Annotated in this window: 58 protein-coding genes (1 of these 58 cut by a window edge); 12 read left to right on the top strand and 46 right to left on the bottom strand. The window is 43.5% G+C overall.

Features of this window, described 5'->3' with window-relative positions:
- Positions 1-129: 129 nt before the first annotated feature.
- The 4 genes from AC27IJ_RS00995 to AC27IJ_RS00980 form a co-directional block, all read right to left on the bottom strand.
- Entirely contained in the window at positions 130-1,986 is a 1,857-nt protein-coding gene (locus AC27IJ_RS00995; protein WP_312502824.1) for a thioredoxin domain-containing protein, read from the bottom strand.
- Between the two features lie 38 nt (positions 1,987-2,024).
- A complete protein-coding gene (locus AC27IJ_RS00990; RefSeq protein ID WP_312444802.1) occupies positions 2,025-2,189 on the bottom strand; it encodes a DUF255 domain-containing protein in 165 nt (54 codons plus the stop codon).
- 117 nt (positions 2,190-2,306) lie between these two features.
- The gene (locus AC27IJ_RS00985; protein ID WP_312444804.1) at positions 2,307-2,855 is read right to left on the bottom strand and encodes an RNA polymerase sigma factor; all 549 of its coding nucleotides are present in this window, start codon (positions 2,853-2,855) and stop codon (positions 2,307-2,309) included.
- Between the two features lie 486 nt (positions 2,856-3,341).
- Positions 3,342-3,812 (bottom strand): phage holin family protein, encoded by a 471-nt coding sequence (locus AC27IJ_RS00980; protein ID WP_312444807.1) that lies wholly within the window; start codon positions 3,810-3,812, stop codon positions 3,342-3,344.
- Between the two features lie 320 nt (positions 3,813-4,132).
- Here AC27IJ_RS00980 and AC27IJ_RS00975 point away from each other — a divergent pair, with 320 nt between their 5' ends.
- Positions 4,133-5,002 carry a hypothetical protein gene (locus tag AC27IJ_RS00975; protein WP_312502822.1) on the top strand — a complete coding sequence of 290 codons (870 nt, stop codon included), beginning with the start codon at positions 4,133-4,135 and terminating at the stop codon, positions 5,000-5,002.
- A 64-nt stretch (positions 5,003-5,066) separates the two neighbouring features.
- Here AC27IJ_RS00975 and AC27IJ_RS00970 read toward each other — a convergent pair whose 3' ends face one another.
- Positions 5,067-5,990 carry a phage tail tip lysozyme gene (locus tag AC27IJ_RS00970; protein WP_312444809.1) on the bottom strand — a complete coding sequence of 308 codons (924 nt, stop codon included), beginning with the start codon at positions 5,988-5,990 and terminating at the stop codon, positions 5,067-5,069.
- 285 nt (positions 5,991-6,275) lie between these two features.
- Between AC27IJ_RS00970 and AC27IJ_RS00965 the strand changes: the two genes are divergently transcribed.
- On the top strand, positions 6,276-6,779 hold the full coding sequence (locus AC27IJ_RS00965) for a lysozyme (RefSeq protein WP_312502820.1): 504 nt from the start codon (positions 6,276-6,278) through the stop codon (positions 6,777-6,779).
- Between the two features lie 107 nt (positions 6,780-6,886).
- Here the strand turns inward: AC27IJ_RS00965 and AC27IJ_RS00960 are convergent, their stop codons facing one another.
- From AC27IJ_RS00960 to AC27IJ_RS00935, 6 genes are all read right to left on the bottom strand, one after another.
- Entirely contained in the window at positions 6,887-7,474 is a 588-nt protein-coding gene (locus AC27IJ_RS00960; RefSeq protein WP_312502818.1) for a hypothetical protein, read from the bottom strand.
- A 131-nt stretch (positions 7,475-7,605) separates the two neighbouring features.
- Entirely contained in the window at positions 7,606-8,175 is a 570-nt protein-coding gene (locus AC27IJ_RS00955) for an accessory gene regulator B family protein (RefSeq protein WP_312502817.1), read from the bottom strand.
- A gap of 1 nt (position 8,176) precedes the next feature.
- Positions 8,177-8,326: a cyclic lactone autoinducer peptide gene (locus AC27IJ_RS00950; RefSeq protein WP_312444815.1), complete on the bottom strand. Its 150-nt coding sequence runs from the start codon at positions 8,324-8,326 to the stop codon at positions 8,177-8,179.
- 118 nt (positions 8,327-8,444) lie between these two features.
- The gene (locus AC27IJ_RS00945; protein ID WP_312502816.1) at positions 8,445-9,734 is read right to left on the bottom strand and encodes an ATP-binding protein; all 1,290 of its coding nucleotides are present in this window, start codon (positions 9,732-9,734) and stop codon (positions 8,445-8,447) included.
- Complete coding sequence (locus AC27IJ_RS00940; RefSeq protein WP_312444818.1) at positions 9,718-10,485, bottom strand: LytR/AlgR family response regulator transcription factor; 768 nt, start codon at positions 10,483-10,485, stop codon at positions 9,718-9,720. The genes AC27IJ_RS00945 and AC27IJ_RS00940 overlap by 17 nt, the downstream gene beginning before the upstream one ends.
- Positions 10,486-10,841: 356 nt before the next feature.
- Positions 10,842-12,002, bottom strand: a complete 1,161-nt coding sequence (locus AC27IJ_RS00935; protein WP_312444820.1) for an MFS transporter — start codon at positions 12,000-12,002, stop codon at positions 10,842-10,844.
- Between the two features lie 171 nt (positions 12,003-12,173).
- Between AC27IJ_RS00935 and AC27IJ_RS00930 the strand changes: the two genes are divergently transcribed.
- Positions 12,174-13,061, top strand: coding sequence for a helix-turn-helix domain-containing protein (locus AC27IJ_RS00930; RefSeq protein WP_312502814.1), 888 nt, complete (start codon positions 12,174-12,176; stop codon positions 13,059-13,061).
- Between the two features lie 84 nt (positions 13,062-13,145).
- Here AC27IJ_RS00930 and AC27IJ_RS00925 read toward each other — a convergent pair whose 3' ends face one another.
- Positions 13,146-13,739 carry an ATP-dependent Clp protease proteolytic subunit gene (locus tag AC27IJ_RS00925; protein WP_312502813.1) on the bottom strand — a complete coding sequence of 198 codons (594 nt, stop codon included), beginning with the start codon at positions 13,737-13,739 and terminating at the stop codon, positions 13,146-13,148.
- Between the two features lie 17 nt (positions 13,740-13,756).
- Positions 13,757-14,149: a helix-turn-helix domain-containing protein gene (locus AC27IJ_RS00920; RefSeq protein ID WP_312444824.1), complete on the bottom strand. Its 393-nt coding sequence runs from the start codon at positions 14,147-14,149 to the stop codon at positions 13,757-13,759.
- Between the two features lie 183 nt (positions 14,150-14,332).
- On the opposite strand from AC27IJ_RS00920, the gene AC27IJ_RS00915 reads away from it, so the two are divergent.
- The 3 genes from AC27IJ_RS00915 (at position 14,333) to AC27IJ_RS00905 (ending at position 16,084) form a co-directional block, all read left to right on the top strand.
- Positions 14,333-14,746, top strand: coding sequence for a GNAT family N-acetyltransferase (locus AC27IJ_RS00915; protein ID WP_312502812.1), 414 nt, complete (start codon positions 14,333-14,335; stop codon positions 14,744-14,746).
- A 53-nt stretch (positions 14,747-14,799) separates the two neighbouring features.
- Positions 14,800-15,711 carry an AraC family transcriptional regulator gene (locus AC27IJ_RS00910; RefSeq protein WP_312502810.1) on the top strand — a complete coding sequence of 304 codons (912 nt, stop codon included), beginning with the start codon at positions 14,800-14,802 and terminating at the stop codon, positions 15,709-15,711.
- A 133-nt stretch (positions 15,712-15,844) separates the two neighbouring features.
- Positions 15,845-16,084 (top strand): ribonuclease HII, encoded by a 240-nt coding sequence (locus AC27IJ_RS00905; RefSeq protein ID WP_312444830.1) that lies wholly within the window; start codon positions 15,845-15,847, stop codon positions 16,082-16,084.
- Positions 16,085-16,151: 67 nt separating this feature from the next.
- Here the strand turns inward: AC27IJ_RS00905 and AC27IJ_RS00900 are convergent, their stop codons facing one another.
- Positions 16,152-17,537 carry an alanine/glycine:cation symporter family protein gene (locus AC27IJ_RS00900; RefSeq protein WP_312444831.1) on the bottom strand — a complete coding sequence of 462 codons (1,386 nt, stop codon included), beginning with the start codon at positions 17,535-17,537 and terminating at the stop codon, positions 16,152-16,154.
- Positions 17,538-17,762: 225 nt separating this feature from the next.
- Between AC27IJ_RS00900 and AC27IJ_RS00895 the strand changes: the two genes are divergently transcribed.
- Complete coding sequence (locus AC27IJ_RS00895) at positions 17,763-18,743, top strand: zinc dependent phospholipase C family protein (RefSeq protein WP_312444832.1); 981 nt, start codon at positions 17,763-17,765, stop codon at positions 18,741-18,743.
- A gap of 93 nt (positions 18,744-18,836) precedes the next feature.
- On the opposite strand, the gene AC27IJ_RS00890 is transcribed toward AC27IJ_RS00895, so the two are convergent.
- Positions 18,837-19,418, bottom strand: coding sequence for a hypothetical protein (locus tag AC27IJ_RS00890; protein WP_312502808.1), 582 nt, complete (start codon positions 19,416-19,418; stop codon positions 18,837-18,839).
- Between the two features lie 306 nt (positions 19,419-19,724).
- Here AC27IJ_RS00890 and AC27IJ_RS00885 point away from each other — a divergent pair, with 306 nt between their 5' ends.
- Complete coding sequence (locus AC27IJ_RS00885; protein ID WP_312444837.1) at positions 19,725-21,248, top strand: BCCT family transporter; 1,524 nt, start codon at positions 19,725-19,727, stop codon at positions 21,246-21,248.
- 114 nt (positions 21,249-21,362) lie between these two features.
- Here the strand turns inward: AC27IJ_RS00885 and AC27IJ_RS00880 are convergent, their stop codons facing one another.
- The 15 genes from AC27IJ_RS00880 to AC27IJ_RS00810 form a co-directional block, all read right to left on the bottom strand.
- Positions 21,363-22,202, bottom strand: coding sequence for a LicD family protein (locus AC27IJ_RS00880; protein ID WP_487147263.1), 840 nt, complete (start codon positions 22,200-22,202; stop codon positions 21,363-21,365).
- 49 nt (positions 22,203-22,251) lie between these two features.
- Positions 22,252-23,592: a lipopolysaccharide biosynthesis protein RfbH gene (gene rfbH / locus AC27IJ_RS00875; protein ID WP_312444839.1), complete on the bottom strand. Its 1,341-nt coding sequence runs from the start codon at positions 23,590-23,592 to the stop codon at positions 22,252-22,254.
- 76 nt (positions 23,593-23,668) lie between these two features.
- Positions 23,669-24,745 carry a CDP-glucose 4,6-dehydratase gene (gene rfbG / locus AC27IJ_RS00870; protein ID WP_312444841.1) on the bottom strand — a complete coding sequence of 359 codons (1,077 nt, stop codon included), beginning with the start codon at positions 24,743-24,745 and terminating at the stop codon, positions 23,669-23,671.
- Between the two features lies 1 nt (position 24,746).
- Positions 24,747-25,523 (bottom strand): glucose-1-phosphate cytidylyltransferase, encoded by a 777-nt coding sequence (gene rfbF, locus AC27IJ_RS00865; RefSeq protein ID WP_312444844.1) that lies wholly within the window; start codon positions 25,521-25,523, stop codon positions 24,747-24,749.
- Between the two features lie 23 nt (positions 25,524-25,546).
- Entirely contained in the window at positions 25,547-26,329 is a 783-nt protein-coding gene (locus tag AC27IJ_RS00860; protein WP_312502801.1) for a glycosyltransferase family A protein, read from the bottom strand.
- A 439-nt stretch (positions 26,330-26,768) separates the two neighbouring features.
- Positions 26,769-27,713, bottom strand: a complete 945-nt coding sequence (locus AC27IJ_RS00855; protein WP_312444849.1) for a nucleoside hydrolase — start codon at positions 27,711-27,713, stop codon at positions 26,769-26,771.
- 42 nt (positions 27,714-27,755) lie between these two features.
- A complete protein-coding gene (locus AC27IJ_RS00850) occupies positions 27,756-29,117 on the bottom strand; it encodes an 8-oxoguanine deaminase (protein WP_487147262.1) in 1,362 nt (453 codons plus the stop codon).
- A gap of 49 nt (positions 29,118-29,166) precedes the next feature.
- A complete protein-coding gene (locus tag AC27IJ_RS00845; protein ID WP_312444854.1) occupies positions 29,167-29,934 on the bottom strand; it encodes a nucleoside phosphorylase in 768 nt (255 codons plus the stop codon).
- A 63-nt stretch (positions 29,935-29,997) separates the two neighbouring features.
- Positions 29,998-30,768 (bottom strand): nucleoside phosphorylase, encoded by a 771-nt coding sequence (locus AC27IJ_RS00840; protein ID WP_312444857.1) that lies wholly within the window; start codon positions 30,766-30,768, stop codon positions 29,998-30,000.
- Positions 30,755-31,693: an ABC transporter permease gene (locus AC27IJ_RS00835; protein ID WP_312444859.1), complete on the bottom strand. Its 939-nt coding sequence runs from the start codon at positions 31,691-31,693 to the stop codon at positions 30,755-30,757. Before AC27IJ_RS00835 ends, AC27IJ_RS00840 begins: the two co-directional genes overlap by 14 nt.
- Complete coding sequence (locus AC27IJ_RS00830) at positions 31,686-32,774, bottom strand: ABC transporter permease (protein WP_312444862.1); 1,089 nt, start codon at positions 32,772-32,774, stop codon at positions 31,686-31,688. The genes AC27IJ_RS00835 and AC27IJ_RS00830 overlap by 8 nt, the downstream gene beginning before the upstream one ends.
- Positions 32,764-34,326, bottom strand: a complete 1,563-nt coding sequence (locus AC27IJ_RS00825; RefSeq protein ID WP_312502798.1) for an ABC transporter ATP-binding protein — start codon at positions 34,324-34,326, stop codon at positions 32,764-32,766. Before AC27IJ_RS00825 ends, AC27IJ_RS00830 begins: the two co-directional genes overlap by 11 nt.
- 106 nt (positions 34,327-34,432) lie before the next feature.
- Positions 34,433-35,596 carry a BMP family ABC transporter substrate-binding protein gene (locus AC27IJ_RS00820; RefSeq protein ID WP_312444868.1) on the bottom strand — a complete coding sequence of 388 codons (1,164 nt, stop codon included), beginning with the start codon at positions 35,594-35,596 and terminating at the stop codon, positions 34,433-34,435.
- Between the two features lie 107 nt (positions 35,597-35,703).
- Complete coding sequence (locus AC27IJ_RS00815; protein ID WP_313258170.1) at positions 35,704-36,471, bottom strand: GntR family transcriptional regulator; 768 nt, start codon at positions 36,469-36,471, stop codon at positions 35,704-35,706.
- Positions 36,472-36,476: 5 nt separating this feature from the next.
- Complete coding sequence (locus tag AC27IJ_RS00810; protein ID WP_312444874.1) at positions 36,477-37,241, bottom strand: nucleoside phosphorylase; 765 nt, start codon at positions 37,239-37,241, stop codon at positions 36,477-36,479.
- A 530-nt stretch (positions 37,242-37,771) separates the two neighbouring features.
- Between AC27IJ_RS00810 and AC27IJ_RS00805 the strand changes: the two genes are divergently transcribed.
- Positions 37,772-38,644, top strand: a complete 873-nt coding sequence (locus AC27IJ_RS00805; RefSeq protein WP_312444876.1) for a Cof-type HAD-IIB family hydrolase — start codon at positions 37,772-37,774, stop codon at positions 38,642-38,644.
- A gap of 112 nt (positions 38,645-38,756) precedes the next feature.
- Here the strand turns inward: AC27IJ_RS00805 and AC27IJ_RS00800 are convergent, their stop codons facing one another.
- The 13 genes from AC27IJ_RS00800 to AC27IJ_RS00740 form a co-directional block, all read right to left on the bottom strand.
- Positions 38,757-40,178 carry a PTS sugar transporter subunit IIC gene (locus AC27IJ_RS00800; protein WP_313258166.1) on the bottom strand — a complete coding sequence of 474 codons (1,422 nt, stop codon included), beginning with the start codon at positions 40,176-40,178 and terminating at the stop codon, positions 38,757-38,759.
- Positions 40,179-40,228: 50 nt separating this feature from the next.
- The gene (locus AC27IJ_RS00795; RefSeq protein WP_312444879.1) at positions 40,229-40,447 is read right to left on the bottom strand and encodes a hypothetical protein; all 219 of its coding nucleotides are present in this window, start codon (positions 40,445-40,447) and stop codon (positions 40,229-40,231) included.
- 96 nt (positions 40,448-40,543) lie between these two features.
- Positions 40,544-41,638, bottom strand: coding sequence for a DUF871 domain-containing protein (locus tag AC27IJ_RS00790; RefSeq protein ID WP_487147261.1), 1,095 nt, complete (start codon positions 41,636-41,638; stop codon positions 40,544-40,546).
- A 116-nt stretch (positions 41,639-41,754) separates the two neighbouring features.
- Positions 41,755-42,429: a GntR family transcriptional regulator gene (locus tag AC27IJ_RS00785; RefSeq protein ID WP_312444883.1), complete on the bottom strand. Its 675-nt coding sequence runs from the start codon at positions 42,427-42,429 to the stop codon at positions 41,755-41,757.
- A gap of 20 nt (positions 42,430-42,449) precedes the next feature.
- Positions 42,450-42,902, bottom strand: coding sequence for a DUF3284 domain-containing protein (locus AC27IJ_RS00780; RefSeq protein ID WP_312444885.1), 453 nt, complete (start codon positions 42,900-42,902; stop codon positions 42,450-42,452).
- A 9-nt stretch (positions 42,903-42,911) separates the two neighbouring features.
- Positions 42,912-44,303 carry a glycoside hydrolase family 1 protein gene (locus AC27IJ_RS00775; RefSeq protein ID WP_487147260.1) on the bottom strand — a complete coding sequence of 464 codons (1,392 nt, stop codon included), beginning with the start codon at positions 44,301-44,303 and terminating at the stop codon, positions 42,912-42,914.
- 13 nt (positions 44,304-44,316) lie between these two features.
- The gene (locus AC27IJ_RS00770) at positions 44,317-44,463 is read right to left on the bottom strand and encodes a multidrug transporter (RefSeq protein WP_312444890.1); all 147 of its coding nucleotides are present in this window, start codon (positions 44,461-44,463) and stop codon (positions 44,317-44,319) included.
- A 105-nt stretch (positions 44,464-44,568) separates the two neighbouring features.
- Entirely contained in the window at positions 44,569-45,957 is a 1,389-nt protein-coding gene (locus AC27IJ_RS00765; protein ID WP_312444892.1) for a PTS sugar transporter subunit IIC, read from the bottom strand.
- 62 nt (positions 45,958-46,019) lie between these two features.
- A complete protein-coding gene (locus AC27IJ_RS00760; protein WP_158417438.1) occupies positions 46,020-46,325 on the bottom strand; it encodes a PTS sugar transporter subunit IIB in 306 nt (101 codons plus the stop codon).
- Between the two features lie 206 nt (positions 46,326-46,531).
- Positions 46,532-47,866 (bottom strand): 6-phospho-beta-glucosidase, encoded by a 1,335-nt coding sequence (locus AC27IJ_RS00755; protein WP_487147259.1) that lies wholly within the window; start codon positions 47,864-47,866, stop codon positions 46,532-46,534.
- A gap of 91 nt (positions 47,867-47,957) precedes the next feature.
- A complete protein-coding gene (locus AC27IJ_RS00750) occupies positions 47,958-48,290 on the bottom strand; it encodes a PTS sugar transporter subunit IIA (RefSeq protein WP_312444897.1) in 333 nt (110 codons plus the stop codon).
- Positions 48,291-48,361: 71 nt separating this feature from the next.
- Complete coding sequence (locus AC27IJ_RS00745) at positions 48,362-49,405, bottom strand: M42 family metallopeptidase (protein WP_312444899.1); 1,044 nt, start codon at positions 49,403-49,405, stop codon at positions 48,362-48,364.
- Between the two features lie 43 nt (positions 49,406-49,448).
- A complete protein-coding gene (locus AC27IJ_RS00740) occupies positions 49,449-50,201 on the bottom strand; it encodes a helix-turn-helix transcriptional regulator (RefSeq protein WP_487147258.1) in 753 nt (250 codons plus the stop codon).
- Between the two features lie 168 nt (positions 50,202-50,369).
- Between AC27IJ_RS00740 and AC27IJ_RS00735 the strand changes: the two genes are divergently transcribed.
- Entirely contained in the window at positions 50,370-51,155 is a 786-nt protein-coding gene (locus AC27IJ_RS00735; RefSeq protein WP_312502792.1) for a histidinol-phosphatase HisJ family protein, read from the top strand.
- 53 nt (positions 51,156-51,208) lie between these two features.
- Here the strand turns inward: AC27IJ_RS00735 and AC27IJ_RS00730 are convergent, their stop codons facing one another.
- Both AC27IJ_RS00730 and fba read right to left on the bottom strand, forming a co-directional pair.
- Positions 51,209-53,326 carry a glutamine synthetase III family protein gene (locus AC27IJ_RS00730; protein ID WP_312444902.1) on the bottom strand — a complete coding sequence of 706 codons (2,118 nt, stop codon included), beginning with the start codon at positions 53,324-53,326 and terminating at the stop codon, positions 51,209-51,211.
- Positions 53,327-53,505: 179 nt separating this feature from the next.
- Positions 53,506-54,369, bottom strand: coding sequence for a class II fructose-1,6-bisphosphate aldolase (gene fba, locus AC27IJ_RS00725; RefSeq protein WP_312444904.1), 864 nt, complete (start codon positions 54,367-54,369; stop codon positions 53,506-53,508).
- 179 nt (positions 54,370-54,548) lie between these two features.
- On the opposite strand from fba, the gene AC27IJ_RS00720 reads away from it, so the two are divergent.
- Entirely contained in the window at positions 54,549-55,958 is a 1,410-nt protein-coding gene (locus AC27IJ_RS00720; RefSeq protein WP_312444906.1) for an MATE family efflux transporter, read from the top strand.
- On the opposite strand, the gene thrC is transcribed toward AC27IJ_RS00720, so the two are convergent.
- Positions 55,955-57,439, bottom strand: coding sequence for a threonine synthase (thrC, locus tag AC27IJ_RS00715; protein ID WP_487147257.1), 1,485 nt, complete (start codon positions 57,437-57,439; stop codon positions 55,955-55,957). The two genes, AC27IJ_RS00720 and thrC, sit on opposite strands and share 4 nt — an antisense overlap.
- A 208-nt stretch (positions 57,440-57,647) precedes the next feature.
- On the opposite strand from thrC, the gene sfsA reads away from it, so the two are divergent.
- On the top strand, positions 57,648-57,671 hold the 5' portion of the coding sequence (gene sfsA / locus AC27IJ_RS00710) for a DNA/RNA nuclease SfsA (RefSeq protein WP_487147256.1). It continues 777 nt past the right edge of the window; the window shows 24 of its 801 coding nt (coding positions 1-24); the start codon lies at positions 57,648-57,650; its stop codon lies beyond the right edge, outside the window.

The following is a 57,671-nucleotide window of genomic DNA, read 5'->3' as shown; positions in this document are numbered from 1 at the left end:
TCAAAAAGTATGCAAAAAATGAGCCTTGATTGGTTTTAAATCCATTTTCAAAGCTCATCTTCTGCGAAAAACATGATTTTATTTATTTTATCTGCCATTACAAATTTCTTTCGCAGCACTCCCTTTAGGCTACAGGGATTGCAGCACTGTTTTTAATTCTTCCAAGCCTTCTACAGGCTTCATGCATGCCCCATTACGGCAAACATAATAGTTGCTTCCCGCAGACGGAATCGGATAATCCGCAGTAAACGGAGCGGCTTCCGACAGGGCCTCCTGGTTCAGAGGGGTTTTTAAAATTACGCTTACATCAGGCGTCCGGCTTCTTTGCAGGCTCTGTATTTCTTCTAATATAGAACCCTCAGCGGAAACACATACAATTTCCGTAGTAGGATAAAGGATGCTTTGGAAAGCCAGCAGAGAAAAGCAGTAATTTGCGGGGCTTTTTTCCACCTCCTGCGTCAGGTAAGAAATCTGTTTTTCAAGAACGCTCTGCCATTTGATTTTTCCGGTAAGGTGATAGAGCCTGCTTAGCACATATGCTGCCACGGAATTCCCTGAAGGAAGCGCGCCGTCGTAAAGCTCCTTTGGACGGCTTATCAGCTTATCTCTGTCATGAGCATACATATAAAAGCCTCCCTGGTCTTCATCGAAAAACAGTTCAAGCATCTTTTCTGAAATTTCAGAGGATATATTAAGATACCTGATATCAAAAGAAGCTTCATAAAGTTCCAGTAAGCCAAAGGCATAAAATGCGTAATCGTCTAGCTGCCCATCGTGAACTGCCTGGCCCTCCCGGTAACGGATGAAGAGCCTGCCCATATCAGAGGTTAAATTTTTCTCTATAAACGCTTGCGCATTCTTTGCCGCTTCAAGACACCAATCATCTCCCAAAACCTCATATGATTTTGCAAGTGCTCCGATCATAAGTCCATTCCAGGAAGTCAATATCTTATCATCCGTATGAAGGGTTGTCCTAGTTATCCGGTAATCATAAAGCTTTCTACACAGATCTTCCAACTCTTCGCTGCCATCACCGTAATTTTCATTTTCAATGAGATTTGGAATATTTTTACCCTCAAAATTGCCCTTTTCCGAAATTCCAAACCATTTACAGAATTCATCTGCATCACCTTTAAGGACCTTTTCGATCTCTTCCTTCCGGAACGTATAAAACTTTCCTTCCACCCCTTCACTGTCAGCGTCCTGACCGCAGTAAAATCCACCCTGCTCATCCGTCAGCACATCCCGGACGTATCGAAGGATTCCCCGGGAAACCCCGGCATAAAGGTTATCTCCCGTTGTGGCAAAAGCTTCCGTATAGGCATACAGCAAAAGCGCATTGTCGTACAGCATCTTTTCAAAATGAGGTACCAGCCATTTTTCATCGGTGGAATAGCGGGAAAAACCGCCTCCAATGTGGTCATAAATTCCGCCCCGGTACATCTGCCTAAGGGTTTTTTCCGCAGCCAAAAGAGCGTCTTTATCTTTTTCAAAGAAATGATGTCTTAAAAGGAATAGCAGATTATGAGGCATGGGAAATTTAGGCGCTCTTCCAAAGCCCCCCCATCTCTTATCAAAAGACCGGTTTAATAAATCCGCGGCTGACAGAAACAATTCCTTTGAAGGCTCCCTGCCCTCATTATTAAATGTCCCTTCTTTGTTTAAATAACCGGTTATCTCATCTCCTGCTTCCAGAAGCTTATGTTTTTCATTTTCCCAAAGTTTCCGGATGGAGGTTAAAACATCCAGAAGGCCGGCGGATCCCCATCTTGAATGTTTAGGCAGATAGGTCCCTGCGTAAAAAGGTTTTTGTTCCGGCGTCATAATGATCGTGAGAGGCCATCCACCGGAGCCGGTGAGCGCCTGGCAGACCGACATATATACGGAATCAATATCCGGCCGCTCTTCCCTGTCCACCTTTATCGCAACATAATACTTATTAATAATCTCTGCAGCCTCCTGGTCCTCAAAGGACTCATGAGCCATGACATGACACCAATGACAAGTCGACTATAGCAGACAAGTTACGAATACCCAATAGATAGGAAAACAGGCTTATCTTCTTGCCTTGCTTTCTCAAATGCTTCCTCTCCCCATGGATACCAATTCACAGGATTATAAGCATGCTGTAATAGGTAGGGGGATTTTTCATTGATTAATCTATTGGGTATTTTTTTATAATTGTCCACGTGGCCACCTCCTTTCAAAATTACACATATTTTTTCAGTGTTCTATCGAAATTTATCGTCTCCACTTCTATACTATATTATACTTTCCAAAATGGTGCGGCACAAGCTGCTTCTGTTCTATTTATTTACCAAAAAATACTCATCTTTAATTAACTTAATTAATTTTTTCCTTACACGATTCACATATTGTCTTGATATTCCAAACTTCTTAGCTATCTCAGCATCAGTCTCTTCATTAAATATCATCGTATAAAAGATTTGATACTGCTTACCACTTACTTTTAACAGTAATTTACTTAAATCTTCTTTTATCAGAATGTCTTCGTATTCCGTTTGTTTGCTATACAGACTGTCAAAATATTCTTCATCTACATCAACCTTATTATCAAAATATCTTCTACTTTTTTTATACAATTCATAAAACCTGTTTTTTATGGCTTGGCTCAAAAAATAGACACATTGACCCTCGTCTTCGTAATATTCCATCTTATTTACGGACTCAAGAAGATAAAGCACCAAATCTGAATATATATCTTCTTTTTCATCTTTATATAATAGACGTGCGTATTTTTTAATCAAAGGTTCCATCTTGTCTAAAATAAATAGAAATTTCTCATTATCACCTCTCTTATATTCTTGTATTAGTGTACTTAGCTTTTCTCCCATATTTTTCTTCCTCCTAAAAGGAAAAAAGAAAAAAGGGAAGTAAATGTAAACCTTGACAGGATTAAATATTTTTTATAGCGATTTAATTGTATATGAAAAAAACACCCGATTTCTTCAGGTGTAATAAACAGACTCATCGCTGGCAAAACTTCGTCAATTTGTATAAAAATTGTTTTATAATAATTTATTTTTTCACAAATAAATCATATCTTTCCTTATTTATTTGTCTAGTCACCTTTGATTCTTAAAAAATATACAATTTTCCTCTTAGGCAATGTTTTACTCAGGGATACCTATCAACATAAAAATTCCAGTATTCCAAATTTGAAATGTCTTGGGGAACACTTTGAAGGCCTATGAAAATCTTTGCCCCGAAAAATTTTCGCCCAAAAAAAGAGAATGCCTTAGGGACATCCTCTTTGCAACTGAGCCTGTTCTTTATTACTTATTGTAAACCAATCATTTCAGATAATAAAAAAGAGAAATTTAAAATCTGGATTTATTATCAATATCATTTTGCAATTCTGTCAAAATTTTCTTAAGAAAATTAGGTAATTTTGCCCCCATGCGTCCAGCGTTTTCTAAAATTGATAATAACTCATTAATAATTAACCAAACAGAAACCAGGAGTGTAAATATTGATGTATATTTATAATTGACTCCAATCTCTCCCGCAAATTTATGGAGCATAAAGTCAGTACTAATTGATACCAGAATTATTAGAATATAACTAACCTTTTTGTAAATTCCAATGATACTCTTTTTACTGCTCCACCCGTATCTTTTATTATTAGGGTGTTCGATTGCTTCTTTTTTTGCCGCAAGCATTCCTGAAATATAATCTATTACCATTAATATCATCAATAGAATTATCGCTGGAAACAGTAAACTATACTTATCCATAATCCAAGTGCCAATTATTCCAGTTATCCCCACTTCAAATTTTTTCTTATCCATAAAGCACTCTCCTTTCATATAATTTATTCCATAGATAAAACACCCTGATTGAATATTAACCTATTTTTTAAAAATCTTTTTTTACGCAATCGCCGGTATTTACTTATATAAATATATAAAGGTATTTCATCCTGATATGTAAACCCGGTTTCACATTCATTTGTTCATTTTATTGCTTTATTGATCTTTGAATCATCCAGATCCTAATTAAAAAATTGCCATTTTCTTTTCCGAGGAAAATTTGGCTCTTCCTAGTATAATAATCATCAGAAGATGAATAAGGTATAATATTGAATCAAAGAATCACTTAGGAGGCCTTCATGAATTATTTACATTTTTCTAAGAGAACAGCTGCTATCCTGTTCTCGTCCGTACTTCTGCTCACTCTTAGTTCCTGTTCACATAATAGCGGCGTTTCCAGTTCGCCTTCCAGTTCTGCCCCCCCTTCCAGCCAACCTGATTCTACCCAGACACCAAGTGAAAAGCCACTACAACCAGCCCCCGGTTCAGGCGCTGCCAAAGAACAAAGCAGCGGTATAAAATCGGCAGCCGAAACGTACAAAATATTGGTTTATACAGAAGCACCCAATAAAGATAGCTCAATTAAAATTCAATATCCAAGTTTTTCCGGAAATGGTTTCGATGCATTAAATACATTGATCTATCATAAAGTTCAAAGCTTTGCAAAAATTGATACATCACTATTCTCAAGTGATACCGGTTTAACCATCGATTATCAGACCGCAGTTACACTGCAAAACAGTAAAATAGTGAGTATTGTTTTTTGGGGTTCAAGCTATGCCGAGGGTGGCGCATATCCGATCAATAACCTGGTCCCACTCAATATCGATTTACAGTCTTTGAAAGAAATTACTCTCAAAGATTTGTATGCAGCCAATGCAGACTTTGAAAAGGTGTTTTTTGATAAAGCCTTTTTCCCTGAGAATCCAATAACCTCATATGATAAAACCAGTTTTCCGGTAATGCTCAAACTCCAATCGCCGGATTATCAAACAATAGACCCTTTTAGCATACCGGATAATGTTTCCTGTTTTCTTAAGCCTGACGGCATTGTGCTAAGTATGCCTGCTGTACACGCAACCGGATGCGATCACTTCGAAGCTCAGCTTAAATACAGTGATATACAGCAGTTCTATCTGCTCAGCCAGAATTATTGGGAAAATAAATAATCGGCCAAAGTGTTTTACCTTTGACCGATTATTTGCGTTTATAGCATTATGTAAACTATTGATTTTAATTTAATGCATTATACCAATAGGTCGCCTGATTCCCCCGTGTCTGATCCTGGGAAGCATTTGCCGGTCTTTCGTAATTATGCAAAAATGCACAGGCAAGGTAATAAGCACTTTCTGTAGAACGGGTAAACTGTGTGAAAGACATATTATATGTAGAAGTAGCATAAAACTGCAGACCTGCACTTACCTCATACAGAATACGTTTCAATTCACTGTCCATATCAGCAACCGGCAATTTGTTGCTCTGGGCCCAGTTTATATAATTTGTCGCCGGTGTCCACTGAACCAAACCAAAACCACCACTCATGTTATTCTCTTTCAGACTCTGCCAGATACCTGGATTAATTGTACTTTCTGTCTGCATATTTCCAAGCATACCGCAGATAGCATTTTTAGTCCAACCCTTGCCGCGTAAATAATTTAGGATATATTGAGCATTTACGGTCATTTGACTCTGTGTCAGATAGCTGTTACTGCAATATATTGTTCCATTTCCGGAGGACGGATAAGTAGTATAGCCAAAAAGAAACTGCCAGGTGGTGGGACCAATAATACCATCGGCCGAAATCCCCATCTTCTGCTGGAAATTTTTTGCAACAGTTACAGAGTTAGCACCGAAAGCGCCGTCCACAGTGATGGTTTCAAATTTGCTCAGCAGATACTGCGCTGCTCTGGCTGCGTAGTTGTTGGTTCCATTCTGCACTGTGACGACCAGAGCAGACAGGGTGCCCGCCCCTGCAATTCCGTCAGCCGCGAGGCCTTTGCTCTTTTGGAAATTGGTCACAGCAGTTTTGGTACCTGAACCAAAACTTCCGTCTATCGTGAGAGAATACCCTTGGTAAGTCAGCAAGCACTGTAAGGCGCTTACGTCTTTCCCTGAACTGCCTGTCTGTAAAACAGGCCAAGCTGGAGTCGCTGCCATAATTTTTACCTTCTTTCATAGATTAATTGAAGCACCCCTAAAGTGTCGCGCGCCGTTTCAGAAGCGTCTTCTAACAGATAGAAAGAAAGATAGATTCAAAATAGAAACTCCCCGTTCAAACTTTTTTAAATAAGGAGCCGCTGTAACATAGGTGAGTGATCATCTATCTTACGGCAGCTCCTTTATTTAATACATTGGGTATATAAGGTTTACATTTTCGGTTAACGGTTCTTTCTATTTTGTGTAACTGGTTACAAGTTGAAAAAATAGAAAAGGAGAAAAAAAATGAAACTTAACACAACAGGATTAGATTTTATCAAAAAATGGGAGGGTTATAAGGATACCGTTTACAAAGACTTAGCAGGATATCTTACCGTGGGCTATGGCCATAAGGTCACAAGTTCGGATAATTTGAAGCTAGGTGATAAGATTACGGAAAAGAAGGCCACTGATTTCTTAACTGCAGATGTTAAGAAAGCAGAAGATGCCGTAAACTCTCATCCTAAGATTTCTAAAATGAGTCAGAATATGTTTAATGCGGTAACTTCCTTAGTTTTTAATGTAGGGCCAGACCCGGTAAAAACTAAAACGAATGATCTTTATAAGGCATTAAATGATGACAACACCTATAAATCACCTATTTCAACCTCTTGTAAGAATGCTGTGGTTACAGGCTTTACATATACCAAAGCCGGCGGTAATAGAGTTGAAGGTTTAGTAAACAGAAGAAATGCAGAATTGAATGTATTCTTAGGAACCACTGACAAAGTATATATTTCCATGAAATAAAGTAAGAAAAAAGAGCGTGCCGTTCAATAGCTTAAAGTCTATTTTACGGCACGCTCTTTTTCTATGCATATTATGATTTAAATTTACTTTACTTCAGTTCTGTTTTATTATCCTGGTGTTATTCCATACCCTTCCCCATCTTTTGGCATTTCACCATTTCCGCTGTTAATAGCTATAATCTTAAGCTTTCCATCTGATGAATCATTAGCAAACCATATATCTCCATTCCCTATTATATATCCAACCGAATTTCCCCATACATTCTCTGTGTCTGCATCCTTTATTTGTAACTTAAATTTATCATTAAATATTAAGCTGTAGTTTTCAAGAAATGCATCTTTATCTTTAATATATATCTTTTTTCCATCCAGATTAATGTTAAGTGGATATTGAATGATGTCCGCTAGTTCCTGTCTTTCATCATTCTCGATTAATTCAATAACCTTTTTTGCAAAATCTTCTATTTCGTCCTTGCTGTGCCCACTATCTTTTGAATCGTTATCATTCAATGTTATATCTTGCTTTTTTTCAATGTCTGATTCATTGATTTGTTCTGGAGCTGAATTTTCATTTTTTATGATATCTTTTTCTGATACGGCTGTTTCATTATTTCCTTGATCAATATTTACACTTTCTTTCCTGCATCCAGTCAAACAAATACAGATGCAAAAAAATATAACAACTTTTTTTAACATAATAGATCTCTCCCATCCGTCTTTTACTAATATGCCCTCCCCCATCAAAAAAATCATTCTGTTAAACGCCCTGCAGCATAGCCTTTAACTAAATGATTTTTTTGATGAAGTGATTATACTGCCAAAAGATATTATTCACGCAATTCCTTATATTTACCAACAAGCATCGTAATAACCATTAGAAAAAAAGTAACCATCATTAAAAGCAGATATTTATCACTTTTTAAAATCAGAAATACAATGGCTAAAGCAGCATCTGCCAGCAAATATCGTTTGAGCTGTTTCTTAAAATATATTTCTTCACCCCTATCTATAGGCCGATTCATATGCTTTACCGGATACATTACCCATACTGCCGCAATAAAAACAGATAAAAGCAATATGGAAAAAAGCATAGGCACAGCAATGAGCTTAACAATCAACAGAATTCCTGCATATGTAAGGTTAGATAATATCAAGCAATATGAATAATGTTCTAAATGCATCCCCCCTGCATAAGATCTTAATGGTATAAATATTGCCAAAAATAATAGTCCTTCAAGCAGCATATGTCCTAAGGCTGCTATCACAATACTAATTAGGAAGCTCAATGAAACTTCTAACCCTGTCTGAAAGCCATACTCATATACTTTCCTTTCTTCTTCTTTCACCACTCCTTTATAAACAACATAATTAGTTAGCTTTATTGCAAGTTTCTGCATATTAAAATTTTCTATACTTTTTTACTTCTTCTGGCAGTTTAGGCTGGTGAAAAATATATGCACATTGTGTGCTCACTCCTAAAGCCACCATATGTACTGCAAATAATGCCATAACGTTAGCTACCTTGATTTTAGCATTTAATTTTTTCATATCCTTCATCCTCTCTTCATACATTAATATTGTTAAGTAGTTGACAAATCGATTATATCACTTAATAACTACCATTTAAAACAAGTGTCATAATTACTGGTTTTGCTGTCAAAATTAATTAAATATTTAAAATAACTGTCAAGGTAAATACTCCGTTTTCTGTCTCGACATTTACAGATCCTTGATATTTCTCCACTGTCTTTCTAATAAAACTCACACCATACCCATGACTGGCATTCTCTGTTTTCGTTGTTTTTAAGTTTCCCCTGTCATCCCACTTTAAGGTATGATTGTAAGGATTTATAATGACAAGCACAAAAGCCCTCTTCTTTATTCCCATGTATATCTGGATCGTTCTCTTATGTTCGTCACATATCCTTGTTGCCTCTATCGCATTATCTAAAGAATTTCCTAAAATAATACTCAAGTCACTTTGCTGAATTGGAATATCTTCCGGAATAAAGCTCTTGATCTTAAAATCAATTCCCATTTTCTTAGCATAAGAGTATTTAAAATTGATCAAGGTATCTATTACATTATTACCGCTATTCAATATCCGCTTTTCATCTTCTGAAGATATCTGAAGCAAATGATTTAAATCATTAATAGCCTCTTCATTTCTGCCATACTTTACATTCTCTCTTAGTAGTATTAACTGGTTTATAAGGTTATGCTTTTCTTTATAAAAATTGTCCATGGCTCTTTTTTGATCATCGGTATTCATCGCCAACAATTCAATCTGTTGTTCGTAAATAATATTTTCTTTTTGTATCACAAAACTCTCGGCTAGCTTTCCATAGATTTCAAAGATTATTAAATTAATGAGCAGGATTATATTAAGTGTGATCATAACGGCTATTTTATGGTCATTTCCTCCTAAAAGGAAAATGTTGTGTACTATAAAAGCACTGCTGACCGGGATAAATAACATAAGTAAATAATAAATGGTTGGGATCGTTGTTTTATCCTTTGAACGGAACCTTATGCTCATGATGCTAACTAACATTATTACAATTAATTTAGATATACCCGAACCCAGGGTAGCAAATTCCATATTTCCTACCGGTAATAATTTGAGGAAATTATAGCAAAATAATTCTATGATCATCCAAAACACATATAATAACACTACATATAAAACTTTTTTATTTCCTGCCTTATGAAAACCAATTACAGCAATAAGCGAAACTAAAACAACATTTATCACTAAAATCCATATGGAGGCATTCCCGCTATCATGTTCTACTGCAACCTGGAATACATAAAACAAAGTCCATATTAATTTATTATACAGCTTATTTTTCTTCTTTTCAAAAAAAGCAGATAAATATTTGTATATAATCCACATTGTAATAAATGCCATTGTTATATCAAATAAAATGTCTGTATGGTTATACACTAATTTCATCTTTCAGCAATCTCCCATATATTTGTGAAAAACTTTTTTGTCTTTCTTCACTTATTGGCAGTTCTTGTCCATTTATTATGATTACGCTCGTCTTTGTACGCGCTGCTATGTAATGATAATTTACAAGGAACGACTGATGGATCCGTAAAAATGGAATTTTACCTGTATACATCCGTTCTTCAACTGCATTAAGTTTATCGTTAAAAATTTCTATTCCTCCATGCCTCATATGAATCTGCACCTGTCTGCCTTTACTTTCAAAATAAACTATATCACTGCAAAGGATCTTATGCTCCGTATTTTTATATTGAAAAGGAAAGTAAACCTTTTTACTGCATATCCTTTCATTTGCGGCAAAAAATGTTTTTATAAAAATATCCTGCTGAATTGGTTTCTTTATAAAGTCAAATACATCTAAGCGAAATAATTCCATCAAATATTTATCGTAACTTGATACATAAATGATTAACAAGTTTTGGTCCATCTTTCTGATATTTTGAGCTGCCAGTATACCACTCTCCCCCTTCATATGAATATCCAGATAGAGTAAGTCGTATTGTGATTCATTTTGCATCGCTTTTTCTAAATCCTCCCCGCAGTAAAAAGCATCAATATCTAAAGGGATATGATTCGTTTTGCTTATATCCAAAAGCATTTTCTCAATTAAACTTACAACTTTATCCTCATCATCACAAATAGCGATTTTTATCATAGCATCCACCTCTTTTTGTAATTTATCTCTTCCACTCAACCCCTGGTATTCTCCTCAAATAACTTCCACATGTTGTATTTGTTCCTTCTTATAATACTTTTTATAATATCTGATTAAATTAACTGTTTCCTTATATAACGTGAAAACTTTTGATTTGTGACGGCTTTTGCACATTCAATTTCAATTATATCATCTTACCAGCCATAAGATTGAAATATATTTTGTCTTATATTATTGAAGTCGGAAGTATGTACAAGTAAAATAAGTAAGTCCATAACCGCCATCACACGAATACCCCAATCGTCCAAAAGAGTTTTTACTGTAACCAAAAGAGCGCCACTTGTCAGGCATAATCAGCCGACAAATAGCGCTTTTAAAAGTCTACCAGCAATTTCTTATTTGTTCTTAATGCGGTTTACCTGTTCAACCAGCATAATCATAACCACTGCAAATATCATCAGGTAATAGGGGTATAACCGGATCGTCACGTATTCTGCTATGATTCCCATTAAAAGAGGCATAAGGGCTGCACCAACGTATGCACAGGCCATCTGTATGCCCATAATCGCCTGTGATAAATCCTTGCCAAAGTTCTCCGGGGTCTCATGAAGCAGACAGGGATAAACGGGCGCACAGCCCATTCCGATTAATATGAATCCTGCACACAGGAATGAGCTTCCCTTCGCCAGTAATATTGCCAGGATACCCAGGATGATAATTCCCTGTCCTATGCGGATCATTTCTTTATTGGATAATTTCATAGCTGCGAAACCATTTAAAAATCTTCCAAAGGTGATGCCAAAGAAAAATAAAGAAGCCCATTTTGCCGCTGCATCCGGAGATATCCCTTTTTCCATTACCATATAGCTGCTGCTCCATAGCCCTGTAGTGGACTCCAAGGCACAATAGCAGAAGAAAGCAGCAAGCACAGGCTTTGCTCCTTTAAGTCTTAGTAATTCTTTTATGGTTAAATGCTGACTCTCCTTGGCTTCCTCTTCTGCTTCCTGATGGCTTTTCTTCCAGAGAGGCAGAGAAACTACCAGCATCCCGGTCAATACCATTTGGATGAAAGAAATGGAACGGTATCCCATGGACCATGACATGCCGCCGGTCAGGAAATGTCCCATAATGTACGGGCCAAGTGTCGCCCCGACACCCCAAAAACAATGAAGCCAACTCATATGCCTTGCCTTGTAATGAAGTGCTACAAAATTATTCAGCGCTGCATCCACAGAACCTGCACCCAATCCATAAGGGATTGCCCACAAACACAAGGCCGGAAAAGAAGGAGAAACCGAAAATCCCCACAAAGCGGCGGCTGTCATCCCCACGCTGGCTGCGGTTACTTTTCCCGTACCAAACTTCTTTATAAGGCGGTCGCTGTTTAAGCTTGAGATAACGGTGCCTCCTATTATAATCGTAGAAATAATACCGGCATAGGATATAGGAACCTGAAGCTGCCGGTACATAGTAGGCCATGCAGACCCCAGCAGCGAATCCGGTAATCCCAGACTGATAAAGGATATGTAAATAATGACAAGTAATAAGGATAGCATATAGTTTCCTCCCGCAATATAGTAACCTTCCAGCAAGTCCGTGTAATTATGGTTTGCTTTTCATTTGATGTTTTGATATTATAACATGGTATATAAGTATTTTCCTATATAATACTATTGTGATCTGATATTATTGCATGATGTTCTCATATAAGCCGGGGAGGGATTCGTTTGGAACCTTATTTGCTGTCGTCACAAAAGCAGGATGTGAACCACGGAACCATCCTTTCACCTTATGCCCATTACCACTGCATCATACCGACGGTTTTGCCTGACGTATTGCTTCACTGGCATGTGGAAGCTGAAATAACCCTGGTTTTAGAAGGAAGTGCCATATATAAAATCGGTGAGGAAACTTTTCATTCCAGAAAAGGGGATTTCATTTTTGTGGCACCTAACACGCTGCATTCTGTCCAGCCTTTGCCGGGAATCACACATATTTCCGATACTTTGGTTTTTCATCTTGACATGCTGGGATATTCTCTTATGGACCAATACAGCTTGACTTATCTCCATCCAATATATAACGGTTTTCTCCGCCCGATTTCCCATATGAGCCAAAATCATCCCTTATATCCGGAATTTTCCGAATGTGCTGAACAGATTTTTCTTTGTGTGAAAAATAAAGATATTTATTTTGAAATGTTCCTGAAGGAACAATTACACCATCTTTTTTACCTGTTATTTAAATATCAATGCTTTACAAATACGGATGCTGCTGTTCCCGCAAATACACATATGGATAAAGTAAAAGAAGCGGTTAAGTATATTCAGGAGAATTATCAGGAGCCCATTTCTATCTGTGAATTGGCAGACTTATGCCATTTCAGCAAAACCCATTTTATGAATTTTTTTAAACAGACCGTGGGGATTACTTGCGTGGAATATATGATTCAGCACCGCCTTAAAGTAGCTGCCAACCTTTTAAGGGCGTCAGGGTCATCCATATCGGAGATTGCTTTTGAAAGCGGCTTCCACAATTTGTCTAATTTCAACCGTAAATTTAAAAACCATTATCATATGACGCCGTTAGAATACCGCAGGCAGCAGATCACCTGATCCGTTTTAGGAATAATAAAAAACCCGCTTACGGCTGCCTTGTCAGATCGCCGTAAGCGGGTTTCCCGTATCAATGTTCCGGTATCACCTGCGGCATAATAGAATTTCATCAATTAAGCCGTACTCTTTTGCTTCCTCAGCCGTCAGATAATGATCCCGTTCCATATCTTCCTCAATTTTTTTCAGTGGCTGGCCTGTAAGTTCACTGTATATCCCATTGAGTTTTTCCTTTGTCTTTTCAAGCCAATCACTATGGATTTTAATATCCGTGGCCTGTCCCTGCAGCCCGCCGGATAATGACGGCTGGTGGATCAATATTTCACTGTTTTTAAGGGCAAAACGCTTTCCTTTCTTCCCCGATGCCAGTATCAGGGAGGCAGCACTTCCCGATTGGCCTATGCTAATGGTGGAGATATCGCATTTGATGTTGTTCATGGTGTCCATAATCGCGAATCCATCCGTTACGGACCCTCCTGGGCTATTGATATATAAGTGAATGTCTTTGCTGCTGTCAGCGGATTCCAGAAAAAGAATCTGCGCTATAATCAGGCTTGCCGTATCATTGGTCACTACGCCGTTCAGCATGATAATGCGGTCGTTCAGCAGCCTGGAAAAAATGTCATAGGACCGCTCTCCGCGGGCTGTCTGTTCAATTACCATTGGAATAAGATTGTTCATAGAAACCTCCTGGGTTATTATGCGGCCATATTCATGTTTTTGTTGAAGCGGCAGCTGAGATTGATCACTTGATCAGAGGAATTGCCGCCATACCTTCTCCGGTATTTCCCCGGTGTCAGACCATAAATCTTTAAAAAAGCTCTTGAAAAGGATTCCTGGGAAGCATACTGGTATTCCAGGGCAATGTCAATAATCGGCCTGTCTGTCCGGGCAAGCTCTCCCGCAGCTTTCTCCATCCGCCTTTTGGTGATATATCTGGTAACGGATTCTCCTGATACTTTATGAAAAATCCTATGATAGTGATATTTTGACAGATAAGCTCTTTTTGCAAGATCATCAAGGTCAATCTTATGATTTAAATTTTCATCAATATATTTAAGTGAATCCCTCACCTTTGTATGATAATCCATATACCTGCTCCTTTCCCAAAATATATTATCATTATATACTCCTTTGAAAATTAATTCTTGATAATTTTTGCTCAAAAAATGTTTCGGTCCATGCCTGATAGGAATTGTGGAATTGTGATGCGGTATATGATATGATAACGGCAAGCGGAAACTCATAGAAACCAATAAGGAGAACCGATTAAAATGAACTTTAAAATAACTGATAAAATAAAAAAACAAGATGAGGAACTCATTTACCAGGGCTTATTGGACTATAATTTAGCCAGAATTGAAGACAAGAATCCAAGGGATTTAGGAGTCTATCTGCAGGACGAGGCTGGAGAAAAGGTTGGGGGACTGATCGGAAATACACACGGCAACTGGTTGTTTGTGAAATATTTGTGGGTCAGGGAAGACTTACGGGGACAAAACATTGGCAGTGAGCTTTTAAAACAGGCAGAAGAAACCGCGAAGGAACGAGGGTGCAGGTATGCATTTCTGGATACTTTCAGTTTTCAGGCGCCTTCCTTCTATGAAAAGCACGGTTACAAGAATGTATTTGTGCTGGAAGAATATCCTGTGACAGGAAAACGCTACTATTTTACGAAAACTTTGTAAATGCTTTTCTTAATGTCACATGTTTTTATAACAGAGAAAGGGGGAAACGATCATTGAGGAACATTTATAGAATAGAATTCCATACAGGAAGCAAAGAAGAATTATTACCTGATTTTGCACAAGACTTTCCATACATTGCCTCCTGCTCCCAATTGGATAAATTTATAGGGCGTTTTGTTCCTTGGCATTGGCATAAAACCGTGGAGCTATTTTATATGGAAAGCGGGAGAATGGAATATTGTACGCCTAAAGGAACCATGATATTTCCCGCAGGTTCCGGCGGAATGGTCAATTCCAATGTGCTTCACATGGCAAGGCCGCAAGCGGAATCAGAAAAAAACATACAGTTCCTCCATCTTTTTGACCCCTCTTTCATAGCCGGCCAACACGGCAGCCGGATAGAGCAAAAATACGTTACGCCGATTACCGCAGCCCCGCAGGCAGAGATTATTGCCTTATATCCTGATGATCCGGAACAGGCAAAAATTTTAGATAGCATTCGAGAATCTTTTCACCTTTCCGAAAATGATTTCGGATATGAGATAAAACTGCGGGAGACGTTATCTGACATATGGATCCGGCTTTTCGCCATAGCGCGTCCTCTATTGGAAGAAAAAGGGTATTCCAACAAAACAAATGATAAAATAAAATCAATGATGGTATATGTCCATGAGCATTATGCAGAAAAAATTTCTATTCCAGAGATTGCCGCCGCCGCTTATTCCAGCGAACGTGAATGTTTTCGGGTATTCCAAGACTGCCTGCACATGACACCGGTGGAATATATCAAAAACTACCGTTTACAAACGGCCTGCCATATGCTGGCAAACAGCAGGGAAACAATTACGTATATAAGCCATGCCTGCGGATTGGGAAGCAGCAGCTACTTTGGAAAGGTCTTTCGGGAATATACTGGCTGCACGCCCTTAGAATACCGCCGCAAATGGCAGGATAATGATATATAAAGGCAGAAATAATATATTTATTCAAAGAAGATTGCACTATAATGATACCTGTAAAGGTAATAGGGCAATCTTTTTATTATAAAATCATTGTCATTACCATGGAATCACTGTTTTTCACAATGGAGGGTTTGTAATGATAAAACTGAATATCTTGGATATGGATAACTTTTTACAAACAGTAAATGCGTGCAGTGATGCGGTCAATTTGCTGTACCCTGACGGTAGAAAAGAAAATATCAACAAACACTATGGACTCCAGAACGAGCTGCTTCATCAGTACAGGGAAAATAAAAACTTCCTGTGTCTTTCACTGGATATTCCGGCTCCAAAGGATTATATGAGCATTATCTCCTACTATACAGGAGATTGCTGACCATTTGCTTGCAACTAATTCATCATAAAGGGGTCTGACCGCTATTTAGGTCAGGCCCCTTCCCCATTCACCGGCGGGTGTATTTCAGTGCCCGTTTTTCAGCATTTCCAGGAACCGTTACCTCCTTCATCAGGAAAATAATGGCAATGATATTAGGAAGTGCCATCAGTCCATTCCAGATATCGGAAAATTCCCACACAGTCTCCAGCTTTGCCAGACACCCAAGGAACACGGCCCCCAGATAAAGAAGCGTATAGACCTTTCCTCTTAATATGCGCTGCAGTATGTAAAGGGATCTGCGTTTTTTTAAGCTCTCCGCCAGATACATGGCCGCCTGACGCCCCAGATAATACCATGCAATGATGGTAGCAAAGGCAAAAATCAGCATGGCTCCTGATACCACATATTCCCCAAGTGGCCCCAAGCGCTTTGAAAAACAAAAGGCTGTCAGAGCCGCTCCGTCATAGCCGGAACCGGCAGCATCCCCTTCCGTCATGCACAGGATCACAAAGGCTGTCATGGTGCAGATTAAAATGGTATCAAAAAACACCTCAAACATGGCCCACATTCCCTGCTGCTCAGGTGTCGTATCCTCTGCCGCGCCGTGAAGGACTGCCATGCTCCCAAGTCCTGCTTCATTGGAAAATACTCCCCTGGATATGCCGTACTGAAGACTTTTGCTGATTTGATAGCCCGCAGCTCCTGAAAAGACGGAAACCGGACGGAAAGCATCCTGAAATATGCATTGAAAGATATACGGGATCTTATCGTAACAGGACATGATCACAACCATGGAAAACAGCATATAGGCGCCGGCTGAGATAGGAATAAGCCGCTCAGAGACAAAAGCAATCCTTGCGATTCCACCCAGAACCACCAGTAATACAGTTCCTGTCAGCAGGATACCAATAGGAATTGGCGGTATGCCAAAGGAATATTCAAGAGTTTCCGCAATGGAATTGGACTGGACCATGCTTCCCATTCCAAGAGAAACCATGATGCAAAGAAAGCTGTATATCATGCCAAGCCCCGGAAGCTTTAGCCCCCGTTCCAAGTAAACCATTGGCCCGCATATCCAGGCACCGTTTCTGTCCCGGTAGCGGTACCTGATTCCCAGCATGGTCTCCGCATAGCCTGTCATCATACCGATTGCAGCAGAAACCCACATCCAGAATATGGCTCCAGGCCCACCAGCTGTGAGTGCGGTAGCCACACCGGCGATATTTCCGGTCCCAATGGTAGCCGCCAGAGCCGTACAGGCTGTCTGGAATTTTGTCACTTCCCCTTTTTCTTCCCCTTCATCCTCCTGTATGCTTCCAATGGTCTGTTTCCACCAAAAAGGGAATTTTCTGATCTGAAAAAAACCTGATTTTACCGTGAAAAAGATTCCGGTTCCCAGAAACAGAACCAAAAGCCACGGTCCCCACACCAACTCATGGATACGATGTATCATAGGATCAGCTCCTGAACGCTCTCCTTAACACTTATTCGGCCTGGCCGGGTAGTATGAAAATTTCCAGTGATTTTTATACAAAATAAAATTTCCTATGGTATAATCTATTTATATGGTTACTGTTCAGCCATGCCATTTATAATTTGGCGGTTAGAATTTATTTCTGAAAGGCGCATGCTTATGCCGAACTGTAACAAATTGTATATTTGATGCGAGGTGATCAATATGCCTGGTTTTACCACTCACTATCTGCTGGGAGTCAGGGTCTTTAATGACATGCCAAACACTCCTTTAAAGCGTATAATCTCCAAATACCGATGGCTTTACCAGCTTGGTCTCCAGGGACCGGATATTTTTTTTTATAATATACCAATTCTCCGCCACCGGGATTACCGCAACGTAGGTTCCTATATGCACGAAAACCATGTACATGATTTCTTTGTTTCCTGCTTAAACCACTTGTCCCAGATCGAGTCCAAGCAGCAGAGAGAACAGGCCATTTCTTATATGAGCGGCTACTTCTGCCATTACATCGGAGACTCCATCTGCCACCCTTACGTGTACGGCAGGATTGAATATGATGTTAAAAACTCCGGCAACTATCATCACGGGCTTCATGCCATGCTGGAAAACGATATTGATGCATTGCTTTTAATGAAGTACAAAAAGAAAAAGCCATCTCAGTTCAACCAGGCGGCTACCATCTGCTTAAACGGCCAGGAGCAGCAGTTCATCTCCGGGTTTTTATCTGTAAGCATCAATGAAGCCTATTATCCTTTAAATTACCGGAATAACTTCCGGGTAACCTCCCAGATGGTATCCCGCTCCATTCTGGCTATGCGCTTAGGGTGCCGGACTCTTGCCGATCCTTCCAGCCGCAAGAAAAACAGCATTGAATTTATGGAATCTCTTTTCTTGCGTACGCACCTTGCTTCCCGGAAACTGGTTACGGACATCCCGCCGGATCCCGTCGTCACTATGAATTTAAACCATGAAACCTGGTGTAATCCCTGGAACCGACGCCTTGCATCCCAGGCCTCTTTTCCCGAGCTCTTCCATCAGTCCATGGTAAAATGCAATGACGTGTTCTTTCTGCTGAACGAGGAACTGGCCTCGCCGGTACCACTAAATAGTCTGGATCACAATAAGCTTTTAAAGGAGCTTGGCAATTATTCCTACCACAGCGGGCTGGCGGTTGATCCATAACAGGCAGACAAAAAAGGAACAATAAAAAAACATGGCTGAGGAGTGATTTGCAAGCCAACCTCATCCATGTTTTTTAATGTCTGTGTTAAAAATCTATTGATCTGATTCCGAGCTTTCAGTATCCGTCTCCGTCTCCTCATCCTCAGCGGTGGTCTCCATGATAACTGCACCTTCCTTTGGAACAATCTTTTCATCAGATCCCTTGGGGATGTCCATATCTACCAGCCAATACTTCTCTTCATTCATCGTATAATCCGGCATAACAATAAGATGCATATCATAAGTCTTGAAAAATCCGCCATAAGAGGTACCACTTGATTTTTCAAAGGAAAAATCCTGCATAGCTGCCTCATCGTTTAAATGCCGAACCGCTGCATTTGCAAATACGACTGCTTCCTCGGGCGTGGTTCCTTCTTTTACTATTAACGTCAAATTGATGCTTTTCTTCTCCTGATCTACATTGTAATTGACGCTTAACGCCATAGGATATTCTTCATTGTCCACGAATTCATCGTCCATATCATTTCCAATCTGAGCCCAATCCAGGACAATCCCTTGCTGAGTTTCAAAAACTGGCTCTGCCGGACCTCCTGAAGAAAGAATGTGGCTTTCCGTGCAGCCGGTCAGTAACATTACTGACATCGCACATATCATTAGAGCTTTGTTCTTCATCATAATTTCCTCCTTATTGAACATCTAACATTATATCGGATGTAATCCATTTTTTGTAGTGGTTTCTGTAAAATGTCAGAAAATCTTCACAAATACGTCAGTGTTTTTACTGGAATGAATGCCTTGTTCTTCCTTTTTCATGCCCGTTTCCAGGACTTAAAGAAAAAGGCTGCTTCCAAACTAAAAATAAAGGTAGTAATGCAAAAGGAAATCTTCTCATTTAATTCTTGCATTTTCTGGATATCCATGGTATCATGTTCAATATTGATATTGATTTTAAATTTTTGAACACTTTAGGAGGCTACTTACATGGACCACAATGAGAAAAAGGCTTTGTTTAAAAAGCTGGACTGGGTAACAACCCTGATTCCTTTTATGATCATCATTCTTTTATGCCTTGTTTTCACCATATATCCCGGCAAATCTGCGGATACACTGGCTGCTATCCGGTCATTTCTAGGAGATGAGCTGGGAAGCTACTACCTTATCATCGGACTTTTTACCTTCCTGTGCTCCCTTTACATCGCTTTTTCCAAATACGGTACCATCAAGCTTGGAAACCTGGAAAAACCTCAATATTCAAATTTTAAATGGGGCACTATGATGTTTACCGCCGGCCTGGCTGCCGATATCCTGTTCTATTCCCTTTGTGAATGGCTCCTCTACGCAGGGGAACCCCATATCGCGGATCTGGGAGCCATGCAGGACTGGGCCTCCACCTACCCGCTGTTTCACTGGGGTCCTATCCCCTGGAGCTTTTATATGATATTGGCCGCCGCATTCGGCTTCATGCTCCATGTTAAAAAACGGACAAAGCAAAAATATTCGGAAGCCTGCCGCCCTCTTTTAGGAAAGCATGTAGACGGGCTTTGCGGAAAGCTCATTGACTTAATTGCCGTATTTGCCTTATTGGCCGGCACTGCAACCACGTTTTCCCTGGCGACACCCCTTCTTTCCATGGCAGTCAGCAGGGTAACCGGTCTTCCAGAGTCCAGACTACTGACCATTGCAATCCTGGTCGTTATATGTGTCGTTTATACTGTTACGGTTTATTTTGGCATGAAGGGCATTGCAAAGCTGGCTGCTTCCTGTACATACCTGTTCTTTGGCCTGCTTCTCTATGTGCTGATCGGCGGAGGAGAAGCCAGGTATACCGTTGAAACAGGGATTACAGCAGTGGGGAACCTGGTGCAGAACTTTATCGGCCTGTCCACCTGGACCGATGCCCTGCGTACCTCCTCCTTCCCCCAGAACTGGACCATTTTTTACTGGGCTTACTGGATGGTATGGTGTGTGGCCACACCTTTCTTTATCGGAACCATCAGCAAAGGACGCACCATTAAGCAGACCATCCTCGGAGGATATATCTGTGGTATTTGCGGAACCTTTACCTCCTTTATTATATTAGGAAATTACAGCCTGGCCCTTCAGACAAAGGGAGTGTTAGATGTGATGGGTATTTATTCGTCCACAGGAGACTTGTACCAGACAATCATGGCAATCTTTGAGACCTTGCCGCTTGCAAAGCTTGGATTGATCCTTTTGGCAATTACTATGGTGGCTTTTTACGCAACTACCTTTGATGCCCTGGCTCTGGTTGCTTCCTCTTATTCTTATAAGGAGCTTCCCGAGGACGCTGAGCCGGATAAACACGTAAAGCTGTTCTGGTCTGTGCTTTTAATGCTGTTTCCCATTGCCCTTATATTTTCCAAGAATTCCATGGCCAATCTGCAAACCGTATCTATCATTGCGGCATTTCCTATAGGAATTATCATACTCCTGATAATATTCAGTTTCTTTAAAGATGCTAAGGAATATTTAAACCAGCAATAAGCATTCGGATGATTTGGCAATAAAGCTAATAAGACAAAAAAATCCGCATTGAAATGGCTTTTCATAAGCCCGATCAATGCGGATTTTTATATGGCAACTTCTTATAGCTGCATTCTAATGATATATTTTTATTTCCATACTGGAATGGGAGGGTACCCGTTGCTCTTCCGGCGGAAGCTTCTTATAATCACCGTAGATCCAGGTGAGAACCTCATGCCAGCCTTTAGGGGCCATCAGCCTGGTATCTTCGAATTCCAGGTCCACAGTTTCTTCACACCATTCCTTCTTAAGCGACACATAAAGATAATCCGGCTGGTAGTTGCTGTAATACCTAAGGCTGCTCTTTCCCTTCTGATCCTTGACTGCTGCCATATGCTGCAGCTTTCTCAAGGTTTTCATTGGAATTATTTTTCCCAAGGAAGCCAGTATGCCGATAACGATTTTATTGCCCAGGCTGTGCTTCTTAAAATCCAAGCGGTAACGATGGCCCATGGCCATACCGTAAATTACAGTATGAAGAAGACGGGTAAGGACGGAAGACGCTTTGCCTTCCGGAAGCTCATCAATGGTGAATAAGTCCACCCACAGATGATTTAATTTTCCTTCATAAAACCTCATCTCTTCCGAGTCCGCATGAGTCCGGCTGTTTTTATAGATGATCCTGGTTGTGAAATCATAAAATGCAGTTCCGCCTCTTAAATCCTTAGGTTCAAGAAGTTCCATCTCTTCCGGAAGCTCCCGGCGCACTACCTTTAAAAAGGCATCATAATTGGAACGGGTAAATGCCACATCCGCGTCATCATCCCAGGGAATAAAGCCTTTGTGCCTTACTGCGCCTAAAAGCGTTCCTGCATCCAGAAGATATTTAATCTTGTATTTCCGGCAGATACGGTCAATTTCCTTTAAAATAGCCAGGTTCGCCTGATGTACCTCCGTCAAATCGTACTCCTTCATGTTTCCTCTTTCCTGCCCACGTTCTTTGGGCATAAAGGTATAAAACCCGTTAAAGGATCACTGCCTCCTTAATGGTCTTTGCCATAAAATCGATCATCTCATCAGTCATTCCAGGATATACTCCTACCCAGAAAGTATCCTCCATGATCCGGTCGGTATTGGTCAGCTGACCAACAATCCGGTATCCTTCTCCGGACTCTCTCATCTGATCAAAGCAAGGATGTTTTGTTAAATTACCGGCAAACAGCATTCTTGTCTGAATGCCCTTGGATTCCACATACTGTACCACCTGGTTCCGGCTTACGCCTTCTTTGCAGGATATCAGAAAACCGAACCAGCTTGGCTTGGAGCCTGGACAGGCCTCGGGAAGGATCAGCTTGTCGGAAACCTCTTCAAGACCTTTATAAAGGCGGTCAAAATTATGGCGTCTTCTCTCCACAAAAGATGGGAACTTTTCGATCTGAGCGCAGCCGATGGCAGCCTGCATGTCAGTGGCTTTTAAATTGTAGCCAAAATGGGAGTAAACATATTTATGGTCATAACCTACGGGAAGCTCCCCGTACTGGCGGTCAAACCGGTGTCCGCATAAGTTGTCACGTCCGGAAGGACACACACAGTCCCGGCCCCAATCACGGAATGAGCGGGTTATTTTATTTAACAGTGAGTTGTTCGTATAAACCGCCCCCCCCTCTCCCATTGTCATATGGTGAGGCGGATAAAAGCTGGAGGTTCCTATATCACCGATGGTACCGGAGAAACGTTCTTCCCCGTTTATGGTGTAAGTTGTTCCCAGGGCATCACAGTTATCCTCTACAAGCCACAACTGGTACTTATCACAGAATTCCTTAACCGCAGAAAGGTCAAAGGGATTTCCCAGAGTATGGGCGATCATGACTGCCTTGGTCTTTTCAGAACGGGCAGCTTCAAGCATGTTCACATCAATGTTATACTGGGGAATGGTAACATCCACAAATACAGGAACCGCTCCATACTGGATCATAGGGGTCACAGTCGTTGGAAATCCGGCTGCTACCGTGATCACTTCATCACCCCGCTTTATCTGACGTTCCTTTAATAGCGGTGATGTAAGGGTCATGAATGCCAACAGATTCGCCGATGAACCGGAATTCACAAGGGAACAGAACCTGACTTCTAAATATTTTGCCAGCTTTTTCTCAAATTCATCGGTATACCGCCCGGATGTAAGCCAGAACTCCAGAGAGCTGTCCACCAGGTTTACCATTTCCTGATGATCGTACACACGGGAAGCATAGGAAATGCGGTCCCCTTCTTTAAACGGATCTTTTTGATTGTGGTAGGTGCTGCAGTATTCCTTTACAAGAGAAAGGATCTCCTCCCGCGCATCTTTTTCTGTCTTGTTCTCAAACATTCTATTTTTTCCTCTTTCCTGCCAATGTTTTATGGGCATAAAGGTATACCCGGAGGGTTCTTCCTCTCAAATCAAATTAATTGAAAAATTCTTTTATCTGCAAGTCCATGAATGTAAGCATATCGGCCCCTTCCAAATGAGCCTTGGTCCATTCCACGGTCTTTTCCACCGCTTCCTTTACCTCATATCTGGGACGCCAGTCAAAAACCTTCTTGATCTTGGAACAGTCCAGCTTTAAGAAGCTGGCTTCATGGGGGCCTCCTTCAAACTTGTCTATCCACTTAATCCCCTGGCCCCAGGCACCGCAGAATAAATCCGCCAGCTCCCCTGTAGTCACGCAGTCTCTGTCATCCGGGCCTACGTTATAATATCCCTGGAACTGGGAATCCTTATACTGCTTCATTGCAATCGTCATATAAATGGCCAAAGGTTCCAGCACATGCTGATACGGCCTTGTTGAATGGGGATTTCTTACGATGATGTCCTGCCCTGCCGCTGCCGCCCGGATACAGTCCGGAATGATCCTGTCATTGGCAAAATCTCCACCTCCGATCACATTGCCGGCACGGGATGTGGAGATGGCCACACGTCCATCGGAAAAAAAGGACTTGGCATAGCTGTGGGTCACCAGCTCAGAACATGATTTACTGTTGGAATAAGGATCATAGCCATCTAATGGATCGGTTTCCCGGTATCCGTACTCCCATTCCTTATTTTCATACACCTTGTCAGTTGTAACATTTAAGAAGGATTTGACCGAAGGGGTCAGGCGAATGCATTCCAGTATATTTACCGTACCCATGACGTTCGTTTCATAGGTATAGACCGGATCCTTGTAGGAGTCCCTGACTATTGGCTGAGCGGCCAGGTGAAACACGATTTCCGGCTCCTCCTGTAAAAACACCTTTTTCAAATGCTCTAAATCCCGAATATCCCCGATTACGGAATTTACGGTATCAGAAAGTCCGATTACTTCAAACAGGTTTGGGTCAGTGGAAGGCATGAGGGAATACCCCGTTACCGATGCACCGGCCTTTACAAGGAGCCGGCTGAGCCAGCTTCCCTTAAAGCCTGTATGCCCTGTGATCAGAACCTTTTTTCCTTTATAAAAATCACAAAATTCGTTCCACTTAATACTTGTCCAGCTTGTCATGTCATTTCTCCCAAATCTTCCATGGCGCCTGTCCGGACTGCCACAAGTCTTCCAGCTTCTTCATTTCCCGCTGAGTATCCATGCACTGCCAGAAGCCATTGTGATGGAAGCTCATAAGCTGCCCCTCTGCCGCCAGGCTCTGCAACGGTTCCTTTTCAAATACGGTGGCATCATCCTTTAAATAGGAAAAGATCTCAGGATTTAAAACCATGAAGCCCCCGTTGATCAGGCTGTTATCCGCCTCATCCTTCTCCCGGAAGGAACGGACCACATCGCTTTCGTCAATATCCAGGACTCCTTTTAGCTGGGCGATATTGACGGTAGTCATGGTAGCCGTCTTTCCATGGTCCTGATGGAATTTTAACAAACCCTTTAAATCCACGTCGCAGACTCCGTCTCCATAGGTCATCATAAAGGGCTCATCGCCGATGTAAGGCTGGATGCGCTTAATACGCCCGCCGGTCATGGTATTTAGCCCCGTATCCACCAGGGTCACCTTCCATGGTTCCGAATAATTGTTATGTACCTCCATCTTATTATTGGCAAGATCAAAGGTCACATCTGACGTATGCAGAAAATAATCTGCGAAAAATTCCTTTACAATATACTGCTTATAACCAAGGCAAATGACAAAATCGTGAAAGCCATATTGGGAATAATACTTCATGATATGCCACAGAATAGGCTTTTCCCCGATCTCAATCATCGGCTTTGGCTTTAAATGGCTCTGCTCGCTGATCCTGCTGCCAAAACCTCCCGCTAATAATACTACCTTCATCACTTCATCCTCCAAATGTTCTTTTATTCATACTCTTTATAAGCCTTCCGGTAAAAGTGCATCAACACCTTTACAACCGGTCCCGGCCACATCTTTGAAAACATATGGGCTTCTTCCCGGAGACGGCTGTTGTCCGCAATACAGGCCTTTGTCGTGGCCTCCCCGTGAACCCTGTAATACAGGATGGGTTTTTCCACGCTAATAAATCGTCCCGGCAGCCCGGCTAACTGATATAGCGTATCCCAATCCAACGCAAACTGATAGGGAGAGTTGAAAAGAGACTCACCTAATCTTTCCTTATTATATGCACACGCAGGACAGCAGATGGAATTGCCGAACATCAAAACGCTTTTTTTAACCCAGGTTAAGTGGCTGATACGCCGGTAACGCAAAGGAAGCCTGAGAAAACGTTTGATAAACTCCACCTTTTCAAAAACAGCGGGCTGGTTCCCCCTGATTACCGTATATCCACCTGTAAACAGCGTCATATCCGGGTATTTTTCATAACATTCCAGAAGTTTCTTCACATAATCCTTCCGGTATAAATCATCCTGGTGGGCGATTGTAACAAAACGGGCAGTAGCCTGGTTATAGGCAAAGTTCCAGTCTTCCCGTATATTGCTTTTCCCATACCGCACAAACAGCGGGACTCCGTACTTGTCCGCCATTTTTTCAATATATGGGCTGGGCGTTGATGTGCATATTATGACCTCCGATTTAACGCTTTGTTTTAAAAGGGAACGGAGGCAGGCTTCAAGATATGGCGAATCCTTATATGCACAGACCGCAAATGCATGTGGTTTCATATTTTGTCTCCTAATGAATCAAGCGGATATGATGCATATCCAGTTGATGCCCAGTAAAGCAGGGCATGCTGTTCACAAACTCAAGGTTGAAAGACGTTTTTCTTTCAACCTTGCTCCTCAAATGGGCTTATTATTATCTGGCTATGATTATACCATAAAAACCTCAAAACATTCCACCATATTCATTATTTTGAAAGAATTTGTCTATCAGGCTGTAAACTTGAAATTTTTGCAGGATTTTGCAGATTGAAGAAAGAATCTTGTATTATCAGAACATCCGGGAGTCCCGCTCCCACACTGTCAGTGAAAGAACGGGATCCCGGTAAAGATTTGAAGGCAAACGCCTATTAAAAACCATGGCATAACTTGTTCCAATGCTCTGGCAGCCCAGGGGGAATCCAATGACCGTGCAGACATTAAGCTACTCGATACCCCACCCCTAAAATACTGACAGCAGCTTCCTGACCGCCAGATCGGAATCAACCCGGATACAGTACTGGATCTCATCATGATCATAGACCGGAATAAAATCTTCATCTCTCTTAATCATGCCGCGGAATTCTTCATTTTCATACTCTACCGCAGCCCTTACCATACGGTATTCGCCGATGGATGGATCCTCGGCAATCACCATGGCCAGCGGGTCATGGACCACACAGCGGTCATGGCACCCCATGGACTCATAGCTGAACTGGAAATAGTATTCCATGGCAGACTGCATGTACCGTACAATCTCCCGGTTCTCCTCCTTGCAATACTTGCCCAGCAGGAAAATATCCTGAGCGGATATAAATGTCTCCATTGTAACATCAAGGCCTACCACGGTCATGGGAAAGCCTGCCCGGAATACAAGATCCGCGGCTTTCGCATCTCCGTATATATTCGCTTCCGCATAAGCACTGATATTGCCGGGCTTATGGAAGGCTCCTCCCATGACTACCAAATGCTTAATTTTATATGGAAGCCTTGGATCCTTTTCCAAAGCTGCGGCGATATTAGTCAGACGTCCCAAGGCAACAATGGTTAAATCACCGCGTAGTTCCTCCGCCTTTCTTATTATAAAGTCCGAAGCATCTTCGTTCAAAGGCTTTTGCTCTGATTCCGGCAATTCTACATTGCCGATCCCATTGTCCCCATGGATATGAACGGGGTAAGGCTCTACGACACCGGTCATGCTCTGGTTTGCACCCACAATTACCGGTATGTCATAGCCGCATTCAGCCAGTTTTATTAACCGCAGTGTGTTTTCTGCCGCCTGTATGGACGATGTATTTCCATACACAGTGGTAACCCCCTCCACATGAAGTCTTTTACTCTTTAAGGCGTATAGTATGGCTATTGAATCATCGATACCCGTATCGCAATCCACTATAATATGTTTCATCCGTTATGCTTCCTTTCCCATTGCTTACAAAATCGCTAAAAATTAATTACTTCTATTAATAAACTTCCGGAAGCTCTCCTGGGCGGAGTTCTGGGTTCTTTCCTCATCTATGGTGACCAGACGCCCCTTCTCCACTGCGATTCTTCCATTGATTACCGTATAGTCAACCGGTCCTTTCAGCCCCACCGTTGCCAGGACTGATTTGGGGTCTTCCATGGCTCCCACCAGTTCAAACCGTCTGGTATCCACAAGGAAAAAATCTGCTGCCTTTCCCGGTTCCAGAGTGCCGATGTCGTTCCTTCCCAATATCCTGGCCCCGCCTGCAGTGGCAAGCTTTAACAGCTCATATCCGCTGGGTGCCTTGTGACCATACTGCAGTCTGTGCAGCAGATACCCCACTCTCATTTCCTCCAGCATATTGGAACCGTCGTTGCTTGCGCTGCCATCCACGGCAAGACCTACGGGGACACTTAAGTCCAACATCTCCGGGATCCTGGCAACCCCGGAGGACAGCTTCATATTTGAAACCGGACAATGGGCGACTCCCGTCTGTGTCCTGGCAAGTGTTTTCAATTCTTCCTCATTAAAATGGATCCCGTGGGCAAACCATACATCCTTTCCCAGCCAGCCCAGGCTTTCCATATATTCCAAAGGCCTCATTCCGTAAGTACCAACCGTAAACCGCTCTTCATCCTTTGTCTCTGCTAAGTGGGTGTGCAGACGCACGCCAAGGCTTCTGGCCAGCTTTGCCGACTCCCTCATTAAATCAGGAGTTACGCTAAAGGGGGAGCAGGGAGCAAGGGCTACCTGCCTCATGGAAAAAGGAGCCGGATCGTGAAACTGTTCTGCCAGCCTCATGGAATCCTTTAATATAACATCAATCGCCTGGACCACAGTATCCGGAGGCAGGCCTCCATCCTTTTTACTTAAGGACATGCTTCCTCTGGATGCATGCATCCGTATTCCCAGCTCACCTGCCGCTTCAAACTGAGCCTCAATGATACCGTTTCTTCCTTCCGGAAATACGTAGTGATGATCGAAACAGGTAGTACAGCCATTTTTCATTAATTCTCCCATTCCCAGGAGCGAAGTAAAATAGACTACCTCTTCGTCAAGGTTCTTCCAAAGCTCATAAAGGGTTATGAGCCATGGAAAAAGTTCCATGGACTGGACCTTGGGTAGATTTCGGGTAAAAATCTGGTATAAATGATGGTGGGTATTGACCAACCCCGGATACATGGACATGTTGGTTCCGTCAAGTATTGTATCTGCCTGCCATTCTTTATCGCTGATATCAGCGATCCTGCCATTTTCTATGTATACATTGGTGTTCTCCAGTACCCTGTCCTGGGAATCACATGTCACGATATAACGGACATTTTTCAACAATATTGAATTCTTCATTGTTCCCTCTTTTCCATCCGGTTCCGGTGCAGCCTCTTACAGCACCATTTTAACGGCCTGCCATGTCCTTCTTAATTATCTGTGTCATTGCTTCAATTCCCACCTGGATCGCTCTGTCTTCCCATTCCCGGGGATAATCCTTATCGTCATTGCTATAGCTTTTGTAATTGGTCGCGCTGATCATGACAGAGGACATTCTGATGTCAAGGGAGGCAGCTACCAGAAACAGAGTTGCGCACTCCATGCTGGAATTGGTGGCCCCACCCTTTTCATAAGCTTCCCATTTGTTCTTTAACTCATAATACACCGGCTTTGTCTCAGGAGAAACTTCCGTATAAAAGGAGTCCTTTGTGATAGTCACCCCGATATTATAAGGAATGTCAAGCTTCTTTGCCGCAGCTTCCAGTTCTTTCACCATCCCATAATCCGGAACAGCGGGGAATTCCTCAGGCAGATAATGAATCCCTGTTCCCTCCATCCTCACTGCTCCGTTGGGAATGACAACATCCCCCACCTTAACCTTTGGGGAGGTGGAAGCACAGGAGCCGATCCTCATCATGGTGTGAGCACCGCATTCATACAATTCCTCTACCGCAATGGCCGCAGAAGGTCCGCCGATTCCTGTGCTGGTAACGGAAACAGGCACTCCTGCCAGGGTTCCCGTATAAGTCAGATACTCTCTGTGATGGGCTATTTTTACGGGATTATCAAAATAAGCTGCTATTTTGGCTGCCCGCTCCACGCTTCCCGGCAAGAATACATATTGTCCTACCTGATCTTTGGTAATGTTCAAATGCATCATCTTTTTTTCCTGCATGTCCTGTTTTCTCCTGTCTTTTCATATTCATTGCCCATGCTTTCCGGGCAGAGAGGGATACCCTTACCGGTTCTCCCGGTCAAAACGGTAAATCGCCTCTAAAACAACCCGGATCTCATCATCCCATCCGGCTGCCAGACCCGTATTCTCGGTTTCATAGATCACGTCGCCTGTAACAATATTGCCGGATACGGCACTGATCATGGCTCCTCTGACCTTCCGGCGGTGACAGACCGTATAAAGGGCGGAGCTTTCCATCTCAACATTTAAGCAGCCAAGCTTTGATAATTTCCCGATCCATTCCTCTGTTTCACCGTAAAACGCATCATCGCTGGCATTGATTCCATAATAGAGACTGCCGGAAATTTCATCTTTCATATCTTTTGCCGTGTCAATCAGCACTCTTGTCAAGTCAAAATCCGGTACCGCAGGGAAACAATCCGGCACGTAAAATCTGGAGGTTCCTTCATTTTTCATGGAAGCGGTGGAAATCATTAAATCGCCGATTTTGATCCCTTCCTGTAAGGCTGCGCTGCTTCCAATGCGGATAAGGCATTTTGCGCCGATATTGATCAGCTCTTCCGCTGCAATGGCTGCCGACGGGCAGCCCATTCCCGTTGATGTAACAGAAACCTTTACCCCCTTATAGTACCCGGTAAAGGTGCGGTGCTCCCGGTTATTGGCTACCAGCCGGGCATCTTCCAGATACTTTGCCACACGGTCGGAACGGGCCGGATCGCCGGGAAGCAAAACATAGTCGCCGATATCTCCGGGATTCAAATGGATGTGGTACTGTCTTTTACCAAGGGTTTTTTCATCTTTATTTAATGACATTTTGCTGTATCTCCTTATTTTTTTTATTTTTCTGCCGCTGCTTTTGGATGGAGTAAACGGTCAAACCTAAAATGGTCGCCCCATAAGGCAGCATCTGCACAAATTCTGATGGAATCTGCAAAAGCTGCAGGATATTGGAAAGGCCGTCAAAGAAGGAAAATACCATGGAAGAAATTAAGGCTCCCACAGGATTTGCCTGTCCCATGGCGCAGGCCGCAAGTGCGATAAACCCGCGTCCGGCCACCATATCCCTGGTAAACATGGATAAGTAACCCATGGATAAATACATTCCTCCCATTCCTGCCATAACACCGCATAATAAAATAGCCAGAAACCGGATCTTAACTACATTTTGCCCTACGCTGGAAGCTGCACTGGGATTTTCCCCTACGGCCCTCATACGAAGCCCCATTGGAGTACGGTATAAAAAGACTGAGATCACGATCACCATGAGGAAGGCAAAATAGGTGATCACATTGTGGCCGGATAAAATATCTCCAAGTACAGGAATGTCCTTTATAATAGGAATGTTTACTGCTGGAAAGCTATAGCTTTTTAAGGATGAACTGGACCCTTTTTCCCCTGTTGCAAGCTGGAGCACAAAGACCGTAAGCCCGCCGGCTATGGTGTTAACTGCCGTACCGCACAAAACGGCGTTGGCCTTTAGCATCAGATGGAAGTATGCGAAAACCCCGCTTACGATTAAGGCCGCACCAATACCTGCCATAAGCCCCCAAAACAGATTTCCTCCCCATGCACTTCCCAGAACCCCGAACAAAGCTGAAATGAGCATGATCCCATCTAATCCAAGATTGACCACTCCCGTTCTTTCACAGATCACCGCGCCCAAAGAAGTAAGTAATATAGGAGTTGCCACACGAATCCACATAAAAAGGAAATCCACGATAAATGAATAATCAATCATTTACTACATCTCCTTTCATTCCAGTTTCTGCCTTTGCAGCTTCTACGATCATTCTCTGCTTCCATTTCTTAAGCAAAGCCTCGGCCGCGATCATCAGGATCATGACCCCCTGGATGATCTTTACCACCTCACTGCTGACATCGCTGTTTCTGGCCATAATGTTTGCTCCCACATTTAAATACCCCATAAAAAGAGCTGCCAGGGGCACCAGGAGGGGATTATTTCTGGCAAGCAAGGCGACGGCAATGCCGGTCCACCCATATCCCGGACTTGAGGTCCATTTAAAACGGGTATACATGCCCAAAAGTTCCGCGCCTCCGCCCACTCCTGCCAGGGCACCGGCAATTACCTGTGAGGCTACCATGATGCCGGTGACCTTTATCCCCGAGTAGTTTGCAAACTTGGGATTGTTTCCCACAATTCTTAACTTCATTCCAAAGGTTGTACGGAAGAGCAGAAAATAAGTGAGCAGGCAGAGAACAACCGCAAGGATAATTCCGGCGTGGATCCTGGTGCCTCCTATGATTACCGGCAGCAGGGAAGTGTCCAGAAATGCGATGGAGGCAAGGCTTGAACTGCTGATCTCACGGAAATAGTAGCTTACCATATAGATGGCAAAAAACTGGACGATGTAGTTAAGCATCAGTGAGGTAACCACTTCTGAAACCTGCCATTTCATTTTTAACAGCGCAGGAATCAGGGCTACGGCAGCGCCCATGGCTGCCGCTACCAGCAATGCCACTGCGGAATGGATTCCCGGTGGCAGAGGAACAGAGGTCGCAACCATCATTGCACCAAGGGTTCCGATGAAAAAAGCGCCCTCTGCGATCATAGAAAACTGACCTGCTCCGAAGATCAAGATAACGGCCAGCGCCGTAAACATTAACGGGGAAGCTGCCTCCACAATATTGCCGATGCGGCGGAAGGAGGTAAAGGGACCGATAAAAAAGCTGAAAAAAGCATTCATCGGTTCAGAACTGGTTCCTAATACAATTGCCGTGACCAGACCGCAGGACACCAAAATTGCTATCATCAGTTTTGTCATATCCACGATTAAGTGAATCCGTTTATTACTGTCCATGACAAGCCTCCTTTATCTCTGCTTCAGACTGCTTTTCAATACCAAGCATATATTTTCCAAGTTCGAGCTCGCTGATCTTCCCTGCATCCGGGAAATACGCCACAATCTGTCCTTCATGCATGACAATGATGCTGTCGGATAATCCCAGCACTTCATTTAAATCTGAGCTGATGAGCAATACGGATTTTTTGCTGTCTCTCATTTTGATCAGCCGTTTGCGGATGAATTCGGTTGCGCCTACGTCCACGCCCCTGGTAGGCTGGTTGGCAATGATGACCTTGGGATCGCTGGACAGTTCCCGGGCAAGTACTGCCTTTTGGATATTGCCGCCGGAGAGGCTGTCGATCCTGACATCCGGATTTTTGCACAGCACCTGATAATCTTTTGCCATATCAAGCCCGTATTGCTTTATCCTTCGTTTGTCGATGACCCCGTGTTTTGAAAACTTCTTTGAGGAAATTTTATCTGAAAGAGTATTTTCCGTGATGGACAGAGCAGGGGCCACGCCGGTGGTCATGCGGTCCTCCGGAATATGGGAAACAGAAAGTGCCCGGATATCCTTAATATTGCAGCCGGAAATCTCCCTGCCGCACATCTCGATGGAACCGGAATTATACTTTCGGAGCCCTGTCAGAGCTTCCGCCAGCTCAGACTGGCCGTTGCCCTCTACACCTGCAATTCCAAGGATCTCTCCTTCTCTTAAAGATAAGGATAATTTATTTACATAAGTTTTCCCGTTCTCACCGGAAATGCTTAAATCCTTTACCAGGATGGTGGGATCTCCGATCTCCGGCAGCTTTTTCTCTATGTTCAGTATTACATCCCTTCCCACCATAAGGTTTGATATGTCCTGTTCCGTTACATCCTTCATATCATACAGGCCCATGGACCTTCCCTGGCGTATGATGGAAATCCTGTCACAAAGTTCTTTTACTTCGTTCAGCTTATGGGAAATGAAAATTATAGTATAGCCATTGCTCTTAAGCCTCTTTAATTCCTCAAATAATTCGGTGGTTTCCTGGGGGGTCAAGACTGCGGTAGGTTCATCTAAAATCAGGATCCTCGCTCCCCGGAACAATGCTTTTAGTATCTCCACCTTTTGCTTTTGGCCAACTGTCAGCTCTTCGATCCTTGCCCTTGGACTAACCTGCATGTTGAATTTGTCCGCCATCTCTTCTACCTGCCTGTTAGCATTCTTTCTATTGATCAGCAGGCCTTTTCTTGGTTCAACGCCCAGAATGACATTCTCCGCAACCGTAAGCGAGGGAACCAGCATGAAATGCTGGTGTACCATTCCGATTCCCAGGCTGATCGCTGATTGAGGAGAAGTAATGATGGTTTTTTCGCCATTGACGTAGATATCCCCTGAGGTCGGCTGCTCTTCGCCAAAAATGATTTTCATTAAAGTGGATTTACCCGCTCCGTTTTCTCCGGACAAAGCATGGATTTCTCCGGCAAGAACAGAGAAGTTGATCCCCTTATTCGCCATTACGCCATTGGAGTATACTTTAACGATATTTTCCATCCGCAATACTTCTTTTTTCTCTTCCATCCTCTTACTCCTTAAAAATCCTTTTGGAAAGGGCAGCAGCAAAGGCGACCTTATATTATGCTGCTGCCCCATGGATCACCGGTGCCCTATGGTTTCAAAAACAGGCTTATTTCATGCTGTCACGTAATGCGGAGACTTCTTCCGTCGTCATTTTCATAGCGCTTCCTACCGTAATATCACCCTTAATGATCTTGTCCTTTACCGTATCAAGATTCTTCTTGATATCCTCCGGGACGATGGTGTTAAAGTTATCATTCTGAGCCAGACCCACTGCACCGCTGTCAAGGCCAAGAGCATATGTCTTGTCACAGGTCATGGAGTTGTCCAAAAGGCCTTTGACTGCCGTTACCAGGGAATCACCTACATTTTTTAAGGTAGAGGTCAAAATGTTTTTTGCGATGTCAGGATTCGTATCCTTTAACTGGGTATACAGATCCTGGTCACAGGCGATTAAGTATTTGTCAACGTTGCTTGCCGCAGTTGCTGCGCCGAGAATACTTTGAGACGCCGGCGCATATACGATCTGAGCGCCCTGATTGTATAACTGCGTGGTCATTTCAAGACATTTGGGAACATCTTCAAATGAACCCACATAGGAAGGGATCACCTTGATGTTTGGATCTACGTATTTCACGCCTTCCAGATATCCTACCAGGAAGTCATTGATATTTGCCACATCCATGGAACCGATAAAGCCTAAGGTTCTCTTTGAAGCATCGATCTTTGCATCTCCGGAATCAAGCATCTGGGCAGCCAGGACACCGGCTAAAAAAGAGCCCTGATTGGAATTGTATGTAATGCCCATCATATTTCCGTCAGCAACAATCGCCCGGTCCACATCGCTGTCAAAGAATATATACTTTTTGTCAGGATACTGTGCGGCCGTATTTTGCGCCACCTCTTTCACGGACCAGGTACCTGCGATGATGACATCCCAATCCTGTTCGGATACGTCCGTGAAATGTCCTTCATAGCTGGTCTCGTCGCGGCCCATTTCAACCACCTTGATATCGGCTCCCAGTTCATCCCTCATACGGTAAAGGCCGCTTGCCGCAGAGTCATAAAAGCCTTTGTCCCCTAAGTTTCCGTTTACCAAATACACGGCCTTTATCGGTTTTTCCGGAGTCTTCTCCCCGTTTGCTGTATCCGACCCCTCTGTCTGTTCCTGTTTTCCTGCAGTCGTTTGTACGCTGCCATTTGTTTTGCCGCATGCAGTGAGCATGGCGCAGGCAAGTACCCCTGCCAGAATCAATTGAAACGTTTTTTTCATACCTTTCTCCTTTCTGTTGCTTCGTTGCTTGTGTTTGATTTTCAGTATATTTGAAAAGAGCTTTCCGTATTTTTACAAGGCTCTTGGACCGGTCTGCTCTTTTTCAATTACATATGAGACTTTCGTTCCATGGAGAAGCGGTACATGCTTCCGAGAAGCTGGTGCTTGGCATAGCTGAGCTGCTTATCCCCCTCATCCACCAGGATCTCTTCCACTATAATGACCGGCTCATTTTTATTAATTCCTGCAATATAGGAATCCGCATCTGCATTCAGCACATTGAATACGGTCTTGGCATGCTTTGCCAGCCGGTACAGTCCATAAGTGCTGAACTCCCTCATCTTTTCCAAATCATTCATATCCAGCTGGAATCTCTCCATGTATTCCGCATCGAAAATCGTGACCGTGTTTGCCACCTGGCGCCCGTTGGAAAAATAATCTGTGCTGGTGAAAACCATTAAATCTCCCGGCTTTTTATATCCCAGCTCATGAGCAACGTAAACGCCGCAGGGCTGGTACTGGGCGGAAATCTTAATTTCATCAATGGCATCCACGCAATTCTCAATGCACGGGTTAAACAACCACTGGAATCCGTCCTTGTATTGCAGCGCATGTGTTGAAACTACCGCCTGCTTCCCCTGGGTCTTATTTATGTATCCATCCTCTTCTAACTTTCTCATAGCCATTCTGACCGTACCGCGGCTGACCTTCCAGTAATTAGCCAACTTATTTTCACTTGGAACAACATCTCCTGCTTTGATCACGCCTTCCACGATCAAATTAAAAATAATATCATAAATTTTTACGTAGTTCGGAATCACCAGGTTCTCTGAAATATCTTCCTCCAGAAGCGGCAGCTTATTATAGTCCATCATACCAATCACCCCACCAAATCATTTTTTATTACGGCTCTCATCGCCTCAATGCCAACCAGAATCACTCTGTTTTCCAATTCCGTAAGCGGTACCCTGTCCTTTTCCGGGGAATTCTTATAATCTGTGGCACTTACTAAAACGGAAGCTGCCCGTATTCCTAAGCTGGCCGCTACCAGAAACAGGGTGGAGCATTCCATGCTTGTAGAGGTGGCTCCGCCTGCCTCGTATGCACTCCATTTATGAAGGATCTCATCCTTTACCGGCTTTTTCTCCGGCTGTGTCTGACTGTAAAAGGAGGCTTTTGTGATGGTAACTCCCACATTATAGGGCATATTCAGCCGTTGGGAAGCGGCCTCCAGCTCTTTTATCATGGAAAAGTCCGGAACCGCAGGGAATTCCACCGGCAAATAATGATTGCTCACGCCTTCCATCCGGATTGCTCCGTTGGGAATCACAATGTCCCCTGTCTTCACCTTTTCTGAAGTTGAAGCGCCGGAACCGATGCGAAGCATGGTATCCGCACCGCACTGGTAAAGCTCCTCCACGGCAATGGCGGCAGAAGGTCCTCCGATTCCGGTGCTGGTAACTGCCACTCTCGTTCCATCCAGTTCCCCCACAAAGGTTCTGAACTCACGGTTGTATGCAATTTCCCTTGGATTGTCAAAATGTGCGGCTATTTTTTCCGCCCTCTCCGGACTCCCCGGTAAAAAAACATACCTTCCGACATCGCCTTTCGAGATTCCAATATGCATCATTTTCAATTTTTCCATATTCTCCTCCTCTTATATTATTTTTATCGTTTTTAACTTGGCAGCCAAGTTGTTGGCATTAGAATATCACTTGGCAGCCAAGTTGTCAATATGTTTTCTTTCGAAATTTATTTTTTTAAGTGCAAAACATACAAAAACAGACAAATGTCTTTAATTTTAATGGGTATATTTTAGATATATAGAATGATTGTCCTTAGAATAATTGTGCAAATCATTGTATTAATTGGATCAATATCAGAAAAAACATGGCAAACTCCATTATTCAACTTCTGTAGGAGGGACGGGTGTCATCCCCTTGAAGCATACGATACCCGAAACATTTCGCCTCGGTGTCGGGAGAAAATGAAAAGACCTCATTGTTAAAAGTTATATGTGGGGTTTGTAAAAAGGAGGGGAAGAAACCTGATAAAAGATAGGAAAACTGATGAAATTAGGGCTCTCCGGCCCCTCTTCATTGACGAACAGTCAAATTTAGGATAAGCTAAGTATGAGAACAAGAATACATAACCAGACAAAGGAGATTACTTGCTATGAGCATCCGACTGATCGCCTCCGATATGGACGGCACCCTTTTAAACCCTCAGACCAATATCTCAAAAGCCAATGTAGATGCGATCCGCAGACTTGAGCGCGCAGGCATAGAATTTTTAATCTGCAGCGGACGGGATTATCAAGAAGCAAAAGCCGTTATGGATGCTTGTGATATCACTTGCAGCTACATCTGCTTAAGCGGGGCTGCCGTATACAGTCAGGATGGTGAAATACTGAGTGAGATTCCTCTTACTTCCCGGAACCTTGTAGATATAGATCGGATCCTTACAGAGCAGCAGGCAGATATGGATATTCTGACTTCCTTGGGGCGGTATACCACTACTCCAAAAGAGCGTAAATTAAACGAGATATACTCCTTCTTAAAAAAGAAATTCAGCTCTCCTGCTCATATTTCCCAAGAGCTGGAAGCTGCTGTGCAAAACCGGATGGAATCCACGACCTTTATTTCTTCTCTTAAAGAGCTTCCTGAGGATAGCGATGTATTTAAAATATGCAGCAACGGACTTCCTGTCCAAAAGGCTGCAGAATTAAAAGAAATCTTCGCAGACTTTCCGGATCTGGCTGCGGCCTCCTCTTTCCCTGACAATATTGAGCTGACCAATCAGGCTGCCCAGAAAGGGCTGATTCTGAAAGCATACGCAGAACAAAAGGGAATCTCTCTTAAGGATGTGATGGTGATTGGAGACAGCGACAATGATCTGTCCATGTTCACACCGGAATTCGGGTGGACTGTCGCCATGGAAAATGCCATGCCCTGTATCCGGGATGCAGCAAAATATCATACCAAATCCAATACAGAGGATGGGGTTGCCTGGGCTATTCGCAGACTTGTGTTTCAGGAAAATAGTTGAAGTACTTAAATTAAGAAATAGGGCATTCCTACTGGTCTTTGATGATAAATTTCAAAAACGGCGCACACCTGAATCATATCAGATGTACGCCGTATTTCTCATCAACAGATTTTCAGTTATCTGATGGAGAGTCTACTCCATTTGCAGCAATAATAAATGGCGCCCATATTGCAAAGGCAACAGCCATATTGACAGCAGTAAGCACCAGCGAACGCCAGTCGCCTGCTGTAGCGAGGAATCCGCTCAAGAATACAGGCATCACCCATGGAACACTGATAACCACCGGGCTTACCAGACCCCAGATCGTTGCAAAATATGAAATGGTTGCTGTTGCAAGCGGAGCCAAAATAAACGGCACAATCAGCAGAGGATTAAGAACTACAGGTATACCAAACATGATTGGTTCGTTAATATTAAATAATCCCGGTCCCAGACCTAACTTGCCCACCATTTTATAATCTGCACGTTTTGACAGGATTAAAATAGAAACAATAAGAGCAATTGTAACACCTGCACCACCAGGCCACACAAATGCCTCGAAAGAACCTGAAACCCATTTATAAGGAATCTCAGCGCCAGACTCGTAAGCAGCTAAATTTTGCAGTTGAGCAACACCATAAGTACTATTCAAAACAGCACCCATTATATTTGTGCCATGTAATCCGAAAAACCACAATAAGTGCACTAGCAATACAATGATAAATACCGAACCATAGCCCTGTGATATGCCCAGCAATGGCTGTTGTATATGTTCTGTAATCCAGTCACTGACAGGTTGAGTCCCTAATGCCCAGCTTTGTTTCAGCACGAAATAGATGATAGCCGATCCATAAAGTGATAAAACACCTGGTATGATGGCAGAAAAAGCACGAGACACTGCAGGCGGAACAGATTCAGGAAGTTTTATTGTAATATTTTTCTTCATCAGCTTCGCAAAAATTATTACCGATAAAAAAGAGAACAATATAACAGTAAACATTCCCGTTGCTCCAAAGTAACCTGAAAAGTTAAAAAATCCCCAGGCACTGCCTGTAACTGTTATGGTGGACACACCATCGGCTGTAGCGATTGTTGCTCCTGAAGCCTGAATCATGTCTGCAATATTAGCAGGCAGCACATCACTCAAAGTAAGGGTGGTGGAAGTACTGGCGCTTTGAGGCAATCCCATAAGATATGCCGCAAGTGAAACACTAGCGCCGGCTACCTTGTTTACATCATAGGATTTTGCTATCGTATAACCCAGGGTAATTGAAAGCATGATGCCCATAACCGCCAGCGTTCCCCCCCAGACAATCCCGTTTAAAGAAATAATCCATGCAACAAGTGGAAAAGTAGTGACCCCGTTACCGGTGCCCAGATATGTATTTGGTATATCGCGCAAAAGCGCATTTAAAAGAACGGCCATGGAACCAGCCATAGTCAGGGGCATCAAATTGATGAATGCATCTCTAAGAGCCAGTAAATGCTTTTGAGAACCTATTACGACAGCTACAGGTAAAAATTTTCTTTCTATAAAATTTACAATTGTATTCATGAAAGTCCTCCTGCTATCTATAATTTTTTAATCAACAGGTTTCATAACCACTATACAGCCTGTGCTTGAAAATAAAGAACCTTGCCCCAAGTTGTATTTTTAATTAATTCCTTTGCTTTTATTGCAGCATCCGCCGGATTACCGGTAACTTCAAAAAAGAGTTTTATGCCCTCTTTTTTGCTGAAAGTAAATGTTACATCACCTTCCCTGTAATTAGATAATAGTTCTTTAATATTATCCTGCTGCATGGGACTGGAAATGGTAATCATATAAACCTCCTTTTAGTTATGAAGTAACTATGTTTAATATCTCTCTCCAGAGACCGTGAAAAGGCTGTCGTTATATGCCTGCATGAATCATGCAAATCATACTTCTGTAAAACCAAACAATTTCCAGGGTTTAATGTAATCAAGCAGTACCAGTTCATAATCAGGTACATGGCCGATCACATTCTTTCTTCCGTCATTAGGCATATCCTTTAAAACAACATGCAGCTCTCCCTTATAACGGGAATAACCGTCATTTAAAATCACAACATCCCCCCGTTTTAAATCCCGGGTATTGGCAGGATGAATAGACTTGTCAGCAAAGACTACTCTCGGCCAGGTGGACCGTATCATATATTCGCTGATATCGCCTCTGATGGCATGCTGCCGGTCAAAGTAAAGAATCTCCCGCTCTGTTTCCGTCAATTCTTTTTCCAGGCAAAGACCAAACATCAGCTTTCCAGGTGTCACTGAGGCACAGGCCTTTAACTCCTCTTCTGAAGCATAGGCATTGGCGATGATCACATCATCTACCATACGGGTTGCAAGCAGATGCCGTACCTGTGCATCCACAGGCAGGCCCCGGTGCATCTCCAGAGTACACAATCCCTCATTCACAGGCCAGGGGCCAAAGGTATTCTCATTGTTGCTGGATACAAAGGCCGCAACCTTAAGGCCGTGCTTTTTCATTTCCCGGTTACAGTAATCAAAATGCTCCAGACTGATTCCCGTATATTTCTGAGGATAAAAGTTGTGGCAGGTAATGATCCTTTCCGGCACCGGATGATGATTCATTATATTTGACACATAGCTTGGATCGGTGCTGGCGTTCAGCTCGATCTTCATTCCCTCGTTGTTATAGCTCATAGCAGCTTCCTTCATACCGTCAAAGCCTACATCCAGCCGGATCCCGTCTGCATGCAGTTCTTTAAAGGGAGCCAGATTGTCATAGGAAGCCCCCAGTGCTTCAAAAGCAGGAGGCGCCACGTCCAGTATTACTTCCATACCGGATTCATGGGCTGTATCAATCATATCCCGAAATTCATTGATCATCTCATCTTTGTTTTTATTCCCCACGCTCAACAAGCAGGTGAAAATCCGCTGAAACCCGTATTTACCGGCCAGCCGGATATATTCCTTATCCCGTTCCGGAGTGGAATGCTCCGGATAGAGGGAGATACCAAGTCTTCCCATAATTAAACACCTTTCCACTTTCCTGCCCAGCTTTTTGGGCATAATGGTATACCCGCAGGGTATTTCCTCTTTCCTGCCTATTTTTTGCGGATTATGGTATACTGCGGGTATTTCAACTATGTGGTTATCTCAATTATTTTTTCAATTGGGTTGTTAAATTCTCTGATATACACGACCGGGCTGCCGCTTTTGCTTACAATGGTGCTCTCAACCATAATAATCGGAGTATTCAGCTTTACGTGAAGCAGATTAATATATTTTACAGGCACTATAATAGGAAGAAACTTCTGTGTAACCGATCCATCGTCAATGTATCCTTTCAGATCCAAAAGCTTATTTAAGTTGTTGTAATCATTGTCATTGATCAGGCTTTGGATCAAATAGATTTCTTCAACACTTACAGGCTTTCCATTCTTCCGGTTTAAGCGCACGATCCGGATCATCCGGTCTTCAGATCCGATTTCCAGACAGGAAGCGACCTTCTCATCGGAAAAGCAGGAACTGAAATAGATCACATTGTAATCATAGGTATCATCCATGGGCTTATTTAAAGTCTCTGCAGACGTATTTTTTTTCATAAGCCTTTGGTCTGCAACAAAAGTTCCTTTATTTTTATCTCTATATAATACTCCCTCTTCCACCAGTTCATTTAAAGCGTTGCGCACGGTCATACGGCTGGCATTATACCGACCGGCCAGTTCCCGTTCTGATGCAATAGGGGTATTGACAGACGCGTCCTTAATTTCTTCCATAAGGTCCTGTTTTATTTTTTGATATTTCGGAGCCCCCATTGTATCACCTCTTATCACCTTTAATTCTCTTTTGCCCTTTGTCCCTTAATGAAGCTTTCCATGGATGAAAGCATCCTGGAAACCCTCTTTTTGGAACCTTTTTGATAAAACCAGGAGACAATTTTATAGTTTAAGGAGTAGGAAGTACTCTCCCCCTCAAATCCCTCCCTGTAGTGTACCATACTGTTTCCGTCTTTACTATCTTCGATCTCGTAAGAAATAACATTTGTCCCATGGGAGGTGCGGAAACTTGCCTCATAGCAGCTGGGAGAGACAAACTGCTTGATCACCACATCAACATGGTTTTCCTGTCCCATTTTATTTTTCATCTTCTTTTTATAGCGAAAACCGGAATAAATCTGGTCTGGATTTACCTTTTTCCCTGTGGCCTGGCTGATATCATAGGCAACCGAAGACGCCAGGGCATTGAAGAATTCCTTTGCCTCTACATTCAGTTTTTGACTTACTTCCATATGTCTCTCCTATTTGCCCGTTTCAAAACCGTTGTTTTTAAGCAGCTCCTGATACCAATAACCCGACTTTTTTATGGTCCGTTTCTGGGTTTCCAAATCCAGCTCCACAAGCCCGTAACGGTTCTTATAAGCATTGAGCCATGACCAGCAGTCCACAAAGGTCCACACATGATATCCAATGCAATTGCTTCCTTCTGCTATCCCCTTATGAAGCCAGGTCAAATGCTCCTCATAGAACTCAATACGGTAATCATCATGTATCATACCGTCTGTCTTAAAACGTCCCTCATTTTCCACGCCCATGCCATTTTCTGTGACCATCCATTCAATGTTCCCGTAGTTGTCACGGATATTGACAGCAATGTCATATAAGCCTCTGGGATAGATTTCCCAGCCCCTGTATGGGTTCATCCGTTTGCCAGGCATATCATAGATATCAAAATAATATTCCGGCGTAAACGGAGCTGCCGGATTGGGAATACTGGCCTTTGCGCAGACACGGAACGGATGATAGTAGTTTACTCCCAGAAAATCCACCGTATTTTGACGGATGATCTCCAAGTCCTCCTTAGAAGCCTCCGGCAGCAATCCGTGCTTTTCTATGAGAGCAACCAGTTCCGGATCATAAGTTCCCTTAACGGCAGGATCCAGAAAACTCTTATTCTGGAACAGCTCGGCAATCTTTGCCGCCTTCTCATCCTCTGGATGGGAGCTTCTGGGATAAGCCGGGGTCAGGTTTAAGACAATCCCGATCTTTCCTCCCTGCTTCATGCTGTAATATTCCTTCACCGCGAAAGCACTGGCAAGGGCTGTATGATAAGCAACCGAAACAGCCGCTTTGGGATCCACCTTGCAGGGATAGTGATAGCCTTGCAGATATCCGCATTCCACATGGACGATGGGCTCATTAAAGGTAAACCAGTGTTTCACTAAATCTCCGAATAAGTTAAAGCAGGTCCAGGCATATTCCTTATAATAATCTACGACCTTTCTGTTTTCCCAGCCTCCCAGCTCCTGCAGCTTTACCGGCATGTCAAAATGGTACAGATTAACAAATGGTTCGATCCCGTTTTCCCTTAATTCCAGAAACAGGCTGCGGTAAAAATCAGCCGCTTTTTCGTTCACCTCTCCAAACCCCTCCGGAAACAGGCGGGACCAGCTGATGGATGTCCGGAAAGAATTATGGCCCGTCTGCTTCATCAGCTGAATATCTTCTTTATAATTCTGGTAGAAGGAAGAGGTAATGCCCGGGCCAATGGCTCCATGAAATTTATAGCCTTCTTCCTCATACCACAAATCCCAGATATTTTTCCCTCTCCCGTCATTATCTACGCCTCCCTCACACTGGGTGGCGCTGGTTGCACTTCCAAAGTAAAACCCTTCCGGAAACTCAAGTTTCATATCTCATACCCCCTTATTTCCTTTTCTTTATCAGCATGACTGCACCCAACAGTACAAATACCAGACCAACGGTCATATACATGGCAGGGGCTGGAAGCTGGGGTGATACAGTGATGAACAGGCAGCCTATGGCGATTAAAAATATGGTCCAGCTTTTCACGGAGCTCTCCCCCTTCTTTCTCTGCTAAACTTAAGAACTGCCAAATCAGTTCTGTCAGGACATCCCCTGTGAACTGGTCTGGCAGCTCCTTCTTAATCTATGTTACTATTCGCTTTTCATCTTATTTGCCATCATTACAAATGGTGTCCAGATGGCAAAAGATATAAACAGATTAAACAATGATACAAGTGCTGCCATAAAGCTTCCGCCTGTTGCAAGGAAGGCATAGATGCCTGCAGGCATTACCCAGGGTACAGCTACGAAAACCGGAGGGATCAGGCCTATGGCAGTTGCGCCGTATGCGATGGTCGCACATACCGGAGGAACGATCAGCCATGGAATCAAATACACCGGGTTCAATACGATAGGCATACCGAAGATGATCGGCTCATTGATATTAAATACACCCATGGGCCAGGATAACTTTGCAATGGCTTTCTGGTCATCCCTCTTAGAAAACAGGAAGATTGCGATAATAAGGCCTAAGGTAATTCCGGAACCGCCCATCTGGCAGTAGGCATCAAAGGAACCGCGGGTCCATAAGTATGGAAGATTCGCAGTGCTCTGGCTGGTGGTAAATGCCTCAATGTTCTGGTTTAATGCCGTTAAATAAATACCGTCCATGATAGGAGCCAGTACGTTGTGTCCATGGAGACCAAAGAACCATAACAGCTGGATTAAGAATACCATGAAGATTACGCTGAAGAAGCCCTGTGACAAACTGAGGAGCGGTCTCTGGATATATCTGAGAACCATATCATTAATGGTGGAGCCTGTTGCGGTTATGCAGATCTGGGTCAAGATACCTGCAACATAAATGGCGATTACACCTGGAACAATTGCTGCAAATGCTTTGCTTACTGCTGGCGGTACAGAATCCGGAAGGTTGATGGTAACCTTCTTCTGCATCAGCTTTATGTAAATCATGGTACAGATAAAGCCCATAATCAGTGCGGTAAACAGACCACCGGAACCGGTGTATCCGGAACCTAAGTATCCCCAGCCGCTGACTCCGTTTAATGCAACACCGCCGCCTGGTGTAGCAGCTACATTAAGTCCAAGACCTTTCAGCTGGTCGGCAGCTGCCGCTGCAACACCTGGAAGCTCATAGTCGAAGGTAGCGCTTTGTCCCATACAGGTGACTAAGCTTGCAAATGCGATGACTCCTCCTGCAATGGCGTTTACATCGTAGGTTTTTGAAAGATTGTAGCCCAGAGCAAAAACAAATGCCAGAGCAAGAATTACGATAGAGCCAAAATATACGTTGCCATTAACACTGATGATCGGAGACATGGCCTGGACAAAACCAGTCATACCTGCCTGATTTGGAAGGTCTCTTAAAAATACATTAAGTAAAACTGCTATGGAACCAACCATGGTAATTGGCATGATGGCAATAAAGGCATCACGAATGGCAACCAGATGTTTCTGGGAACCAATTCTAGCTGCGATTGGCATAAATTTTGCTTCCATGAATGAATTAAATGCACCCATAACTTTTTCTCCCTCTTTTATCCTCCCCTAAACCATTGGAACGGGGAGCTTCTTTTTCATACTTACCCGTTTAACTTCCCCAGCGCCTGATCCAGTACCTTGGCGCCATTCATTGTGCCGTAAGCCATCATATCGATGACAAGCACAGGTTTCTCATTTTTCACTCTCTCGTTCATCTTCTTCTCAAGATAACGAACCTGAGGCCCCAATAAAATAATATCTGCCTTTTTCACTTCATCAATAGATTCAGCATCTCCCACCGCCCAAATGGTGGCCTCCACGCCTTTTTCTGATGCTGCATCCTGCATTTTTTTTACAAGCATGCTTGTAGACATTCCTGCTGAGCAAACTAATAAAATATGATACATCCTCGCACCCCTTTCTGTGGTCTAGACCACTTCTTCTTACCCATATGATACTATATCATATGCAAAAACACAAGCAAATTCTAAAATAAAAATAAACTTTTTATTTAATAATTAATAATTTCTCCTTCAACCATACATTTTATTCGTTATAACGCCATAAAAAAAGCTGTGAAACAGACTTTTTCAGTCAATTTCACAGCTTTTTCCTATTCTTGCCTTTCGTTTTTAAAGAATTGAGGGAGGTATTCTTTATGGGCCTCCAGCAATTCATGAATGACAGCATTGGCATCGTGATCGCTTGCGCAAAGAGGATTCATGTTCAGAGCCGTCACTGCCAAATCCCGGTTTCCGGTGACCGCCGCTTCGCAGACCAGGCGCTCAAAGGTCTTGATGGTTTGAATGGTCCCGTTAATCTGGGGCTTTAACTCGCCTACGGCAATGGGCTTTGGACCGCCGCTTGTGATGATGCAGGCGGCTTCTACCGCACTGTCTGCCGGGAGGTTTGTGATCGTCCCGTTGTTCCGTACATCTACATACTGGATATCACCGGTATTGTTGTGCAGGGAGCAGATTAAGTTGCAGGCAGCATCGCTGTATCTGGCGCCGCCTCTCATCTCCAGCTGCTTTGGTTTTACATCCAGGTTCTCATCCTTGTACAGCTCAAACAGTTCCTCCTCTACCTTTTTCACCACTTCGCCCCGGACCCGGCCTTCCTTGTATTCCTTTAACTCCTCTTCCAGCTGTTCTTTGGTAAAGTAATAATAGTTGTGATAGGGGCAGGGGATGCAGTGAAGTCCCCGGATAAACTCCGGTGAAAACGGCAGGGTGGAAAAGTTCTTCATGGAAATAGCATCTTCTGCGCTGATGTGCTGATAGATTTCCAGAATCTCTTCCAGCCTTGACTGTCCATCCACAAATACATCGGTTGCAAAAATATGGTGGTTTAAGCCGGACAGCTCCATCGTCACCCGCTCCGGCTCCACATCTAAGAGTCTGGCAAAACCATTTACCATATTGACCGGCACATTGCAAAGACCGATCACCTTTTTATAATCCGTATATCTTAACACAGCCTCTGTGATCATTCCCGCAGGATTGGTGAAGTTGATCATCCATGCCTCCGGGCAAAGTTCTTTCATGTCCTTTACAATATCCAGAATTACCGGAATGGTTCGGAATGCCTTGAACATGCCTGCCGCTCCGTTAGTTTCCTGACCGATCATGCCGTGGCTTAAGGGGATCCGTTCATCCTTAATTCTGGCATCCAATAGCCCCACTCTCATCTGAGTCGTCACATAATCCGCATCTTTTAAAGCTTCCCGCCTGTCATAAGACAGAATCACCTTCATGGGAAGTCCAGCTTTTTTTACCATGCGCTGCGCAAGGGCGCCTACGGTCTCCAGCTTTTCCCTTCCCTCTTCAATATCCACCAGCCAAAGCTCTCTTACGGGCAGTTTTTCATAACGTTTGATAAACCCTTCCACCAGCTCCGGCGTATAAGAGGAGCCGCCCCCGATGGTAACGATTTTGATCCCTTCCATAATGTCTCTCCTTTTCCTGGATTGTAATAAGCCTTCTTACTCCTGAGATTTTGTCAGTGTGCAAGAAGGCTGTTTTTCGGCAAACGCTTATTTACTTTTCAATGGCATCCTTTAAATCCTTGATCATACGGTAAAGGTTTAAAACCTCCGCTGCCTGATCCTTTGCCATCATGGCCATGGTTAAATGATCCTGGGCATGTACCAAAATGATGTTTACATCAATAGGATTCCCCTGGGCTTCCTGCTGGATCAAATCAATCTGGGACTGATGGGCGGACCTCATCTCAAGCTCCGCCTCTTTTATATATTTTTCCGCTTCCTCAAAGTTAAATTCTCTGGCAGACTCCATCGCCATCATGGAAAGCGATTTTGAATTTCCTGCGTTCATAATGAGCTGAAATGCTACAGCATAATTCTCATCCATGGTATACTCCTCCCCTATTTCAAATTTTTCTATATACTAGCACAAGCATCTTTTTTTTGCAAGAGAATTTCTTAAAGCCTGTCGGAAAATGGAAGGCCAATATACCCTTCAATCAGCTTTAAGGTCTGTTCCAAGCCTTTCTCATGGGTCCGTTCGGTCCCATGGGAAGCGTGGACTCCCGGGCCGATCAACGCCCCGCGGATGTCATGTCCGCCCCTAATGGCGCTTCCTACATCAGAGCCGTAGTGAGGGAATACATCCACCGCAAAATCCAGCCCCCTCTCCTTTGCAACGGCAATGAGGCGGTTTGTCATTTCATAGTCATAAGGCCCGGTGGAATCCTGGGCGCAGATGGATACCTTTTTTTCATCTCCGGTTAAGTCATCCCCCAAAGCCCCCATGTCCACGGCAATAAACTCCTCTATATCCTCCGGAATCCAGCTTGCACCATATCCCACCTCTTCGTAATTGCTGATCACGATTTTAAGGGTCTTTTCCGGCTTATGCCCGGAATCCCATAAATCCTTTAATACTCCCATAAGGACTGCCACAGAAGCCTTGTCATCTAAGTGGCGGGATTTGATAAATCCGTTTTCCGTATGGACGAACATGGGGTCAAAGCTGATGTAATCCCCAGGGGATATTTCAAGCTTCTTTACATCATCGGCGTTTTCTACCAACTCGTCCAGGCGTATCTCCATATTTTTTGCCTTCCTCTCCAGGGTTTTGGCATTGTCATAGGTGTGGACGGATGGCTCTTTTGTGAGAATAGTCCCGGTGTAGGTTTTACCGGTTCTGGTGTGTATTTTGCAGTACATGCCTTCAATGGTCTCCATCATGAAACCTCCCACCGGCACAAGGGTGAGCATCCCTGAATCAGTGATGGAACGGACCATGGCACCTAAGGTATCCACATGGGCGGATAGGCCTAAAACCTCCTGTTTCTCCCCTGGAACCTTAATGATGAGACCGCCTTTCTTGTTAAAAACGGAAGAATATCCGAATTTTGCGGCCTCTTCCTGTATCGCTTTCATTACTTCCCTGGTGTAGCCGCTGGGGCTTGGAATATTTACGATCTTTTCCAGAATTGATGTGACATATGACATTGTCTCCATGGTGATCTACCTTCTTCTTTCTTTTTTTCTTTTTGTGCTCTTTTTAATGTAAATGTAAATTCCTGTATTGGCTGGGAGTGCATCCATAGCTTCGTAAAAACAGCTTGGAGTAATAGCTGAGATGATTAAAACCACAGGCAATCGCAACTTGGGTAATGCTGTCGGCAGTGTCTTTTAGAAGGACGCGGCTGACCTCCAGCCTATAGGAATTTAAAAAATCAATGGGGGACTGCTGCAGATATCGTTTGAAAATAATGCAGCATTTGCTCCGGCATATGCTGCCGGATGCCGCAATATCAGACAAGGACAGCTTTTCCCCATAATGCTGGTGAACAAAAGATACCATATCCTTCTGGACCGATAGATCCGAGCCACCCTGGCCGACGTTTTCAGGGAATATGGCTTCGCAGCGCTCACAGAGCCGTTTCCATAACGCGAGCATGATCCCTATCACCTCTATCTCGTAGGCAACGGCCGCCTGCACCTTTAAAAAATAAATATGATCAAGCAGGGCTGACGTATCTCTTCCATCGCTGCTAGAACCGTCAAAAAAAATATATTCCATGCCTTGATTTTCCATAATCGGTGCTATGTATTTTTGGAAAATCAGTTTATTTCCGGTAAATAACTGGGGGTGGAACAGAATGCGGATGAATTCTAAGTCCTCATGCCAGTGGCAAAGGGCCTTCCAATCCGGATAATCCGACAACTTATCCCTTTGGATATAGAGCGGAATCCCCATCTGGTCATAACGGAAGATTTCAGAGGCATCCTGCATGACATTGGTATCTATCATCAAATTTCCTCACCTTCTCTAAATACGATTGTTATAATAAATAAAAATAATTGTGTTAGATAAGTGGGTCTCAGTGCATTATCATTATATCATATAAATCAAAAACCGGCAAAGACGGTTAAAAGAAAAATTCATTCATATACAAAAATGAGGATGGAGGAACAGAGCATGCTGTCAGATTATCATATACACACTTATTTCAGCGATGATTCCCAGTGCCCTATGGAGGAAATGGTACAAAGGGCAATACTTGTAGGACTTGATGAAATTGCATTTACGGAACATGTGGATTATGGGGTAAAAACAGACTTAAATTGCAATTATGAAAATTATTTTAAAGAAATAGAAATGATGAAAGAAAAATACAAAGGAAAATTAACCATAAAAGCAGGAATCGAATTCGGGGTACAGTCCCACACCATCCCTCTTTTCCAGAAGGATTATGAAAAATATCCTTTTGATTTTATCATCTTGAGCAATCATCAGGTGGACGATAAGGAATTCTGGAATTACCAGTTCCAGGAGGGAAGGAGCCAGGAAGAATTTCAAAAGGCTTATTATGAGGCCATCTATGAGGTTGTACAAAAATACAAGCAATATTCTGTCCTGGGCCACTTAGATATGATCAAGCGGTATGATACCTACAGGGACTATCCGGACAGCAATATCATGGATACGGTGGAAAAAATACTTCGCTGCATTATTGCCGATGGAAAAGGGATCGAGGTCAACACCTCCTGTTTTAAATATGGTCTTAAAGACTTAACGCCGTCCAGAGAAATCTTAAAACGCTATCTCCAATTAGGCGGCACCCTCCTTACCATTGGCTCGGATACTCACGATTCGGAGCATTTAGGAGACCACATTCTTGAGGTAAGAGGGATCTTAAAAGACATTGGCTTCAAACAATTCTGTACCTTTGAGCGCATGCGGCCCATTTATTGGGAGCTATGAAAAAAGGTGCTGCCCTGAGCCCAGGACAGCACCTTTTTTCATAGCCGCCGTCATCATACTTCGAAGATTAAGTCTCCGTAGCTTGGCATTGGCCAAAATTCTTTATCTACTATCATTTCCAGCTTATCGGCAGGAGCGCGGAGAGCTATCATGGCGGGTACTACCTCATCCCGGAAAGCATTTGCCCGTTCTTTGTTCCCTTCGATTGCCGAGCATTTCTCATCAGCATCTGACAGAGCGGAAAGGGCTATTTTCATATCGGAAAGATAAGCGCTTACCTCTATGAGAAGCTCTTCCTGAACGCTGGTATCGGCTGCCGGGCACGCTGCTTTTACTTTTCCCAGGGAATCTGCCAACAGGGACGCATATTTAACAGCAGAAGGTATGATCTGTTTTCCGGCCATATCGATCATGGTTCTGGCCTCGATATTAATGGCTTTGCTGTAAGCCTCATATTCGATCTCAACCCGGGATTCCAGCTCAGCTTTTGTGAATACCTTAAACTCCTCAAACATCTTCACCGATGCATCTGTGGTAAGAGCAGGAATCGCCTCAACCATTGATTTAAGGTTTGGAAGCCCTCTTCTTTCCGCCTCATCCACCCAGGCCTGGGAATATCCGTTGCCATTGAAAATAATCCTTCTATGGGCTGCCAGCTGCTCTTTAATCATGTCATGGACTGCTGTATCAAAGTCAGCCGCCTTCTCAAGAACATCTGCTGCTTCTTTTAACGCCTCAGCCGAAATGGTGTTTAAAACCACATTGGGAGAAGAAATGGAATCAGAGGAACCAACCATGCGGAACTCGAACTTATTGCCTGTAAATGCAAATGGAGAAGTTCTGTTTCTGTCCGTGGCATCCTTGAATAAATCAGGCAAGGTTCTTACCCCTGTTTTTAAGGTGCCGCCCGCCTTGGAACGGGTAGCCTCTCCGGTGCTGCAAAGCTGATCTACAACATCCTCCAGCTGTTCGCCGATGAATATGGAGATAATGGCCGGCGGTGCTTCGTTTGCCCCAAGCCTGTGGTCATTTCCTACATCAGCGGCGGATTCCCGGAGCAGATCCGCATGGCGGTCAACCGCTTTTAAGATACAGGACAGCACCAAAAGGAACTGGATGTTCTCATGGGGCGTTTCCCCTGGATTTAGCAGGTTGATTCCATCGTCAGTGGTTAAGGACCAGTTGTTGTGCTTACCGGAACCATTGACCCCTGCAAACGGTTTTTCATGAAGCAGGCAGTTTAATCCATGACGGCCTGCAACCTTTTTTAAAGTTTCCATAACCAACTGGTTATGATCAACGGCCACGTTTGCCTGTTCATAGATGGGAGCCAGCTCATGCTGGGCGGGAGCGACTTCATTATGCTGGGTTTTTGCCGGTACTCCCAGCTTCCAGAGCTCTTCATTCACTTCCTTCATGAAGGCCGCAATCCTTTCACGGATGGAACCAAAGTAGTGGTCCTCCAGCTCCTGTCCCTTAGGGGGCATTGCACCGAACAGGGTGCGTCCTGCATAGATTAAATCTTTTCTCTGTAAGTACTTTTCATGATCAACCAGGAAATATTCCTGCTCTGCACCAACGGAAGGGATAATCCTTTTTGAGGTGGTATTTCCGAATAATCTTAAGATTCTTAAAGCCTGCTCATCTACAGCTTCCATGGATCTTAAGAGAGGTGTTTTTTTGTCAAGAGCTTCTCCTGTATAAGAGCAGAAGGCGGTGGGAATGCAGAGGGTAACACCGATGGCATCTTCTCTTAAGAATGCCGGAGAAGTGCAATCCCAGGCTGTATAGCCTCTTGCTTCAAAGGTCGCTCTTAAGCCTCCGGACGGGAAAGAAGAAGCATCAGGCTCTCCCTTTACCAGCTCCTTACCGGAAAACTCCATAATTACCTTTCCATCCGATGTAGGAGCGGAGATGAAGGAATCATGCTTTTCAGCGGTAATTCCGGTAAGAGGCTGAAACCAGTGGGTATAGTGAGTTGCGCCTCGTTCAATGGCCCAGTCTTTCATGGCATGGGAAACCACGTCAGCAATCGACGGATCCAATACTGCGCCATCCTCAATCGTTTTCTTTAATTTTTTAAAAACAGATTTCGGTAAGCGCTCTCTCATTACGGTTTCGTTAAATACATTCCTACCAAACAGCTCAGCTACGTTTACAACTTCGCTCATAAATTATCCATCCTCCCATATTTTGATAAGTCAAATTGCCTTTATAGTCTCCTCGCGATCTGAATATGCGCATAAATCAGAAAAGGCGTCCTCCCGGTATAAGGAGAACGCCATCGTTCTTAAATTAAATTAAACCATTTTTCCCAAAAAATCAAGTACTTTTTTGAAAAATATTTTACTTAAGCTTTTCCAACGGATCCAAATAATTCCATTTTCTCTTTCACAGTGGCTTTAATGGCCTCTGTACCGGGGGCGAGAAGCTTACGGGGATCAAAGCCCTTGCCTTCTAAATCCTTGCCTGCTTCAATGTACTTACGGGTAGCTTCTGCAAAGGTAAGCTGGCACTCTGTATTCACATTGATCTTTGCAACGCCAAGGCTGATGGCCTTCTTGATCTGGTCTTCCGGGATGCCTGTACCACCGTGAAGCACTAAAGGCATGTCGCCTACTTTATCTTTTATAGCGGCCAGGGTATCAAAGCTTAAGCCAGCCCAGTTTTCCGGATATTTTCCGTGAATGTTGCCGATTCCTGCTGCCAGCATGGTTACACCTAAGTCCGCAACCTGCTTGCACTCATCAGGATCTGCACATTCGCCCATACCCACAACGCCGTCTTCTTCGCCGCCGATGGAACCGACCTCTGCTTCAAGAGAAATTCCTTTTTCTGCACAGACCTTCACAAGCTCCGTGGTTTTTTCCACGTTCTCAGCGATGGGGTAATGGGAACCGTCAAACATAATGGACGAAAATCCGGCTTCAATGCACTTATAGCAGCCTTCATAGGAACCATGATCCAGATGAAGCGCTACGGGAGCAGTAATATTTAATTCTTCAATCATGGCTTTCACCATAGCTGTTACGGTCTTATAGCCTGTCATGTATTTGCCAGCGCCTTCGGAAACACCCAGGATAACCGGGGATTTCAGTTCTTCGGCTGTCTGTAAAACAGCTTTTGTCCACTCAAGGTTGTTGATGTTGAACTGTCCAACTGCATATTTTCCGTCTCTTGCCTTTTCAAGCATATCTTTTGCTGAAACTAACATATCACAAACCTCCAATTAATTTTTTTCTCGTACGTCTTTATTATTATATACCATCTTACCCTATTTGGAAAGAATAATTTTTCCAGATTGTCTTTTTTATAACAAAGTTACATTTTGCTTTTATCACAACTATGCCTTATAATGGGGACAGGTTCTAAATACATATTAGGAGATTTTTTATGAGACGAAAGATGACACAAGGTATTTTCCGCCGCCCCAGCTCTGAAACCACAGAAATGCAGGAACATCAGGAAAAACCGGATATGTTTTCCAGCAAACAGCTGCGCCAGTTGATTTTTCCCCTGGTCATAGAGCAGATACTGGCTGTTTTTATGGGTATGGCAGATATCATTATGGTAGCCTCATGCGGCGAAGAAGCCGTATCCGGCATATCCATCGTGGATACCATAAACGTCCTTTTGATCGGATTGTTCGGGGCAATGGCTGCAGGAGGATCCGTTGTGACGGCTCAGTACATCGGACGGAAAGATGAAAAAAGTGTTGCCAAGGCCTCCGGCCAGCTGTTCCTTGCCGTTGGCGGGCTTTCCATGGCTATTATGGCAGTGACCCTAATCTTTAACGGGCCGCTTCTAAGGCTTATATACGGAGAGATCGGCCAGGAGGTCATGCATAACGGGAGAATTTATTTCTACATATCCTCCCTCTCCTATCCGTTCCTGGCATTTTATAACAGCAGCGCAGCCCTTTTCAGGACAGCCGGAAACTCCAAGGTATCCATGCAGGTCTCCCTGGGTGCCAACCTCTGCAATATCGCAGGAAATTTCCTGTTAATCTACGTGTTTCAAATGGGCGTGGCAGGTGCCGGGCTTTCTACCCTGTTTTCCAGGATCTTATCCGCAGTGGTCATGCTGCTCCTTCTTAAAAAGCAGAGTAATTTCCCCATTGAATTCCGTCTGCGCGCTGATAGGAACATGCTGCGCCAGATCCTCTACATCGGTATTCCTAATGGTCTGGAAAACAGCATTTTCCAGCTTGGAAAGCTTTTACTGTCCAGTCTGACCGCCAGCTTCGGCACCATGGCCATCGCTGCAAATGCGGTGGCAGGCACCATCTGCAGCCTGGAAACCATCCCTGCCAGTGCCATAGGCATCGCCCTGGTAACGGTTGTGGGGCAGTGTGTAGGGGCCGGGGAACTGAAACAGGCCCGCAAATATATGGGGAAGCTTTTAAAAACGGCATATATCTGTCTGTGGGTATTAAACCTTTCCATCATACCGTTTTTAAATCCCATATGCAGCCTGTTTCATCTGTCGGGTGAAACCAGCGCCCTGGCTTACAAGCTGATGCTTTACCACAGCATCTGCTGCATGATCATTCATCCCCTGTCCTTTTGCCTGACCAACGGCTTGCGGGCTGCCAATGACGTCCGATTTACCATGACCGTTTCCATCTGTTCCATGTGGATCTGCCGGATCGTCCTGGCTTACATACTCAGCCTCTATTTTGGCCTTGGCCTTATGGGAATCTGGATCGCCATGACCATTGACTGGCTGGTGCGCGCCATTTTCTTCTCCACCCGCGTCTTAAGCGGAAAATGGTGCCGGTATGCCAACCGGAACACCTGTTAGCTTAAAAAGCTTTCAACAGCTTCCTTCATCTTATCCCCATCGCATTCTGTATCGTGGCGTACAGGTGCGGTGCGGATTTCTTCTACTGCCGGTGGTATAAGGACCTTGGATATCTCTGACAAATGATCAATGATCCGGAATTCATCCGGCTCCTCCTGTTGTCCTTCAATGGCTTCCAGAACACTTCCCGCGAACTTATAAGGGCTTGCCGTGGAGGCAATGATGTTCTTCGTCTGATCCTTTGTCTCTGTCTTGTATTGGCCATATACGCAGGCTGCAACGCCGGTATGGGGATCAATCAGATATCCGGTATCATCAAAAACCTTCTTAATGGCTTCCCTGGTTTCCTCTTCTCCCGCATAACCTCCCTTAAAATCTTCCATAAAGCGCTTCATTCCGGCTGTTACCGCATAGCTGCCTTGATCTCCCAGCTCCTTCATAAGGGCTGCATTTGCCTCTGCATCGCATCCTGCGCTTAAATAGATCAGTCGCTCTAAGTTGCTGGAAATCAAAATATCCATGGACGGAGAACTGGTAAGAATAAAATCCCGGTTTCTGTCATAGGTTCCTGTCTGGAAGAAATCATAAAGAACCTTATTTTCATTGGAGGCACAGATAAGGGTCTTAATGGGAACACCCATCTGCTTTGCTAAGTAGGCAGCAAGAATGTTTCCAAAGTTTCCCGTAGGCACGGTAACATTAATTTCTTCTCCATCAGAAATCTCTTCACAGGCAAGGAGCTTTGCATAGGCATAAACATAATATACCACCTGAGGAACCAGTCTTCCGATGTTGATTGAATTGGCGGAGGACAGCTGAAATCCCTTTTCATCAAGCCTGCGGGCAAACTCCTTATCTCCGAATATCTTTTTTACCCCTGTCTGGGCATCGTCAAAGTTTCCATGAATGGCAGCCACATGGGTGTTTTCCCCTTTCTGGGTCACCATCTGAAGCTCCTGGACACGGCTTACGCCATCCTTTGGATAAAATACGATAATTTCGGTTCCCTCCACATCGGCAAAACCGGCCATAGCAGCCTTTCCTGTATCGCCGGAGGTGGCGGTAAGGATCACGATTTTATTTTTTACCTGGTTCTTTTTTGCAGCAACTGTCATCAGATGAGGAAGTATGGAAAGTGCCATATCCTTAAATGCAATGGTGCTTCCATGGTATAATTCCAGATAATAAGCCCCGTCAGCCTTGGCCAGAGGAGCGATTTCCTCTGTATCGAATTTACTGTCATAGGCCCGTTCAATGCAGGTCTTTAACTCCTCAGAACTGTAATCCGTGAGATACAGCTTCATGACCTCATAGGCTGTTTCCTGGTATGTCATTGCCGACAATTCCTTCATGGACTTGTCAAGCTTTGGGATAAAACACGGCATAAACAGGCCGCCGTCTGCCGCCAGACCCTTTAAGATTGCCTGGGAAGCCGTCACACCGGTCTCGCCGCCCCTTGTACTTTGATAGGATATTTCCATGGTATTTTATTCCTTTCCTGCTCTCTCATAATCAATGGATCAAAAACCTTGCCAGCATTGTAGCATACTTTTCTTAAGGGCGCAAGAAAAAAGGACAAAAAAGTTTCCAACCAGCGCACAGATGTGTTCACTTCAAAGACACAAGGATTCCATTTTTATTCTCCTTGTGGTAAAATACCCTTGGATACAGAAAGGAGAGATAACTTCATTGAGATACGAACACATGCTGACA

It is taken from the genome of Lacrimispora sp. YZC11, from assembly GCF_057543815.1.
This window is presented reverse-complemented; position numbering and strand designations above follow the sequence as displayed.

Bases quoted from the DNA above. Each gene is read 5' to 3' on its own strand.
- AC27IJ_RS00995 (WP_312502824.1), bottom strand. From the start codon at position 1,986: ATGGCTCATGAGTCCTTTGAGGACCAGGAGGCTGCAGAGATTATTAAT.
- AC27IJ_RS00985 (WP_312444804.1), bottom strand. From the start codon at position 2,855: ATGGGAGAAAAGCTAAGTACACTAATACAAGAATATAAGAGAGGTGAT.
- AC27IJ_RS00980 (WP_312444807.1), bottom strand. From the start codon at position 3,812: ATGGATAAGAAAAAATTTGAAGTGGGGATAACTGGAATAATTGGCACT.
- AC27IJ_RS00975 (WP_312502822.1), top strand. From the start codon at position 4,133: ATGAATTATTTACATTTTTCTAAGAGAACAGCTGCTATCCTGTTCTCG.
- AC27IJ_RS00970 (WP_312444809.1), bottom strand. From the start codon at position 5,990: ATGGCAGCGACTCCAGCTTGGCCTGTTTTACAGACAGGCAGTTCAGGG.
- AC27IJ_RS00965 (WP_312502820.1), top strand. From the start codon at position 6,276: ATGAAACTTAACACAACAGGATTAGATTTTATCAAAAAATGGGAGGGT.
- AC27IJ_RS00960 (WP_312502818.1), bottom strand. From the start codon at position 7,474: ATGTTAAAAAAAGTTGTTATATTTTTTTGCATCTGTATTTGTTTGACT.
- AC27IJ_RS00955 (WP_312502817.1), bottom strand. From the start codon at position 8,175: ATGCAGAAACTTGCAATAAAGCTAACTAATTATGTTGTTTATAAAGGA.
- AC27IJ_RS00950 (WP_312444815.1), bottom strand. From the start codon at position 8,326: ATGAAAAAATTAAATGCTAAAATCAAGGTAGCTAACGTTATGGCATTA.
- AC27IJ_RS00945 (WP_312502816.1), bottom strand. From the start codon at position 9,734: ATGAAATTAGTGTATAACCATACAGACATTTTATTTGATATAACAATG.
- AC27IJ_RS00935 (WP_312444820.1), bottom strand. From the start codon at position 12,002: ATGCTATCCTTATTACTTGTCATTATTTACATATCCTTTATCAGTCTG.
- AC27IJ_RS00925 (WP_312502813.1), bottom strand. From the start codon at position 13,739: ATGAACAATCTTATTCCAATGGTAATTGAACAGACAGCCCGCGGAGAG.
- AC27IJ_RS00920 (WP_312444824.1), bottom strand. From the start codon at position 14,149: ATGGATTATCATACAAAGGTGAGGGATTCACTTAAATATATTGATGAA.
- AC27IJ_RS00915 (WP_312502812.1), top strand. From the start codon at position 14,333: ATGAACTTTAAAATAACTGATAAAATAAAAAAACAAGATGAGGAACTC.
- AC27IJ_RS00905 (WP_312444830.1), top strand. From the start codon at position 15,845: ATGATAAAACTGAATATCTTGGATATGGATAACTTTTTACAAACAGTA.
- AC27IJ_RS00900 (WP_312444831.1), bottom strand. From the start codon at position 17,537: ATGATACATCGTATCCATGAGTTGGTGTGGGGACCGTGGCTTTTGGTT.
- AC27IJ_RS00895 (WP_312444832.1), top strand. From the start codon at position 17,763: ATGCCTGGTTTTACCACTCACTATCTGCTGGGAGTCAGGGTCTTTAAT.
- AC27IJ_RS00890 (WP_312502808.1), bottom strand. From the start codon at position 19,418: ATGATGAAGAACAAAGCTCTAATGATATGTGCGATGTCAGTAATGTTA.
- AC27IJ_RS00885 (WP_312444837.1), top strand. From the start codon at position 19,725: ATGGACCACAATGAGAAAAAGGCTTTGTTTAAAAAGCTGGACTGGGTA.
- AC27IJ_RS00880 (WP_487147263.1), bottom strand. From the start codon at position 22,202: ATGAAGGAGTACGATTTGACGGAGGTACATCAGGCGAACCTGGCTATT.
- rfbH (WP_312444839.1), bottom strand. From the start codon at position 23,592: ATGTTTGAGAACAAGACAGAAAAAGATGCGCGGGAGGAGATCCTTTCT.
- rfbG (WP_312444841.1), bottom strand. From the start codon at position 24,745: ATGACAAGCTGGACAAGTATTAAGTGGAACGAATTTTGTGATTTTTAT.
- rfbF (WP_312444844.1), bottom strand. From the start codon at position 25,523: ATGAAGGTAGTATTATTAGCGGGAGGTTTTGGCAGCAGGATCAGCGAG.
- AC27IJ_RS00860 (WP_312502801.1), bottom strand. From the start codon at position 26,329: ATGAAACCACATGCATTTGCGGTCTGTGCATATAAGGATTCGCCATAT.
- AC27IJ_RS00855 (WP_312444849.1), bottom strand. From the start codon at position 27,713: ATGAAACATATTATAGTGGATTGCGATACGGGTATCGATGATTCAATA.
- AC27IJ_RS00850 (WP_487147262.1), bottom strand. From the start codon at position 29,117: ATGAAGAATTCAATATTGTTGAAAAATGTCCGTTATATCGTGACATGT.
- AC27IJ_RS00845 (WP_312444854.1), bottom strand. From the start codon at position 29,934: ATGCAGGAAAAAAAGATGATGCATTTGAACATTACCAAAGATCAGGTA.
- AC27IJ_RS00840 (WP_312444857.1), bottom strand. From the start codon at position 30,768: ATGTCATTAAATAAAGATGAAAAAACCCTTGGTAAAAGACAGTACCAC.
- AC27IJ_RS00835 (WP_312444859.1), bottom strand. From the start codon at position 31,693: ATGATTGATTATTCATTTATCGTGGATTTCCTTTTTATGTGGATTCGT.
- AC27IJ_RS00830 (WP_312444862.1), bottom strand. From the start codon at position 32,774: ATGGACAGTAATAAACGGATTCACTTAATCGTGGATATGACAAAACTG.
- AC27IJ_RS00825 (WP_312502798.1), bottom strand. From the start codon at position 34,326: ATGGAAGAGAAAAAAGAAGTATTGCGGATGGAAAATATCGTTAAAGTA.
- AC27IJ_RS00820 (WP_312444868.1), bottom strand. From the start codon at position 35,596: ATGAAAAAAACGTTTCAATTGATTCTGGCAGGGGTACTTGCCTGCGCC.
- AC27IJ_RS00815 (WP_313258170.1), bottom strand. From the start codon at position 36,471: ATGATGGACTATAATAAGCTGCCGCTTCTGGAGGAAGATATTTCAGAG.
- AC27IJ_RS00810 (WP_312444874.1), bottom strand. From the start codon at position 37,241: ATGGAAAAATTGAAAATGATGCATATTGGAATCTCGAAAGGCGATGTC.
- AC27IJ_RS00805 (WP_312444876.1), top strand. From the start codon at position 37,772: ATGAGCATCCGACTGATCGCCTCCGATATGGACGGCACCCTTTTAAAC.
- AC27IJ_RS00800 (WP_313258166.1), bottom strand. From the start codon at position 40,178: ATGAATACAATTGTAAATTTTATAGAAAGAAAATTTTTACCTGTAGCT.
- AC27IJ_RS00795 (WP_312444879.1), bottom strand. From the start codon at position 40,447: ATGATTACCATTTCCAGTCCCATGCAGCAGGATAATATTAAAGAACTA.
- AC27IJ_RS00790 (WP_487147261.1), bottom strand. From the start codon at position 41,638: ATGGGAAGACTTGGTATCTCCCTCTATCCGGAGCATTCCACTCCGGAA.
- AC27IJ_RS00785 (WP_312444883.1), bottom strand. From the start codon at position 42,429: ATGGGGGCTCCGAAATATCAAAAAATAAAACAGGACCTTATGGAAGAA.
- AC27IJ_RS00780 (WP_312444885.1), bottom strand. From the start codon at position 42,902: ATGGAAGTAAGTCAAAAACTGAATGTAGAGGCAAAGGAATTCTTCAAT.
- AC27IJ_RS00775 (WP_487147260.1), bottom strand. From the start codon at position 44,303: ATGAAACTTGAGTTTCCGGAAGGGTTTTACTTTGGAAGTGCAACCAGC.
- AC27IJ_RS00765 (WP_312444892.1), bottom strand. From the start codon at position 45,957: ATGGGTGCATTTAATTCATTCATGGAAGCAAAATTTATGCCAATCGCA.
- AC27IJ_RS00760 (WP_158417438.1), bottom strand. From the start codon at position 46,325: ATGTATCATATTTTATTAGTTTGCTCAGCAGGAATGTCTACAAGCATG.
- AC27IJ_RS00755 (WP_487147259.1), bottom strand. From the start codon at position 47,866: ATGGAAGGGATCAAAATCGTTACCATCGGGGGCGGCTCCTCTTATACG.
- AC27IJ_RS00750 (WP_312444897.1), bottom strand. From the start codon at position 48,290: ATGGATGAGAATTATGCTGTAGCATTTCAGCTCATTATGAACGCAGGA.
- AC27IJ_RS00745 (WP_312444899.1), bottom strand. From the start codon at position 49,405: ATGGAGACAATGTCATATGTCACATCAATTCTGGAAAAGATCGTAAAT.
- AC27IJ_RS00740 (WP_487147258.1), bottom strand. From the start codon at position 50,201: ATGATAGATACCAATGTCATGCAGGATGCCTCTGAAATCTTCCGTTAT.
- AC27IJ_RS00735 (WP_312502792.1), top strand. From the start codon at position 50,370: ATGCTGTCAGATTATCATATACACACTTATTTCAGCGATGATTCCCAG.
- AC27IJ_RS00730 (WP_312444902.1), bottom strand. From the start codon at position 53,326: ATGAGCGAAGTTGTAAACGTAGCTGAGCTGTTTGGTAGGAATGTATTT.
- fba (WP_312444904.1), bottom strand. From the start codon at position 54,369: ATGTTAGTTTCAGCAAAAGATATGCTTGAAAAGGCAAGAGACGGAAAA.
- AC27IJ_RS00720 (WP_312444906.1), top strand. From the start codon at position 54,549: ATGAGACGAAAGATGACACAAGGTATTTTCCGCCGCCCCAGCTCTGAA.
- thrC (WP_487147257.1), bottom strand. From the start codon at position 57,439: ATGGAAATATCCTATCAAAGTACAAGGGGCGGCGAGACCGGTGTGACG.